The following is a 57,671-nucleotide window of genomic DNA, read 5'->3' on the forward strand; positions in this document are numbered from 1 at the left end:
CGCGCTGCCAACATCCCGATCATCAACTTCAACACGCCCGATCCGAAGGCCAATTTCAACGCCTATGTCGGCGGCGACAACGTCACCTTCGGCAAGCACTGGGCGCAGTATCTCGTCGACAAGGGCCTGGTGAAGAAGGGCGACTTCGTCTGGATGCCCGTCGAAGTGCCCGGCGCCACTTATGGCGTGCAGGAAGAGGAAGGCATCAAGAGCGTGTTCGAGCCGCTCGGGATCACCCATGAGGTGACCGAGGCGACGCTCGACCAGGCCGAAGTGATCAACCGCATGGTCGACTACCTCACCGCGCACAAGGGCAAGGTGAAGGCGATCATCGGCCTCGGCGACCTGGTCACCGGCTCGATCAAGCGCGTGTTCGACCAGGTCGGCGTCAAGCCGGGTGAAATCCCGGTGGTCGGCTGGGGCAATTCGCTCGACACCACCCAGGAAGTGCTGAACGGCTACGTCAACGCCGCGCAGTGGCAGGACCCGCAAGCGACCAGCTATGTGGCGCTTTCGCTGGCCAACATGGCCGCCAGCGGCATCCCTCCGGGCTTCAACGTCATTACCGGCGCGCTCTACGAAAAGGACACCGCCGGCGTCTACGACAAGATCCTGTCCGGCAAATAATCCCTGAGCGAACGGTCGCGACATCACTGTCGCGACCGCTTTTTCCTGTCCCTCCGCGCCATCCAAATCGGATGGCCGGCCCTCACGACGCGGGTTCAATGGAAAACCGTTCCTTCATCCAACGCCTGATCGCGCGAGCGGAATTCGGTCCGCTGGTGCTGCTCATCGTCGAGCTCGTCGTCTTCTGGGGCATCAATCCCGACTTCCTGTCGCCGCAGAACATCTCCAACATCCTGGCCTTCACCGTCGAGCTCGGCCTGATCGCACTGGCGATGACACTGCTGATGACATCAGGCGAATTCGACCTCTCGGTCGGCTCGCTGTTCGGCTTCTCGCCGGTGCTGATGTGGACGCTCTACAACAGCGGCGTCACGTCCCTCGAATTGGGCCTGCTGATCGCCCTGGTGGTTGCAGCTCTGATCGGGCTGGTCAATGGCTGGTTCGTCACCCAGCTCAAGATACCGTCCTTCCTGGTGACGCTCGGCATGCTGCTGGTCGTGCGCGGCACCGCTTTGTTCATCACCGACGGCTTCCCGCAGCGCACCTGGAGTGCCGAAGGCAGCTGGCTGGCGAACATCCTGGTCGGTGATTTCTATATCGGTCCGTTCCGCGTCTATGCCTCGCTGTTCTGGTTCATCGGTGCCGCGACCGTGCTCGGCTATGTGCTGACGCAGAGCCGCACCGGCAACTGGATTCAGGCGGCTGGCGGCAATCCAAATGCCGCCCGCGCGCGCGGCGTCAACGTCAACCGCGTCAAGGTCGGCCTGTTCATCCTGTCGGCGGTGATGGCTTCGCTGGCCGGCGTTATCTCGTCGCTGCGCACCTCCGCCGCCAACCCCAACAGCGGCACCGGCTACGAACTTGAGGTCATCGCCATGGTGGTGATCGGCGGCACGGCGCTGACCGGCGGGCGCGGCACCATCATCGGCACGGTGCTCGGCATCCTGATCCTGCGCGTCATGCGCAACGGCATCGTGCTGATCGGCGTGCCGGGACTTGCCTACAACATCTTCATCGGCGCGATCATCCTCGGCATGATGGCGCTGCACTCATGGCTCGAGCGCCGTCACCAGGCAGGGACGTGAACCATGGCCGAACCGCTCATCCGCATGGAAAACATCCGCAAGTCCTACGGGCACGTGCAGGCGCTGGTGGATGCCAATTTCCACGTCAATGAAAAGGAGATCGTCGGACTGCTCGGCGACAACGGCGCCGGCAAGTCGACGCTGATCAAGGTGCTGTCGGGCGCGGTGCCGCTGACCAGCGGCGACATCTTCATCCGCGGCAAGAAGGTCACGCTGCGCAGCACCAGCGACGCCATCGCGCATGGCATCGAGACGATCTACCAGGACTCCGCCCTGGTCACGCAGCTGTCGATCGCGCGCAACCTGTTCCTCGGGCGCGAGCCGATCAAACCGCCGCGCTTCTTGAACCGCATGGACCAGGAGGCGATGAATTCGGTGGCGCGCGATCTGCTCAAGCAGGTCGGCATCACCAAGAACATCCCGCCGACGACGCCGATCGGCTCGCTGTCGGGCGGTGAGAGGCAAGCGGTGGCGATCGCGCGCGCCATGCATTTCGACAGCGATCTCATCATCCTCGACGAGCCGACCAACAATCTGGGCGTCGCCGAGACGCAAGGCGTGTTGAGCTTCGTGCGCAGCGCCCGCGATTCCGGCCATTCCTGCATCTTCATCGCCCACAACATCCATCACGTCTTCCAGGTGGTCGACCGCATCGTGGTGATGCGCCGGGGCAAGGTGGTGGCCGACGACATCGACCCGAAAAAGACCACCGTCGCCGAGGTCGAGCGCGTCATCACCGGCATGTCGGACAAGGAAATCCGTGACGCGATCGCCGACGGCCCGCAGCAGCATGGCTGATTGCTGACCCGCAGGCCGTATCGGCAGGCCGGCAGCCGCTTCACGCCTGCCGCTGGCACAGGATTGCATCAGCCCCTATGATTGGACCCATGAAAGCCACCGTAACCGACATCGCCAGAAGCTGCGGCCTGTCGACCGCGACCGTCGACCGGGTGCTCAACAACCGCCCTGGCGCAAGCGCCGCCAACCGGCAGCGGGTGATGGAGGCGGCCAAGCAGCTAGGCTATCTGCCGACGCTCGATCAAGTGGTGCTGCCGTCGAAGCCGGCGCATCTCGAATTCTTCCTGCCGATCGGCAGCAACGCCTTCATGGCCGACCTCGCCCATCACATCGAGGATTATGCCCAGCGCCTGCCCCTGGTCGCTTCCTGCCGAATCCACAACCTTGCCGGCATTTCGCCGGGCGCGCTGCAGGGCGCGGTGGAGAACCTGTCGCTGAAGGCCAATGGTGTCGGCGTCATTGCCGTCGACCACCCGCGCACGCGCAACATCCTGCGCGAGCTGGTCGATGCCGGGATAAGGCTGGTCACGCTGATCTCCGACGTGCCGGCGGCGCCGCGCTCGGCCTATGTCGGTATCGACAACCGGGTGGCGGGTCGCACGGCGGCGCTGCTGATGGGCCGCTTCGTCGGCGACCGGACCGGGCATCTTGCGATGGTGGTCGGCTCGCGCTCCTATCGCGGCCACGAGGAGCGCGAAATGGGCTTTCGTTCGGTGCTCGGCGAGGAGTTTCCCAACCTCACCGTCTCAAGTGCTGCCGAAAGCAATGACGACCCGGACGCCAGCTACAGGGCCACCATCAAGGCGCTGCACAACGAACCGGAACTGCTCGGCATCTACTGCGCCGGTGCGGGACGCTCCGGCGTGGCCAAGGCGTTGCTCGAGGTCAGGCCGCGCAGGAAGCCGGTCTTCATCTGTCATGACCTGACCAAGGAGACGCGCCGCTATCTCGTCGACGATCTCGCCGACGTAGTCATCGACCAGAATGCGCGGCTGATTGCCGAGCAGTCGGTGATCCGCCTGCTCGGCTCAATCGCCTCATCGGCGCCCTATCTGACGAAGAAATTCATCGAGCCGCGGCTGATCTTCAAGGAAAATGTGCCGGTGCAGTAGCAGGCGCCTGCCTCGAACGGCCGGTTCGCGAATTTGTCTGATAATTGATCCCACAATTCTGCACAGCAGCTATGCACGTTTCGCAATTGCCGAATCGTTAGGCACCCCGTATTTCTCTGGGTGTCGGCCGTCTCCTCCTCCCAGATGTGATGCCGACGCTGAGTACGGTACACCTCCTCCCGTGCCGTATTCGAAATCAAGCCCGCTGCCACCTCCTCCCGGCAGCGGGCTTTTTCTTTGCCCCTATTGTCAGCGCGCCCGGAACGAGGCGATCAGGCTTTCGGCCATGCGCACGAATTGCGCGCTCGGGCCTTCCGCCCCTACGCTCTGCATCGAGACGCGCGCGCCTTCAAGCAGCAGCGACAGCGTGTCGGCCAGAAGCTCGGCCTGGCCAATGCCGGCATCGCGGCAAAGCGCAACCAGCTTCTCGCGCTGAGCCTCCTTCAACTCCTTGATGACGCGCCTGGCCGGGTGATCTGTCTCGGTAAGCTCGACGGCGGCATTGGCCATGTCGCAGCCGCGGCTGTCGGCGCTGAGCAGTTCCGAAGCCTTTTGGACCCAGGCATGCAGCTGAGCGAGCTTATCGTCGGGGTGCTTGGCCTCGAACTCGTCCCATATCCTTGAAGCCTTCGCCGCCGTGGCGCGCAGGCATTCGACGACCAGCTCGTCCTTGGACTCGAAATGACGGTAAAGCGTCATCTTGTTCGTGCCGGCAGCCTCGGTGATGGCGTCGACGCCCACACCCTTGATGCCGTGCTTGTGGAACATGTCCTGCGCCGTTTCCAGGATCCGGTCCCGGGGGCGGGAACGCTCCGCAACGCCGTCAGTCATCATGCTCTCCTTTCGTCGTTTCCAAAAAAACCGAGGTCACCTCTTGACTAGGGTGTTACCGGTCTGTAACTTCCAGCATGTTACTTACTGGTAACACCTATATCACTCCCCGTCAAACGACAAGGCCCACGATAGCCCTGCCAGAGTGAGATAGGACGCAAAACCTGCCTGTCATGCGGCTTCGGCCGGTGAATTCGAGAGAAAGCGGCCCGTGATCAACCGATGCGGGCCGCAGCAAGGAACCGCTCCTATGCAAAAGCGCAAAGACCTGACGATCGACGAAGCCATCCGGGATCCGATGATCCGGCTGGTGATGAAGGCGGACGGGATCGATCCCAAAGCCTTCGAGCAGATGCTGCGCTCGCGCGCGGCGGAACAGGCGCTGGGCGATGAAGTCCCGCCATCCTTCCTGGCGGATTCCGGCTCCGGCCGGACCCGGCGCATGCGCCATTTCGCAAAACCGTTCGGTGAGGCGTCCGCATCATGGTGAACTTCTTCATCCACCGCCCGATCTTCGCATCGGCGATCGCCATCATCATGGTGCTCGCCGGTGCGATCGCCTATTTCCTTTTGCCGGTCTCGCAGTTCCCCGACATCACGCCGCCGCAAGTTGTGGTCAGCGCCCATTATCCGGGCGCCAGCGCGCAGGTCGTGGCCGATACGGTCACCACGCCGCTCGAGCAGCAGATCAACGGCGTGCAGGGCATGACCTACATGTCGTCGACGAGCTCGAATGACGGCTCCTCGACCATCACCATCACCTTCGATGTCGGCTATCCGCTGAGCACGGCGGCCGTCGACGTGCAGAACCGTGTTTCGCAGGCCGCATCCTCCCTGCCGGCCATCGTCAACCAGGGCGGCGTGACGATCAAGAAGCAGAACCCCAATTTCGTGCTGATCGTCGACCTCACCTCGCCGGACGGCTCGGTCGATCCGGTGGCGCTGAGCAATCTCGCCTATCTGCAAGTGGTCGATCCGCTGAAGCGCCTGCCCGGCGTCGGCGACGTGCAGATCTTCGGCGAGCGCCGCTATTCGATGCGCGTCTGGCTCGACCCGGACAAGCTTTCCAATCTCGGCATCACCGCCGTCGATGTGCAGAACGCCATTGCCGAGCAGAACGTGCAGGTAGCGGCCGGCAAGATCGGCCAGTCGCCGGCGCCCGCCGGCACCGCCTTCGAGATGCAGGTCAATGCCGTCGGCCGCCTCAGCGACCCGAAGGAGTTCGGCGACATCGTCGTGCGCGCGAATTCCCAGAACGGTTCGCTCGTGCGTCTGCGCGACGTCGCCCGCATCGAGCTCGGCGCACTGCAATATTCGTCCTCCGCCTTCTTCGGCAAGGACCCGACCGTGGTGCTCGCCGTCTACCAGATGCCCGGCTCCAACGCGCTCGCCCTGCAGCAGCGGGTCAAGGACAAGATGCAGGAGCTGTCTCAGCGCTTTCCGAAGGGCGTCCACTACGCCATGCATTACGACACGACGCGCTTCGTGTCGGCCTCCATGCACGACGTGCTGATCACGCTCGGCGAGGCGCTGGTGCTGGTCGTGGCGGTGGTGTTCATCTTCCTGCAGAGCTGGCGCACCACGATCATCCCCACCATCGCCATCCCCGTGTCGCTGATCGCGACGCTGGCGATCATGTATATGCTGGGCTTCTCGCTCAACATGCTGTCGCTGCTCGGCATGGTCCTGGCGATCGGCCTTGTCGTCGACGACGCGATCGTTGTGGTCGAAAATGTCGAACGACAATTGGAAGCCGGGCTCAAGCCGCTGGCCGCGACGCGCGCGGCGATGGCCGAGGTGACCGGACCGATCATCGCCACCACCGCGGTGCTGATGGCGGTGTTCATCCCGGTCGCTTTCATCCCCGGCGTCTCGGGCCGGCTCTATAACCAGTTCGCGCTGACCGTCGCGATCTCGGTCGGCATCTCCGCCTTCAACTCGCTGACGTTGAGCCCGGCGCTGAGCGCCGCCTTCCTGCGCCATCGCGGCGAGACGCAGTTCGTGCTGTTCCGCTGGTTCAACGCCGGCTTCGACTGGCTGTCGCATGCCTATGCCCATGGCGTGCGCATCCTGATCAAGCTGCGCTGGATCATGCTCGGCCTGTTCGCGGCCGGCCTCGTCGCAACCTATTTCGTCTGGCAGAAATTGCCTTCGACCTTCCTGCCGGTCGAGGACCAGGGCTATTTCTTCGTGGTCATCCAGTTGCCGGACGGCGCTTCCCTGGAGCGCACCGACGCGGTGGCGCAGAAGGCGCGCGATATCCTGCAGAACACGCCCGGCGTCGACATTGTCGGCTCGATCAGCGGCCTCAACTTCCTGACCAGCGCCGCGCAGTCGAACTCGGCGGTGGAGTTCGCCATCCTGAAGCCCTGGGATGAGCGCGGCCCTGACCAGAGCGCGTCGAAACTGGTCGAACAGGTGCGCGGCAAGCTCCTGCAGATGCCGGATGCGTTCGCGCTCTCCTTCGATCCGCCCTCGATCCCGGGCATCGGCACCACCGGCGGCTTCGAGTTCCAGGTCGAAGACCTCTCTGGACGCGGCAGCGCGGCGCTGAATGACGTAACTCAAGCGCTGCTCGCCGAGGCGCGCAAGCAGCCGGAACTCAATCCGCAGCAGCTGTTCTCGTCCTTCTCGACCTCGACGCCGCAGTTCAACTACGACCTCGACCGCAGCAAGGCGAAGCTGCTCGGCCTCAACCTGCCGGACGTCTTCAACACGCTGCAGATCTATCTCGGCTCGCTCTACGTCAACGACTTCAATCTGTTCGGCCGCACCTTCCGTGTGACCATCCAAGCCGACAAGGACGCGCGCGCCGACGCGACCGACATCTCGCGGCTCTATGTGCGCAACACCTCAGGCGGCATGGTGCCGCTGAGCACGCTGGGCAAGCTGGTGCCGATCGTCGGTCCGGAGACCGTGCCGCATTACAACAACAATGCCTCGGCGCTCATCAATGGCGGCGCGGCCCCCGGGTTCTCGTCCGGACAGGCGGTGGCGGCGATGGAGCGGGCGGCGGCAAACGTGCTGCCGCGCGACTTCGGCTACGAATGGACCGGTATCACTTTTCAGGAGCTCAAGGCCGGGTCGATCGCCTCTGTCGTCTTCGGACTAGCGATCGTCTTCGTCTTCCTGATCCTGGCGGCGCAGTATGAAAGCTGGGCGATGCCCTTCATGGTGCTGCTCGCCGTGCCGCTCGCTTTGTTCGGCGCCTTCGTCGTGCTTCTGCTGCGCGGCATGCAGATCGACGTCTACTCGCAGATCGGTTTCGTCATGCTGATTGGCCTGGCGGCAAAGAACGCGATCCTGATCGTCGAGTTCGCCCGGCGACGGCGCGAGGAAGGCCTCAGCATCGTCGAAGCGTCGATGGAAGCCGCAAGGCTGAGGCTGCGGCCGATCCTGATGACGGCCTTCGCCTTCATCCTCGGCGTGCTGCCGCTGATGTTCGCGACCGGCGCGGGTGCGGCCAGCCGGCAGTCGATCGGCACCACCGTCTTCGGCGGCATGGTGGCGGCGACGATCCTTTCGCTGGTCTTCGTGCCCGTATTCTATGCGGTGATCGAGCAAATGCGCGAACGCCGCGGCGAAAAGGAACCAGCCAAGGGACACCACGACGCCCCTCGGCAGGAAGAAATTGAACCGACCGCCGAGGCGGCGCTTCAGCCGCTCGCTCAGGCGGCTGAATAGCTCGCCAGGCAGCCGAATAGAATTGGAGATCAATTATGCGTAGATGGAAAATCGCTTTGGGAACGGCCATTGCGCTCGGCGCAATCTCGGTGGCCAGCGTGCACTTTCTCGACATGGGCAACCTCGGCGGCGGCGCGGCGGGTGCTGCGCCCGCGCCGGCGGCCTTCGTCATGCCGGTGCCGGTGGTCAATGTCGTGAAGAAGACGCTGCCGATCTATCTCGACTATGCGGCGCGGGTGGAGTCGATCCGCAGCATCACGCTGCAGGCCCGCGTGCCGGGCTATCTGCAGGAGCAGACCGCGGCCGACGGCAGCAACGTCAAGCAGGGCGATCTGCTCTACCGGATCGCGCCTGAGGACTACCAGGCCGCGCTCGATCAGGCCAAGGCGCAGGTGCAGCGCGACACCGCGACGCTCGACTATGCCCGCTCCAACCTCGGTCGTGGCACCGACCTCGCCAAGAGCGGTTATCTCGCCAAGGATAGTTTCGACCAGCGCACCAGCACGCTGCGAGCTGCCGAAGCAGGCCTGTTGCTCGACAAGGCGGCGGTGCGGACGGCCGAGCTCAACCTCGGCTATGCCGAGATCAAGGCGCCGTTCCCGGGGCGCATCGGGCGCAATCAGGCGTCGGTCGGCACGCTGGTCAGCGTCGCCGGCACGGTGCTCAACACGCTGGTGCAGCTCGACCCGATCTATGTGACCTTCAATCCGAGCGAGACCGACCTCGTGCAGATCGAGCAGGCGAAGGCCGCCGGTCCGATCGCCGTCGACGTGTTGCTGCCCGGCGAGACCCAGCCCAGCCAGACAGGCCAGCTCACCTTCATCGACAACACGATCGATCATTCGACCGGCACCATCACGGCGCGCGCCACGATCGGCAACGCCAAGTTCACGCTGCTGCCGGGACAGTATGTGCGCGTGCGTCTGCACCTGAAGGAGCAGCCCAACACGCTGATGGTGCCGCAGGTGGCGCTGGGCTCCAGCCAGCTCGGCAAATACCTTTATGTCCTCGGCAAAGGTAATACCGTGGACCAGAAGCTGGTTTCGCTCGGCCCGACCGACGGCGACCTGATCTCCGTGACCTCCGGCATCTCCGAGACCGACCAGGTGATCACGGGCAATTTGCAGAAGATCGGACCCGGAATGCCGGTTTCTCCGTTGCCGCAACCGAAACCGGCCAGCTGATAACCCCCATCAGTTTCCGGTCCGACGGCGCCCTCGGTTCCTACTCCGAGGGCGCCGTTTTGCTATGTGGGGTCAAGCAATTCCGAACGTAGGTCGTTCCGCATTTTCTTGGAGCTGGTTCCAAGAAGCTCGACCAGTCCGGCGATATCGGCGCGTTCCGCCTTCGCCGGCAGCATGAAGGCGCAATAGGGCTGGCCGAGGCGGACCGAGACGGAAGACAGCGCGATAAGCCGGCCGGCTTCGAGATCGGCGCTCGCCATGACCCGTTGCCCGAGCGCTATGCCCAGCCCTAATCGCGCGGCGCCGATAGCCAGGCTGGAGAGGCCGACGCGACGGCCATGCGAGGGGTCGGGCGCGCGGCTGCCGCCGGCGGCCGCGAACCAGTCCGCCCAGCTTGGATGCGAGGCGTAGTTCGGACCCCAGTTGGTGTGAATGAACTGGCTCTCGTGCACATCCGCCAGATCGGAAGCGCCAAGGCGTTGCCAGAAATCGGGAGCCGCTACCGGCAGGGCGTCGTCATGAACGAGCCGGACCATTTTCAGCGCCGGATAGTGGTAGTCGCCATAGGAGATGCGAAGGTCGATGTTCTGGCGCACCACGTCGACGGGATCGTCCTCGACCCTGACGTCGATCGCCATCCGCGGAAAGCGGTCGAGCAACACCACAAGCCTGGGCGCCAGCCACAGCTCCGCCAGGGAGAAGGGCACGCTGACGACGAGGCGCGTCCGCAAGCCGCCTTCCAGCATGCGCCGACCCACCGCCGCGATCTCGCCCAGGGCATGTGCCGTCTGCGGGTAGATGGCGTGGCCGGCATCGGTCAGCGCGATGCGGTTGCCGTTGCGCACGAAGAGCTGCTTGCCGAACCAGTCTTCCAGATTGCGGATCTGCTGGCTGACCGCGGCCGACGAGACGCCGAGCTCGCTTGCGGCGAGCGTGAAGCTGCCGGCACGGGCCGCGACCTCGAAGACCCGCATCGCATTCAACGGCGGAAGCTTTTCCACGCTCTATCCTCGAAAGATTTTCTTGGCCAACCCTAACAATTTTCCACGTTGCGGCAAAGATTTCCTTGTCGTGTAGTGACACCAGATTTTGGAGAACGCTATGATCGAAGACATTCTCGACCTGGACCGCTACCCGCTCGACCGCGAAGGCAGCCCGCAATGGCAGCGCCTGGTGGACGAGTCCAAGGCCGCGCTTGCGGAAAACGGCATGTTCAACCTGGAAGGATTCCTGCGCCCCGGCATTGCCGAAAAAGCCGTCGCCGAGATCCGGCCGGTGATGGACGCTCGCTCGCATGTCCACAAGCGCATGCACAACATCTACTTCAAGCCGTCGATCCCGGAGCTTTCGCCTGACCATCCGGCTCTGCGCAAGGTCGAAACGATCAGCCATACGGTATGCGCCGACCAGATTGCCGGCAGCACCGTCCTTTCGATCTACGAATACCCGCCGCTGGTACGGTTCCTGGCGGCAACGATGGGCAAGCCGCAACTCCATGTCATGCAGGACCCCCTCGCCCGCGCCAATGTCATGGGCTACCGGGCCGGCGAAGCGCTGAACTGGCATTTCGACCGCTCGGAATTCACGACGACGCTGCTTTTGCAGGCCCCGGAGATCGGCGGCGATTTCGAGTACCGCACCGACCTGCGCTCGGACAGCGACCCGAACTATGACGGCGTGGCACAGTTGCTCGAGGGGCGCGACCCGGAGGCCAAGATCCTGCGCATCAAGGCCGGCACGCTGAATGTCTTCCGCGGCAAAAACACCGCGCACCGCGTCACCACCGTCGAAGGCAACCGCGAACGCATGATCGCGGTGTTCTCCTACTATGAGCGGCCGGGCGTCATGTTCACCGATGAGGAGCGGATCGGCTTCTACGGCCGCGCCGCTTGAGACTGCCGATTCAAAATCGGGAGTTCGTTGGAAATCGGCTCTTGTTAGATTGTCGACAATCTGCTTGTCTTGCAGAAATTCCTCTTGAGGGTCGACTATGGCAAAGCTGGATTTCAGTCCGATCGCGGATACGACGCGCAGGGCTGAGATCGTCGCCCTGCTCAGGCGCGCCATCCTGACCGGACAACTGGAGCCTGGGCAGAAGCTCAACGAGCTCAGGATTTCCGAGCAGATGCGGGTGAGCCGCGCGCCGTTGCGCGAGGCGATGCGCGAGCTGGTGCAGGAAGGCATCCTGACCAGCATCCCTTATGCCGGGACCTTCGTCATCGACGTCACCGCCAAGGATATCGTCGACGCATACTCCCTGAACCAGGTGCTGGACGAATTCGCCATCGAGCAGACCTGGCCGCAGCGCGACCAGCGCTTCTTCGACGAGCTCGACCGCCGCCATGAAGCGGTGAAGCAGGCGACGCGGGCACTGGACACCACGCGCCAGATTGAAACCGCGCTGCAACTGCATGGGCTGATCTATGAGTGGGCCGACAATTCGGTGCTGCTCGAAACCTGGCAGCGGCTGACGAGCCGGCTGCAGATGTATTTCGCCCTGCATCAGCGCGCGCGCAACGAACCGGTTCCGGCCGAGGATGTGCACGAGACCTATGTGACGCTCCTCAAGGGCTCGGACATGCGCGCCGCCCAGCGCCATGCGCGCGAGCATATCGACCTCGATTTCGAGGAACTCCTTTCATACGCGCGCGGCCTCGAAAAGCGCGCGTCGAAGAACTGACACACGGCGGACAACAGCAAAGTGAAGATCAAGAGCATAAAGGCCTATCATGTCGTGCAGCCCTTCGTGGATGGGCCCTACCGCATGTCCAAGGGGCGGGTCGCCGACTGCTTCGACGCGGTGATCGTCGCCGTCACCTCCGACAGCGGCGTGACCGGCTGGGGCGAGATGGCGCCGCTCGGCAATTTCTACTCGGCCGCGTTTCCGGCGGGAACGCGCGCGGGCGTGCCGGAAATCTCGCCGCATCTGATCGGCCAGGATCCGCGCGGCCTTGCCGGAATCGGCAGGCTGATGGACACGGTGTTCAAGGGCCATCCCTACATCAAGTCGGCGCTAGACATGGCGTGCTGGGACCTCGCGGCGCGGGCGGCCGACGTGCCGCTGGTGACCATGCTTGGCGGCCGCGAAAGCGATATGGCGGAAACCTATCGGGTCGTCACCCACGGCACGCTCGATCAGATGGCGGCGTTGGCCAAACGGATCATCGCCGAAGGCTGCCGCCGCCTGCAGGTCAAGGTCGGCGGCAATGTGCGCGACGACATCGAGCGTGTAACGACGGTTGCCTCCGCGGTGCCGAAGGGCACGGTGATCTTCTGCGACGCCAATGCCGGCTGGACGCCTTACCAGGCGCGCCAGTTCGCCGACGCCACGCGCGGCATCGACTATACGTTCGAGCAGCCCTGCACGACGATCGACGAGAACATGTCGGTGCGCCGCATGCTCGACAAGCCGATGGTGCTCGACGAATCCGTCACCTCGCTGGGCGAGATGCTGGAAATCCACCGCCGTGGCGCGGCCGACGGGCTGACGCTGAAGATCTCGCGGCTGGGCGGCGTGACGCAGACCCGCCTGATCCGCGACGTCGCCGTCGATCTCGGCTTCATGATCACGGTGGAAGACACCGGCGGCGCCGAGATCGACACCGCCGCCATGGCGCATCTGTCGCTGTCGACGCCGGCGGAGCGCCGGCTGCATGCCATCGCCTTCCACGAATGGGTGACGGTGCGCACGGCCACCAACGCCCCGCCGGTGACCGGCAGCCATATGGGCGTTCCCGACGGCCCCGGCCTCGGCATCGACGTGGATCCGAGCCTGCTCGGCGACCCTTTCTTTGAGATCGGCTGATATGAAGATCAGGCGCGTCAGGGCAACACCGATCAACTACCGGCTGGAAGCCCCTTACGTCTGGGTTTTCGGCGAGCTCGACGGCTTCTCGCCGACCATCGTCGAGGTCGAGACGGAGGACGGGCTTGTCGGTATCGGCGAGGCGCCGACGCCCGGTGCGGCGGCCGTCATCAACGATGTGCTGGCGCCGAGGCTCGCCGGCCGCGATGCTTTCGACATTGCCGGCGCCGAGGAAGTCTGCCTGCCGTTCTGGAGCGGCGTGCAGTCGATCAACGACCGTACCCGCATCATGGCGTTCGGCGCCATCGAGATGGCGCTGTGGGACCTGCGCGGCAAGGCCTGGAAGCAGCCGCTCTACCAATTGCTCGGCGGCGCGGTACGCAAGGAAATCCCCTTCACCGACTATTTCTCGCTGCGCGGCGACGGCGCCAGGATGAAGGGCGAGAAGACGCCGGAAGAAGTGGCCGACTACTGCGTCGAACTCAACGAGCGCCACGGCACGACCTTCTTCGAGGGCAAATTCTCGACGCAGGACCCGAAGGTCTCGATGAAGATGGTCGAGCTGATCCGCAGGAAGCTCGGCGACGATGCGATGATCCGCATCGATTCCAACCAGGCCTATTCGCTGGCCACCGCCAGGCAATTGGCGCGGCCGCTGGAAGAGCTTGGCGTACGCAATTGGGAAGATCCGGTTGCGACCATTGAGGAGATGCGCGAGCTGCGTCGCCACACCTCGATCCCGTTCTCGACCCACAATATCGACATCGCCCGCGCCATGGCGCTGAAGGTGCCGGACGCCTTCGTCGGCAATCCGACGGCGCATGGCGGCATTAACCGGACGCTGCGTTTCGTCGGCGCCTGCGAGCATGCGAGCATCGACTACTGGTGCTACAGCGGGGACACCGGCATCGGCAGTGCCTGCTATCTGCATCTGTGCGCCGCGCTCGGCTGGATCAGGGAGCCCAACCAGTCGCTGTTTCGCATGCAGCCGATGGACATCATCGAGGAAGGCCCGTTCGCGCCGAAGAACAACACCGTGCCGGTGCCCGAAGGCCACGGCCTCGGGGTCACGCTGTCGCAGGAGAAGCTCGCCGCCTGCCATCGCGATTTCGCCGAGAATGGCCCCTGCAACAAGTATCACGACCCGAAAAAGCCCGGGACTTACCGCAGACTGCCGCTGAATTAGGAGGGTGTCGAAAAGCAAGCAGGATTTATCTGGAAAAGGGGGGCCATGCGTCGCCTGGCCGACAGACAATTCATCAAGAAAATCTGACTTTTCCGTCCCAGCGAGCGGATGGACCGGTCGGAACCGCATGCTACAGTCCATCGACCGATATTGATGAGGGCCGGGAACAGGAGAACTCCACGGAACTCGCAAATTGAATGCACTCGCCAACCACAAGAACTGGGGAAAGGGCTTAGACCCATGAGCAAGAACTACCGCATTCTCGATCTGCTTCGCCGCGGCCGCACGCCGCTCGAAAACCATCTCATCGACGGCCTGATCGACGGCCGCATCAGCCGCCGCGAATTCGTGCGCCACGGCAGCCTGCTCGGCCTGTCGCTGCCGCTGCTCGGCCGCATCGGCATGGCAGCCGGCGTCGGCGCCGCGCCCTCGCTCGCTCGCGCCGCCGGGGCGGCCGGCGCCACCATCCGTGTCGGCAGCAGCGTGCCGGCAGCGGCGATCGACCCGGTCACCATTGCCGACGCCGGTGGCCTGCTTGTCATGCAGCAGGTGGCCGAATTCCTCTGCGTCGACGGCCCGGATCTGGTGCTGAAGCCCTCGCTAGCGGAAAGCTGGAAGCCGAATGCCGACGGCACGGTGTGGACCTTCACGCTGCGCAAGGGCGTGAAGTTCCACTCAGGCGGCGAGATGAAGGCCGAAGACGTGGCGGCCAGCATCGACCGGCTCGCCGATCCGGCCAATTCGTCCAACGCGCTGTCGGTGTTTACCGGCATCCTGCAGAAGGGCAATACCAAGAAGGTCGACGACTACACGGTCGAATTCCATCTCGACGCGCCGAACGGCAACTTCCCCTACATGGTGTCGTCCGACAATTACAACGCCGTCATCATCCCCGCGAGCTACAAGGGCGGCTACGAGCAGAGCTTCGACGGCACCGGGCCGTTCAAGCTCGAGAAATATACCCCGAAGGTCGGCGCCTCCTTCGTGCGCAATGACGACTACTGGGGCGACAAGGCCTTGCCGGATCGCACCGAATTCACCTTCTTCACCGATATCCAGCCGCAGATCCTGGCACTGCAGGGCGGCCAGATCGACATCATCAACCAGATGCCGGTGCTGGCGGGCGTCGCCGTCCTCAACGATCCCAATGTCGACATCATCAGCCTGAAGTCGTCCGCGCATCAGCAACTGCATATGCATTGCGACGAAGGCCCGACGAAGGACGCTCGCGTGCGCCGCGCCATCGCGCTCTGCCTCGACCGCGAGAAACTCGCCGCCGGCCTGATGAAGGGACGTTCGGCGCTCGGCAACGACAGCCCGTTCGCCGCCGTCTACCCCTCGACCGACACCAGCGTGCCGCAGCGCAAGCAGGACATCGCCCAGGCCAAGCAACTGATGGAAGCGGCCGGCCTCGCCCAGGGCTTCAAGATGACGCTCACCACCGAGCGCTATCTGGAAATCCCGGAATACGCCCAGCTTATCCAGAACTGGGTCAAGGAAATCGGCATCGAGCTCGAGCTCAACATCCTCGACCAGGGCGCCTATTACGGCGATGCCGTGTTCGGCAAGTCGAACTGGCTGGATTCGGCGATGGGCATCACCGACTACGGCCACCGCGGCGTGCCCAACGTCTATCTCGCGGCACCTTTGAAGAGCGACGGCACCTGGAATGCCGCCCACTTCAAGAACAAGGACTACGACCAGATGGCGGCGAGCTATATCGGGGCCCTCGACCTCGAGGCGCAGAAGGCCACCGCCGGCAAGATCCAGAAGCTGCTGCTTGAGGAAACGCCTGTGATCTTCGGCTATTTCTACGACTATCTGACGGCGACGGCGAAAGGCGTGGCGGGCGTGCAGCCCACCGCCATGTCGCAGCTTTTCCTCGACAAGGCGTCGAAAGGCTGAGCATGAGGCAAGCATAGATCCCGCATCGCCAGCCTCGAAAGGGGCTGGCGCATGCCGGCGAGACCGGGACAGGACGCCATGCGCCCTGCCCGTTATCGCTGCCGCCGGATGATGCGTCGCATGGGAACCGCAACCCTGCTCACCACCATGCATTGGGGGACGTACGAGATTCGCGCCGAGAACGGCCGGCTCGTCGGCGTCGAGCCGTGGAGCGGCGATCCCGACCCGTCGCCGATCGGCCGATCGATGCTCGGCACGGTGCAAGGCGAGCTGCGCGTCGCCCGCCCCGCCATCAGGCGCGGCTGGCTGGAGGGAGACAGGTCCGGTCCGGCTAGCAGGCGAAGCGACGAGCCCTTCGTCGAAGTGTCCTGGGAGACGGCGCTGGACATCGTCGCGGCGGAGCTCGATCGCGTCCGCGCGACCCATGGCAACAGCGCGATCTATGCGGGCTCGTATGGATGGGCAAGCGCCGGGCGCTTCCACCATGCGCAGGGCCAGGTCCACCGCTTCCTCAACACGATCGGCGGCTATACCGGCTCGGTGCTGAGCTATTCCTATGGCGCGGCCGAGATCATCCTGCCGCATGTGCTGGGCAGCACCGACGCGCTGACGGGCAATCATACCACCTGGGACGGGATCGAGCGGCATGCCAAGCTGATCGTCGCCTTCGGCGGGCTGCCATGGCGCAACACGCAGGTGCAGGGCGGCGGTTCGGCGCGGCACGAGGCGTCGGCGGCTTTGCGCAACGCCGTCGCCAACGGTGCGCGGCTCATCAACGTCTCGCCAGTGCGCGACGACGCGCCGCGCGGGACCAACACTGAATGGCTGCCGCTGCGGCCAAACAGCGACACCGCAATCATGCTGGCGCTCTGCCATGTGCTGATCAGCGAGGGCCTGTATGACCAGGCGTTCCTGGCGCGCTACTGCACCGGCTTCGAGACGGTGCGCGCCTATATACTGGGCGAAAGCGACGGCCAGCCGAAGGATCCGGCATGGGCGGCGAAACCCAGCGGCGTCGACGCGGCAACGATCGATGCACTCGCCCGAGAGATGGCCGCAAAGCGCACGATGCTGATGGTCAGCTGGTCGCTGCAGCGCGCCGACCATGGCGAGCAGCCCTATTGGGCCGCGATCACGCTCGCCGCGCTGCTCGGCCAGATCGGACTGCCGGGCGGCGGCATCGGCTTCGGCTATTCGTCCACTAACGGCGCCGGCAGGCCGGAGATGGGGTTCCGCTGGCCTTCGGTGCCACAAGGCAGGAACGCCGTGGCGCATTTCATACCTGTCGCGCGCGTGGCCGACATGCTGCTCAATCCGGGCGGGTCGTTCGACTTCAACGGGGCAGCCTTGACCTATCCCGACATCCGGCTGGTCTACTGGGCCGGCGGCAATCCGTTCCATCACCATCAGGATCTCAACCGCCTGGTCGAGGCCTGGCAGCGACCCGAAACAATCATCGTCAACGAGCAATTCTGGACGGCGACGGCGCGTCACGCCGATATCGTGCTGCCGGTGACGACGCCGCTGGAGCGCAACGATCTCGCCTTCTCGAACCGCGAAAACCTCATCGTTGCCATGAAGCAGGTGATCGAGCCGTTCCAAGAGGCGCGCGACGATTTTGCCATCTTCGCCGGTCTGGCAGTGCGGCTCGGCACGAGCGATGCCTTCACCGAAGGGCGCGGCGCCGACGAATGGATCCGGCATCTCTATGCCCAGGCCGCAGAGAATGCCAATGCTGCCGGCGTGGAGATGCCGCCCTTCGACCGGTTCTGGCAGGACGGCCATGCCGAGCTTGCCCGTTCGGTGACCTCGCAGACCTTCCTTGGCGCGTTCCGCGCCGATCCGGAGCGGCATCCATTGGCGACACCGTCCGGACGCATCGAGCTTTTCTCCTCGACGGTCGAGTCCTTCGGCTATGACGACTGCCCTGGCCACGCCGTATGGCGCGAGCCGCGGGAGTGGCTGGGCAATGACAGCCTAGCGGAACGGTTTCCGCTGCATCTGTTGTCGCCGCAACCGGCCGACAAGCTGCACAGCCAGTACGACCACGGATCGGTCAGCCGGGCGAGCAAGGTCGCGGGCCGCGCGCCGCTGCTGATCAATCGCAAGGACGCGGCGGCACGCGGCATCGCGGACGGCACGGTGGTCCTGGTCTTCAACGAGCGCGGATCGTGCCTTGCCGGCGCCGCGCTGACCGACAGCCTGATCCCCGGCGTGGTGCAACTGCCGACCGGCGCATGGTTCGACCCGGCCCGGCCGGGCGAGCCGCAGGGCCTCGAAAAGCACGGCAATCCGAACGTGCTGACACCCGATCGCGGCACGTCGCGGCTTGCGCAGTCGCCGACCTGCAATTCGACGCTGGTTCAGGTGTCGCGGTTTACGGGACCCGTTCCGCCGGTGACAGCATTCGATCCGCCTGCCACTATGAGCTTGTCCGATGCGTCCGGCGTGGCCGGGCGCAAAGGTCTTTCGTAAGGAGACGCTGCCATTCTAGCTTTCCTCGCCCGACGCCTGGCTCTGTCGCTCATCACGCTATTCCTGCTCAGCGTCATGGTGTTCCTCGGCGGCCAGGTGCTGCCCGGCAATGTCGGGCGGGCCATCCTCGGGCCGTTCGCCGACCAGCGCGCGGTCGATGCGCTCAACCATTCGCTCGGCGTCGATCGGCCGCTGCTTGTCCAGTACGGAAGCTGGATCTGGAACTTCCTGCATGGCGACATGGGCACGTCCTACGTGTTCCGCGCGCCGGTCGCGCCCTTCGTCATCGATGCCTTGGGCAATTCGATGAAGCTGGCGCTGGTCGCCTTCGTGCTGGTGGTGCCGATCGGCATCCTCGGCGGCGTGATTGCCGCGCTCAATTTCAACCGGCCGCTCGACCGCATCATCAGCCTCGGCGGCCTGTCGGTCACGGTGCTGCCCGAGTTCGTCACCGGCATCATCCTGATCCTGATCTTCGGGGTCTGGCTGCGCTGGCTGCCGATCGCCGCGGCATGGCCCAAAGGCGCCGGCTTCCTCACCCAGCTCTATTACCTGATCCTGCCCTCGCTGCCGCTGTTCCTGGTGCTGTTCGGCTACATCGCGCGCATGGCGCGGTCCGGCATGATCGAGGCGCTCGATTCCGACTATACGCGCACCGCGGTGCTCAAAGGCCTGCCGTGGCGCACGGTGATCTGGCGCCATGTGCTGCGCAATGCGTTGCTGCCGACCATCACCGTGATCGCCACCCAGACCGGCTACCTCATCGGCGGCCTGGTCGTGATCGAGACGCTGTTCCGCTACCAGGGCATCGGCTCGCTGATCTTCACCGCCGCGCGCGGCAAGGACTTTCCGATGCTCGAGGCCGGCATCCTGACCATCGGCATCGTCTATGCTGTGGCGACGCTGGTCGCCGACTTCCTCTGTTCCGTGCTCAATCCGCGCATCCGGCTGGGAGCAGAGCAATGAGCGCAACAGACACGCCCGTTGGCATGCCGGCGCCCTCCGCACCCGACACCGCACAGCGCAGCCCCTGGGGTGAGGTGCTGCATTCGCTGCTCAGGTCCGGCACCTTCCTGACCGGGCTTTTCATCCTGCTGTTCTGGATCGTCTGCGCGCTGTTCGGCCAGTACTTTGTCCCCTACGATCCGCTGGCAAGCGACATCATCAACGCGCTTTCGCCGCCGGCGGCCGATCACTGGTTCGGCACCGACCAACTCGGCCGCGACGTCTTCTCGCGCGTCATCGTCGGCTCGCGCGACATCCTGACGGTGGCGCCGCTGGCGACAATCCTGGCGACCATGGCCGGCACCGCGCTCGGCCTGCTGATCGGCTATTTCCGCGGCATCGTCGACGACGTCGTCAGCCGCGTGCTGGAAGCCTTCATGGCGATCCCGGTGGTGATCATCGCGCTGCTCGCCATCGTCGCGCTCGGCACGTCGAAGGTGACCGTCATCGTCGTCATCGGGCTTAGCTTCGCGCCGATCATCGCCCGCACGGTGCGCTCGGCGGTGCTGGCCGAACGCGAGCTCGACTATGTCGCGGCGGCAAAGCTGCGCCATGAGGGCGCGCTGCATACGATGTTCGTCGAGATCCTGCCCAACGTCATCCCGCCGATCCTGGTCGAGACGACGGTGCGGCTGGGCTATGCCATCTTCGCCGTCGCCACGCTTTCCTTCATGGGCTTCGGCATCCAGCCGCCCTCGCCCGACTGGGGCCTGTCGATCTCCTCCAATTACGGCATGATCGGCGGCGGCTTCTGGTGGACGGTGCTGTTCGATGCCCTGGCCATCGCCTCGCTGGTGATCGGCGTCAACCTGGTGGCCGACGGTGTGCATGGAGCGTTCAATGACTGAGCCTAGCCAAGCCGCCAACGCGCTCGAACTGAAGGACCTTTCGGTCGCCTATCGGGTTGGCCGCCGCAACCGCGCGGTGCTGCGCAACGTCAACCTGACCATCAAGGCCGGCGAGGCCTACGGGCTGGTCGGCGAATCCGGCTGCGGCAAGTCGACCGTGGCACTTTCGGTGGTGCGCTATCTGCCGCGCAACGGCTCAATCACCGGCGGCTCGATCGCGCTCGACGGCCAGGATGTCATGAAGCTCGATAGCGAGGCGCTGCGGCGTGCCCGCGCCGACAGCGTGTCGATGGTCTATCAGGATCCCGGCAAGGCGCTGAACCCGTCACTGCGCATCGGCCGCCAGCTGACCGAGATCTTCGAGCTCGCCGGCATCACCGGACAAGCGGCGACCGACAAGGCGACCGCGATGCTGAACCGGGTGCGCATTTCCGATCCGGCCAGCGTCATGCAGCGCTATCCGCACCAGCTCTCCGGCGGCATGCAGCAGCGCGTGGCGATCGCCATGGCTTTGGCCAACGACCCCTCGATGCTGATCCTCGACGAGCCGACCACCGGCCTCGACGCCACCGTCGAAGCCGAAGTGCTCGACCTGATCGGACAGTTGCGGCGCGAGCTCTCGGCCTCGATCCTGTTCATCAGCCATAACCTCGCCGTCGTCTCCAACATGTGCGACCGCGTCGGTGTGCTCTATGCCGGCATGCTGGTCGAGGAAGGCTCGACCAAGGACGTCTTCAACGATCCGCGCCATCCTTACACGGTGGCGCTGCTGCGCTGCCTGCCGCGCGGCGGCCAGCGCAAGGACCAGGGCCGGCTCGACACCATTCCGGGCTTCCTGCCCGGCATCGGGGCCAACATCATCGGCTGCGCCTTTGCCGACCGCTGCGCGCTGGCGACCGGGCGCTGCCGCGCAGAGCCGCCGCCGCTCTATGACCTTGGCAACGGCCGGCTGTCGCGCTGCCACTACCACGACAAGGCGCAGTCGCTGCCACGCGCCACACCCGCCGACGTTCCGGCCGCCATGCCCAAGCACGCGCCGCCGGTGCTGCGGGTCGAAGGGTTGAACAAGACCTATGGCAGCCATGGCCATCGGCTCAGGGCAGTCAAGGATGTCTCGGTCAGCCTGAGGCCCGGCGAGACGCTCGGGCTGGTCGGCGAGTCGGGCAGCGGCAAGACGACCTTCGCCAGGCTGCTGCTTGGCCTTGTCCCGCCGGACGATGGCGGCTCGATCGAGCTCGAAGGCAAGAAGCTCGCGCCACGGCTTGCCAGCCGCTCGGAGGACCAGGTCAAGGCGGTGCAGATCGTCTTCCAGAATCCGGACTCCGCGCTCAACCGCTCGCATTCGATCCGGCATATCCTGAGCCGCGCCTTGAAGCGGCTGGGCGGGCTCACCGGCAAGACGCTGGACACGCGTCTCGAAGAGCTCGTCCGCTCGGTGCGGCTTACCGACCGGCATCTGGCGGTCAAGCCGCGCCAGCTCTCGGGCGGGCTGAAGCAGCGCGTGGCGATCGCGCGCGCCTTCGCCGGCGATCCGCGCATCGTCGTCTGCGACGAGCCGACCTCGGCGCTCGATGTCTCGGTGCAGGCGGCGATCCTCAACCTTCTGGCCGACCTGCAGTCGAAGCAGGATGTCTCCTACATCTTCATCTCGCATGATCTCGGCGTGGTGCGTTATCTCTCCGACAAGATCGCCGTGCTCTATCTTGGCCGCATCATGGAGTTCGGGCCGTCGGAAGCGGTGTTCTCCGGCCCGCATCATCCCTACACGGAAGCGCTTCTGTCGGCCGTGCCGAAGCTCGACCGGGCGGAAACCTCGCGCATCCGCCTCGACGGCGAAATCCCAAGCGCCGCCAACCCGCCGACGGGCTGCGTCTTCCACACGCGCTGCCCGCGCAAGATCGGCGCCATCTGCGAAACGCAGGAGCCGCAGCTCACCGAGGCGCAGCCCGGCCACACCATCCGCTGCCACATCCCTTATGCGGAACTGGCAAGGCTGCAGAAGCCGAAAGTCGTGGAGCCGGCTTAGAGCAATCAGGACAAGGGTGCATCCGCCATGCTTAGGGCGCGGTCGCCCTCGGCAAAGCCGCTTGCATCCGACCAGTCCCTGACCAGCATGCGCAGGCCCTTGAGGGCAATGTCGAGAGCGTCGGACGAAGCCGGATTGGCGGGATAGGCGAGATAGATCGGGCGCTGGAACACCGGGGTGCCCTCGACGCGCTTCAGCTCGCCGCGCTCGATATGCGCGCTCACCGCGCTGAGCGGCAAGTAGGCGGCCGCCTTCTGCGACAGCACGTGCTGCAGCCCGATGAACACCAACCCGGCCGAGATGGCAGGCTTCACGACACCGGCAAAGGCACGGTCGTGCTCGATGCGGAACTCCAGCCCCCAATCCATCAGGATGTAGTTGTCGGTCCACGATCCGGGCTGCTCAATGTGCTGGACGAGAACCACCTGGTCGACGGCTAAAGTCTCATAGACGATGCCCGGATGCGGCTTGGGCAGATAGAGGATGCAGATATCGAGCAGTCCTTCGGCTATCTGGTCGACCGCGAGGTCCGGGAAACTGCCTTCCAGCCGCAGCGCCACATTCGGCCGCCTTGCCCGCATCCAGCTGATCCAGGGCGAGGTGATGCTGTCCCATAGATAGGCGGGCGCCGTCAGCCTGAGCAGCGTTTCGTAGCCATCGGGAACGGCGATGTCCTGCCGCGACTGCTCCCAGGTGCGGGTGATCGTCGAGGCATGCGGCAGGAACTGCCGACCGGCGGGTGTCAGTGAGACGCCGTCGCTGTCGCGGACAAACAGTTTGCGCCCCAACTGGTCTTCCAGGCCGCGAATGCGGGCGCTGACGGTCGACTGGGCAAGGTTCAGGCGACTGGCCGCGATGGTGAAGCTGCCATGCGCCGCAACCTCCAGGAAGCTGCGCAGATTCTCGGTGTCCATGGCATGCAGCCTTTCGCTGGATCGCCATCGAAAATTTCGATGGTTGCAATCAAAAAATATCGCTTTCCGGCTGCGGTCAACAGTGACCTAAATGACGGCATACCCACAAGAAGCGAGGAATGCAGCCATGCCGAAGCATTTCAGGACGATCGATGCCGCTCGCAAAACTCTCAGCGCAATCGAAAATTCCGCTATCGATGAATTGCTCGCCGGCAAGATCGGCCGGCGCGAATTCCTGCGCCATGGCACCGTGCTCGGCCTGTCGCTGCCCTTCCTCGGCGGCATCGCTTCGGCGGTCGGCCTCGGCGCTCCAGAGGCCCGCGCGGAAGGCAAGCCGGGCGGCACGGTGCGCGCCGGCATTGCGGTGCCCGGCGGCGCCATCGACCCGGTCACCTTCTATGACAGCGGCAGCTACCAGCTCGTCTTCCAGGTGGCCGAGTTCCTGTGCGTGACGCAGCCGGACCTGACGCTGAAGCCGGTGCTGGCCGAAAGCTGGTCGCCCAATGCCGACGGCAGCGTGTGGACGTTCAAGCTGCGCAAGGGCGTGAAATTCCACAATGGCGAGGATTTCAAGGCCGACGACGTCGTGGCGACCTTCGATCGCCTTGCCGATCCGAGCGGCACATCCAACGCGCTGTCGGTGTTCAAGGGCCTGCTGTCGAAAGGCGGGACGCGCAAGGTCGACGACCACACCGTGGAATTCCATCTCGACGCGCCGAACGGCAGCTTCCCCTATTCGGTGTCGATCGACAATTACAACGCCGTCATCCTGCCGGCGAGCTACAAGGGCGACTACGAGAAGACGTTTGAAGGCACGGGTCCGTTCCGGCTCGAAAGCTACACGCCCAAGGTCGGCGCGAGCTTCATGCGCAATCCCGACTACTGGGGCGAAAAGGCCCTGCCCGACCGGCTCGAATTCAAGTTCTATGCCGACGTGCAGCCGCGCATCCTGGCGCTGCAGGCGGGCGAGGTCGACGTGCTCGACGCCATTCCGCTCGACGTAAGCCAGGTGGTGCTCGGCAACCCCGACATCACCGTGCTGCGCGTCGCCTCGACCGCGCATCGCCAGCTCCATATGCGCTGCGACATGGCGCCCTTCACCGACAAGCGCGTACGCCAGGCGCTGGCGCTCTCAATCGACCGCTCCAAGCTGGTCGACGGGCTCTGCCGCGGCATGGCGGCCACCGGCAATGACAGCCCGTTCGCACCGGCCTTCCCCGTCACCGACAAATCGGTGCCGCAGCGTACGCAGGACATCGCCAAGGCCAAGCAGTTGATGGAGGCGGCGGGGCTCGGGAGCGGCTTCGACATGACGCTGACCACGCTGCGCTATTCCGACATTCCCGGCTACGCGCAACTGTTCCAGAACTTCGCCAAGGAGATCGGCGCCCGCATCTCGCTCAACATCGAGGACCAGGACAAATATTACGGCAAGGCGGTGTTCGGCCAGTCGGACTGGCTGGACAGCCCACTCGGCATCACCGACTACGCGCATCGCAGCGTGCCGAACGTCTTCCTGAAGAGCCCGCTGGTCAGCGACGGCCCGTGGAACGCGGCGCATTTCAAGAACACGACCTATGACGGGCTGGTCGCCGGCTATCTCAAGGCGTTCGACCTCGACGCGCAGCGCAAGGCGGCTTCCGACATCCAGAAGCTGCTGCTCGACGAGACGCCGGTGATCTTCAGCTATTTCCCGGACCTTCTGGTGCCGGTGCGCAAGAATGTCAGCGGCGTGCCGCCGATCGCCGCCGGCCTGCTGCTCGATCGCGTATCGGTGGCTTGACCATGACCGCGCGCAAGGCTCCGGCTCTAAAATCAAAGAGATAGAGCATGATGTCGTCCGAAAACCGCTTCACACTTTTCGGCATCATGCTCTAGCCGCAAACGACGAGAAGAGGACGACGACCATTCGCAAGCCCCATCTGCGCGGCCGCGGGCCGCATTTCCCGGTGCTCGACAATATCGTGCAGTACGAGTTCGAACCGGGCTATGTCGCCTTCGCCATGCCCTCGCCGAAGCGGCTGCGCGTGCAGGTTGGCCCGATGATCGTCGCCGACACCACCAAGGCGCTGGTGTTCCAGGAGAGCGATCATCTGCCGGTCTATTACTTCCCGATGAACGACGTGCGCGAGGAGTTCCTGCTGCCGAGCAGGACGACGACGGAAGACCCGTTCAAGGGCACCGCCACGCATTATTCGCTGAACACCGGCATCACGCTGGTCGAGGACGGCGCCTGGCGCTACCTCGATCCCGTCAAGGGCTGCCCGCCGATCGCCGACTACATCTCCTTCTATTGGCCGAAGATGACACACTGGTATGAAGAAGACGAAGAGATATTCGTCCACGCCCGCGACCCGTTCCGCCGCGTCGACTGCCTGCCTTCGTCGCGGCGCGTCCAGGTGATCCTCGATGGCGAGCAGGTGGCCGATTCACGGCGCGGCGTGTTCCTGTTCGAGACCGGCCACCCGGTGCGCCACTATCTGCCGATCTCGGACACGCGGCTCGATATGTTTTCGCCCAGCCGCTACATCTCGCGCTGCCCCTACAAGGGCATATCCAACTACTACCATGTGACGACACCGAAGAAGCGGCACGAGAACCTGGTCTGGTATTATCCGGAACCGGTGCATGAGGCCGAGCGCATCAAGGGTCTGGTGTGCTTCCATCACGAGCTGGTCGACAAGATCCTGGTCGACGGGGTGGAGATCCCCAAAGAAGCGACGGCAGCGTCGGACGGATATTTCTGAGCCGGCCGCCCGGTCGAACGAAGCCCGAGTTTCACATTTTGCATCCGCGCGCGCCGATGCTATTTTCGCATCGCGCGGCGGACGACTTGGCGATGAGGAAATCATTCCATCACCTGGCTTGGACCTGGCTTGTCGCCCTGGTGGCGACGACGACGCCCGCGCTTGCCGAAAATGCTCCAGCCTTCGAACTAAAACTCGACATCGATCAGGACGGCAAGACCGACCGGGCCGTGATTATGCAGGAGCCCGGCGAGGCGGCCGATCTGTATATCTATCTGGGCGAGGACAAGGCCGATGCTTCACGCCAGGCAGATTTCGTTAAGAAGGGGCTGACCGAGGACCTGGTCATCGACCTCGAAAGCAAGGGCAAGGGATCGCTGTCAGTGACGTCCTGCTCTGGCTGCGGCGCCAGCAAATCGACCGAAGAAACGCTGACGATCGTTTATCGCCGGGGAAAGTTCCTGGTCGGTGGTTACAGCCGCAACTGGGACTGGAACGAGCAGACATCAAGCGGCGTCGACACGACTCTCGGCGATTGCGACATCAACTATCTCACCGGCAAGGGTACCGCCTCCAAGGACCTGGATGACGGCAAGCCGATCAAGGGCAAATTCAGGCCGGTCCCGTTGAAGGACTGGTCCTCAGAAACGCGCCCGAAAGCCTGTGATTTCTGAACAGATTGATCGAAAGACTACTTAGCGAATACCCTCACCGCAGAGTGAGGGCTAGCAATGGATCTTTTCAAGTTGAATGGTGACGTCGCGCTGGTCACCGGGGCCGGCAGCGGCATTGGCCAGGCCATCGCGATCGGGCTGGCCGAAGCAGGCGCCGACGTCGCCTGTTTCGGTCATGCGTCCAAGGGCGGCCTTGAAGAGACCGCCCACAGGATCACGGCCCTTGGCCGCAAAGCGTTGGCGCTGACTGGCACGGTGACCTCAGAGACCGACCTCGCGGCGGCGATCGACCGCATCGAGGCTGAACTCGGCGCGCTGACCGTCGCCGTCAACAATGCCGGCATAGCCGGCTCCAACCCCGCCGAGACACTGTCGCTGGAGACCTGGCGCAAGGTTCACGATGTCAATGTCGCCGGTGTGTTCCTGTCCTGCCAGGCGGAAGCACGCAGGATGCTGACGCGGCAAAGAGGGTCGATCATCAACATCGCCTCGATGTCGGGCACCATCGTCAACCGGGGGCTGACGCAGGCGCATTACAATTCCTCAAAAGCCGCCGTCATCCACACGTCGAAGAGCTTGGCCATGGAGTGGGCCGATCGCGGCTTGCGCGTCAATGTCGTCAGCCCGGGCTACACGCTGACGCCGATGAACAAGCGGCCCGAAGTGGCGGAGGAGATAAAAATCTTCAAACGCGACACGCCGATGGGGCGCATGGCGGCGCCGGAGGAAATGGTCGGACCGACCGTGTTCCTGGCCAGCCGCGCGTCCAGCTTCGTTACCGGCCTCGACCTCATCGTGGATGGCGGCTACGTCTGCTGGTAGACCGATGGGGTGTCCCGCGAGACACCCCACACGTTGCCGATTTCACTTCGGGAACGTTGGCGTGAGCGCGCAGTTCTATTCGGCCGCCACCCCTTTCACTTCGAGATAGCTCTCCATCGAATCGTCCAGCGCCTGCAGCCACGGCGTGTGATGCAGCGGTGCCATCGTGCCGGTCATCAGTGAGCGGTAGGCATGGTCACGGAAGCCCATGATGTCTTCCATCTTGTGGTGTTCCCACTCCATGAAGGTGTGGTTGACCGCCTCGACGTCGAAGCCTGGATAATCGGTCTGGTCCATCAGTTCCTTGGTGTAGTCGCCCTGGAACCAGATCATCTGCTCGGCATCCTCCAGCGTCTCCTCACGCGCGCGCCACTTGGCGCCGTGTTCGGCCATCGCCTCGGCGGACGGCAGCTTGATGCGGCCCATGATGACGTCGCGCGCGTACCAGGCCTGCGCGTCGAACATGTTGAAGGTGTAGAACTGGTCCTGCATGCCGATATAGAACAGTTTTGGATTCTTCTCCCACACGACACCCTCATAGAGATCGAGCGGCCACATGCGGTTGGCGGTCTTGAGCTTGAGGTCGTCGGTGAGGAAGGGGAAGGAATGCAGGTAGCCGGTGCACAGGATGATGGCGTCGACGTCCTTGGTGGTGCCGTCCTTGAAGTGCGCCGTCTTGCCGACGACCTTCTGCAAGAGCGGCACTTCCTTCCAGTTCTCCGGCCATTTGAAGCCCATCGGCTTGGAGCGGTAGCTGGAGGTGATCGACTTGGCGCCGTATTTGTAGCATTGCGAACCGATATCCTCGGCCGAATAGGAACGGCCGATGATCAGGATGTCCTTGCCCTTGAACTCCATGGCATCGCGGAAATCATGGCTGTGCAGGATGCGGCCGTTGAAGGTGGCAAATCCCTCGAAGAAGGGCACGTTGGGCACCGAGAAGTGGCCTGAAGCGACGACGACGTTGTCGAACTCTTCCGAGTAGGTCACGTCGTTGGTGCGGTCATGCGCGGTAACGGTGAATTTCTTCGTCTCGTCGGAATAGGTCACCATGCGCACCGGGCAGTTGAAACGCACCCATTCGCGCAAGCCGGATTTCTCGACGCGGCCCTTGATGTAATCCCACAGCACGGCGCGCGGCGGATAGGAGGCGATCGGCCGGCCGAAATGCTCCTCGAAGGTGTAGTCGGCGAATTCGAGGCATTCCTTCGGGCCGTTCGACCACAGATAGCGGTACATCGAGCCGTGCACGGGATCGCCATGCTCGTCGAGGCCGGTGCGCCAGGTGTAGTTCCACAGGCCGCCCCAGTCGCTCTGCTTTTCGAAGCAGACGATCTCCGGGATCTCGGCGCCCTTGTCGGCAGCTGACTTGAAGGCCCTCAGTTGCGCCAGGCCCGACGGTCCGGCTCCGATGACGGCGACACGAGTTTTCATTGCGGGCCTCCTCTTTTTGATTTCCCCAGCGAAACAAATTTCACTGACAGTGACATTAATTCGCCCGTCGGTGCTGTCAACAGACATCTGGGATAAGGGCTTTGCGCGAAACGGGTTTCCGGCGGAAAAGCCGTGGCAACGGAAATGACAGAGACCCTGCCCGCGACATCCGGCGGCCTGTCGTGGTGGTTGCGCTCCTGTACCGGCACCGAATATGTTCACCTTGAGTGAAATAAATCCGCGGGAATCGAGGGGCGACATGGCGAACAAGACTTCTGACCCAAAGCCCCGCGATTCGGCCGCCAAGGGCAAGGCGCCGCCGAAGCGTGTTTCGGTAGACGGGCGCACGATCCGCACGCCGCTGACGCAAAATCCGCACGCCATCCGCGACACACGCGAAAAGGTGCTCGAAGTGGCGATCGGCCATGAGGTGCGAGCTTTCCGCAAGAAGCTCGGCATCACCGTCGCCGATCTCGCCGCGGCAACCGACATCTCGCTCGGCATGCTGTCGAAGATCGAAAACGGCATCACCTCGCCGTCGCTGACGACGCTGCAGGCGCTGTCGCGGGCGCTGGGCGTTCCGGTGACCGCCTTCTTCCGCCGCTTCGAGGAAGAGCACAGCGCCGTTTTCGTCAAGGCCGGCCAGGGCGTCGATGTCGAGCGGCGCGGCACGCGCGCCGGCCATCAGTACAATCTGCTGGGACATATCGGCGCCAACACCAGCGGCGTCGTCGTCGAGCCCTATCTCATCACGCTGACCGAGAATTCGGACGTGTTCCCGACCTTCCAGCATGCGGGCATGGAGTTCCTCTACATGCTGGAAGGCGAAGTCGTTTACCGGCACGGCAACAACCTCTATCCGATGAAGCCGGGCGACAGCCTGTTCTTCGACGCCGACGCGCCGCACGGACCCGAAGAGCTGACGCAACTGCCGATGCGCTATCTGTCGATCATCTGCTATCCGCAGAACAGCGCTGGGTGAGTGGAGCTCTAAGAAAGCCCCCTCACCCGGATTGCCAACCGAATTGCGAAGTGCAATTCGGGGCAATCCGACCTCTCCCCGAGGGGAGAGGAAGGGCTGGCGCCAGCGCGCGAAGTCTCTTCTCCCCTCGGGGAGAAGGTGGCCCGAAGGGCCGGATGAGGGGGCCTTGCTCAGTCCGGCCCGAATCCCGGGCTCGTCGGGCTGCCATCGTCGAGCTTGGACAGCCACTCGACCAGCGTCGGGCGGTAGCGGGTCAGGCCTTTGTAGGTCGCGAGTTCCTCGGGCAGGTCGCGGATGACGCGGTGGAGGCGCCGCGCCCATTTCGGCTGCGTGACCAGTTCGTCCATCTTGATCAGATAGCAGCGGATCGGGAAGACGATGCCGTTGGAACGCGGCAGCCGCCAGAAGCTTTGCAATTCGACGCGCAGATGAACCTTGTCGCCGACATTCTCGGGCGTGACGGTGCCGCGGTCCGGACCCCATTTGTGATAATTCTCAGGGCTGGTATCGAGGCGCGGATTGACGGTCATCGTCCAGTTGAGACGCCTGGCCGGCTTGCCCTGCTGGATGTTGGTGAGGAATTTCAACGCGCGGGTGAAGATGCCCTTCTCATGCGCCAGCGGCACCGGCGCGTGCCATTCGAAGAAATTCATGCCGATGTCGAAATCAAGCGACCAATCGGCCTGGGTGGTGACCATGCCGGCATCCATCCACAGATTGCCGTCGCGCTGGTCGAGGATGCAGAAGTCGCCCTGGCTCTGGCGGGTGATGTATTCCATCGGGCCATAAGGCAGCGTCGAGGTGTCGCCAAAGGTGAAGGTGTCGTCGATGCCGAGCGGCCGGTTGATCCAGCGCCAGCGGTCGCCGTCGCGCGTCAGCGTGAAATGCTCAGGGTAGCCGAGCGCCTGCTGCTCCATCAGAAGCTCGAGCAGGTCCCAGCCTGCAAGCGTCATATGCGGCAGCGACTGGCAGCGCAGCGGATCCTCGGCCAACACCAGCGCGCGGTCCTGCATCTCGGCGACATAGTGCTCGTCGACGTCGATCAGGTTTTCCAGCACGCTGCCTTTCGGACCTACGACATGCGGCTCGATGTTGACGGCATACATGTAGGCGTCTTCGTTGAACGGGAAGGGAAAGCGCCTGATGTGCTCGGGGCTGTTCCGGAAGGTGAAGTCGTCGCGGAACGTTTCCTTGCGAAATGTGATGCCCATGCTCGCCTCCTATCTTTCCAAGACCAGCGACTTGCCCTCGAAGCGCGAGACGCAAGGCATGATCTTGCAGCCGGAACGGTGGTCTTCCTCGCTCAGCCAGTGATCGTTGTGGATGAACTTGCCGTCATACGAGATCACATTGGTCTCGCACTGGCCGCAGACACCGCCGCGGCACAGGTAAGGCGGATCGACGCCGGCAGCTTCGATGGCTTCGAGCAGGCTCTGCTGCTCGCCGACATGGATCGTCTTGCCGCTGACGGCCAAGGTCACATCGAACGGCGCGCCGGGCTGGGGTGCCGCGAAATGCTCGAAATGCACCGTCTCCGGCGGCCAGCCGAGCGCGGCGGCGCGATCGCGTACCCAGTTGATCATGCCGGCCGGGCCGCAGACATAGAGATGCGTGCCGAGCGGCTGCGAGGACAAGAGCCGCTCGATGTCGATGCGTTCCTCGCGGTCGTCGTGATAGAGCCGGATCCGGTTGCCATAGCGCTCTCGCAGCACATCGGCATAGGTGCCGAGCGAGGCGGTGCGGCAAGTGTAGTGCAATTCGAAATTGCCGCCGGCGCCCGCCAGTTGCGACGTCTGCGCCATGAAGGGCGTGATGCCGATGCCGCCGGCCAGCATCAGGTGTTTTTTCGCCCTAAGGTCTAGCGAGAACAGGTTGACCGGATAGCTGATCACCATTTCCAGGCCGGGCTTGACCTGACGGTGCATGAACAGCGAGCCGCCGCGGCCGACATCGTCGCGCCGCACCGAGATCGTGTATTCGCGCGTGTCGAGCGGCGAGCCCATCAGCGAATACGGATTGAGCCTGGTGCGGTCGCCATCGCGCATCTCGACCACGACATGGGCGCCGCCGGAAAAGGTCGGCAGCAACTCGCCATCGCGGCGGCGGAAATGGAAGCGGGTGACGAGGTCGTTGATGGGAACGACGTCGCTGACGACGACGTCGAGCTTGGTGGTGCCGGTGCTCATGGAAATATCTCCTCCATCGGAGGAATCTCGGAGCGATCCTCGGCGTTGATGCACACACCCTGGAAGGCGGCCAGCCGGCGCGAATAGTGATCGCGCACCAGAAGCAGCAGGCCGCAATGCGCGCAGGTGGCAGGCTGCGTCGTCACATTCTCGGTGATGCCCTTGCAGTGCACGCATTGCATGCGCCGCGCCAGCGAGCCGCGATGCTCGGTCTGCATCGAAGTGTGGTCGATGCCGGCCTCGAGCGCCGCCTGCATGGCCTGGCCGATCAGGCCCTCGGTGCCGGCAAGATAGACGCGCAGCCCCATATGAGCGTTGGTCAGCGTCTGCTTCAGCCGCGGCAAGAGGCTGGCGAAGGACGGCGCGACATGGAGCTGCATCGGCTTCAACGCTTCAAGGGCCGCGATGTGCTTGCCCTCGGGGCCTGGAATGAAGACGATTTCCGCGCCGTCGAAAAAGCCGGACGGGGCCTTGCCGGCCATGTCGATAATCGCGAGCGCGCCTTCGGCATCGGCGATGAAGAGGTGATGCTTGCCGGGCTGCGGAGACAAGGTCCCGTAGATGGGCCGGCTGATGATCGTCTTGGCTGCCATTCTTCCTTAGATCAGGGTGACGTTTCGTTGAATCGCCACTCTGATCTAACTCCTTGTTGGAGCATGATCTTTTCCGAAAACCGGTTCCCACTTTTCGGGATCATGCTCTAGTGCCTCGAAATCCCTTCCCGTTGACGATGCCTCAACCCTTGGCGGTGCGCTTGGTCTTCTTCGGATCATCGAACGGCAATGGCTGCGCCGTCGCCCTGATGGAACCGCTCTTGTTGCGGATTTCGAGCTTGGTGTCCTTGACGGCGCAGTCGACGTCGAGCCGGGCGATCCCCATCGATTTCTCGACCAGCGGCGAATACATGGCGCAGGTCACCACGCCGACCTTTTTGCCGTCGCGGTAGACAGGCGCCCCCTCATCGGCCGGCTCCTTGCCGTCGAGCAGCACGCCATAGATCTTGAAGCGTTCCTTGCCTTTCAGCCGGTAATGCTCCTCGGCGCCGCGGAAGCCGGTCTTGCCGGGGCTGACGGTGAAGTCGAGGCCGAGCTCCCACAGAGTGTCGCCGGGGCCTTCATTCTCGAACGGATATTTCTGCGAATTGTCGTAGGGGTAGAAGAGCAGGTAGCTCTCGACCCGCAGCATGTCGAGCGTGGTGAAGCGGCACGGGATGATGCCGGCGCTCTTGCCCTCGTCGAGGATCCTGTCCCAGATCGTGCCGGCATCCTGGCCGCGGCAGAATATCTCGTAGCCACGCTCGCCGGTGTAGCCGGTGCGCGAGATCATCACCGGGAAACCGAAGAGCTGCGTCTGCATGTGATGGAAGTAGTTGAGGTCGCGGATGCCGGGCACATGCTTGGCCAGATAATCGACCGCGGTCGGGCCCTGCAGCGAAAGGTCATGCAGATTGTCGTCGAAACGCAGCGAGACATCACGCCCAACCGAAGCACGCTGCAGTTCCTCGTGGCCGGTGCCGGAGCCGTGCACGACCATCCAGGCGTTCGGGCCGGTGCGGTAGAGGATGCAGTCGTCGGTGAATTTTCCGGCCTCGTTCAGCATGCAGGCATAGGCCGACTTGCCGGGATAGATTTTTTCCACGTCGCGCGTCGTGGCGAGGTCGATCAGATGCGAGGCATGCGGCCCGGTGATGTGGACCTTCTTCAGGCCGGAGACATCCATCAGTCCGGCCTTGGTGCGGATCGCGACATATTCCTCGTCGGCATCCTTGTCGTAGGTCCAGGCGGTGCCCATGCCGCTCCAGTCCTCGAGTTTCGAGCCGAGCGCGCGATGGCGATCCGCCAGGGTCGAGAATCTCCAGGATGCCGTCATCCGATCGTCCTCCGTGCGATTTAAGTCGTTGCTGTTCCCTGCTCCTGCTTGGCGGCGGAGCTTGGCCGAATATTGACCGCAAACGGCGAAGCCCTGCAATCCCCTTAAAGCAAAAAATTTCATTGTCAGGCAAATTTCTTGACCTGGAATAAGCGGTTCATGAAGCGTAAATCCGGCTTGACAATTCCGGAATTCGAGCGGAACTTATGAAAAAAATTTCACTCTCTTGAAAGAGTGGACGCCCGGTCGGTTTCGGGACCGGACGTCGCCAGAAGGGGAAAACCGATGTCCGACCTGCAGCAGCGCATCGAAGCGCTGTACCGTTCCGACGTGCGCGGATCCGTGCTCCTGATCGTGTGCCTGTGGGCAACGATCCTCTTCGTCCTCCTGATGACATGGCCATACATCCCCGACAGCGGGATCAAGGTCGTGGTGGCGGTCGCAGCCGCCGCGGTGCTGATCTTCAACACCGCGGCGATTCTCGCCATGCTCAACCACTACAAGGAGGACAAGGACTTCATCTACGGGCTCGACATCAAGAACGCCGACGCTGCCCGCAACCGTCAATCCTGAGGGGAGAAACCATGGCCCGCTATATCCCGCCGGAGCAGAGCAAGGCCGGACAGGTCCTCGACATCGCAGTCGTGGTGGTCGCTATTTTCGTGGCGCTCTGGCTGCCGCTGAAACTCGGCTTCGCCGGGGCCGCGAAGTCGATCGACCCGCTCGACGCCAAGACATGGGACGCGCTCGGCCAGAACGCGACCATGGCCTCGATCTGGGAGAAGCTCGGCTACACGCCGGAGACGGCGCACGACATCATCCAGAACCGCTTCCATTACATCATCGACTGGCCGACGCTGATCATCATGGCGATCGTGCTGATCGCCTATTTCGTCTTCCTGTTCCGCGCCTCCGATCGCGAATATCGCGAGGTCATCAACGAGAAGTTCGACGACAAATAGGCAATGGAAGACAAGAAAGTTCGGGCGAAGACAAGTAGTTCGGGGAAAACACCATGTGGATGGGACTGTCTTACGTTTGCTGGGGCATCTCGGTCGTGCTTGCAATGTGGATGCTCTACGACTGGTTCAAGGTCGACACGACCTATTCCGAGGCCGTGCTGACCTCCTCGCGCGAGGGCGAGCTTGAAGCCGTTTCCGAAAAACACCGGATCTGAGTGGGGACTGACATGACGGCTGCGGTTGAAACGGCACAAACCACGACAATCCACGGCGACAGGGTCTCGCTGCTTCGGGTGCTCGGCCCCGCCCATGTCTGGGCGCTCGGCGTCGGCATCGTGCTGGTCGGCGAGTTCACCGGCTGGAATTTTTCCGCCGACAAGGGCGGCGCGCTCGCCGCGCTGATCGTCTGCTGGGTCGTCGGTCTGCTCTACACCTCGGTCGCCATGATCGACTCGGAGGTGACGTCCACCGTCGCCGCCGCCGGCGGCCAATATGCACAGGCCAAGCACATTGTCGGCCCGCTGATGGCCTTCAACGTCGCGCTGTTCCTGGTGTTTGCCTACACCATGCTCGAAGTGTCGGACGCAATCCTGCTCGGCGATACGATCGTCGCCAAGGCCGGCGTCGAAGGGCTGACGCATAATTCCTTCATCGCCGCCACCATCGTCGTGCTCGCCTGGCTCAACTATCGCGGCGTGCTGATGACGCTCAACGTCAACTTCGTCATCACCGCGATCGCCTATGTCTCCATCGTCATCCTGTTCTTTTCCGTCAGCCCGTGGACGCAAGGCGCGGTGCTGAAGCTCAACGAACTGGTTACCCCCGGCAACGCGCTGCCCTATGGCTGGATCGGCGTCATCGCCGCCTTCCAGTTCGGCATCTGGTATTATCTTGGCATCGAAGGCACCACCCAGGCGGCCGAGGAAGTGCGCTCGCCGGCGCGCTCCCTGCCCTACGGCACCATGGCCGGCATGATCACGCTGCTGATCGCCGCCGCGATGACCTGGTATGTCTGCGCCTCGCTCATGCCCTGGGAATATCTCGGCATCACCTATTATCCGCTGTGGGACGCCGGCAAGCTGACCGGCAGCCCGTTGCTCGAAAACCTGTTGTTCATCGCGACGCTGCTTGCGGCACTCGCTTCCGCCAATGGCTGCATCAACGACGCGGCGCGTGCCTGGTTCTCGCTCGGCCGCGATCGCTATCTGCCGAGCTGGTTTTCGGCGGTGCATCCGAAGTATCGCACGCCTTATCGTTCGATCCTGTTTCTGCTGCCGATCGCGCTGGCCTTCGCTTTCATCGCCGACCTCAACCAGGCAATCACCTTCTCGATCCTGTCGGGCGTGCTGCAATACACATTCATGAGCATCAACATCATGATGTTCCGCCAGAAGTGGCCCCTGGGCACAATCCGTCGCGGCTACACGCACCCCTTCCATCCGTTGCCGGCAATCGTCCTGTTCTGCCTGTGCATGGTGACCTTCTTCGCGATCTTCCTCGGCTTCGGCTCGCAGCTGATCGCGATGACCGTCTTCTATTTCCTGATTTCGGTGTGGTTCCACTTCTACCGCTACAAATTCGTGCGTCGCGGCGACCAGTTCTCCATGCCGTGGCCGAAGCCGCAGGGTTACTGAGTGGAGTAAGGCCCGCCTGTCGACGGCGGGCCGTGGCGTGTCGAGATGTCTGAGCTGACGTCAGTATTGCTTGCCGGGGCGATCGCATTGGGCGTCGTCGCCCATATCGCCTGGCTCGCGCGTGCCGGCCGCAACAGGGCGAAGGCAACCTTGGCCGCCGATATGGCCAGCGTTCGCAGCGTCATCGCGAACGCCGCCGACATTTCCGATGGCACGGCCGGCGTCGTCACCTGGGCCGGTTCCTGGAACGGTCAGCGCGTTCAGCTGCGCACCATCGTCGACACGCTGGCGACGCGAAAGCTGCCGACGCGCTGGCTCGCCGTTTCGATCACCGAGCCGGTCGCGGTACCGGGTATTTTCGACATGATGATGCGGCCAAATTCGGCGACGACATTCTCCAATTTCGATCATCTCCCCCACACCCTGCCCAAGGTTCTCGGCCTTCCAGCCGAGGCGGTGCTGCGCACCGACCGCAAGGGCGTCGCCTTCCCGGAGGATCTGATCGCCTCGCACACCGATATTTTTGCCGAAAGCCGCGCCAAGGAATTGCTGATCACGCCGAAGGGGGTGCGCATCGTCTGGCTGCTGGCCGAAGCCGAGCGCGCTCGCTATGGCGTGTTCCGGCAGGCCGCCTTCAGCGGTGCCAGCATCGATCCCGCCTTGGTCGAACGATTGCTCGAAGTGGCGTCGACGCTTCGCCAAGCCATCAACCGGCGCGAAAGGCAGGCCGCATGACCGAGGGAGCCGCTTCCTCCGCCCCGGCCAATCCGTATTTCGTGCTCGGCGCGGCGATCGCTTTGCCGGCAAGCGGCCATGTCATGCTCGGCGTACCGGTACGCGGCCTGCAGTTCCTGTTCTTCATGGTGATCCTTGGTTGGGTAACGACCAAGCTGGCGCCTGCCGACGCCGGCTTCATCGGCCGCCATGCCGGCGGCTTCCTGATCTATGCCCTCTCGATCCTCGACGCCTACAGGATCGCGCGCATCCGTCATGCGGTCTGGGTTCACAAGGCGCGTCCGGACGGCGATAGTGCCAATGGCAATGCGCCGTCTAATATATAACGACAGGAAAATTTCTTTCATACCATTGAATTCGGCAAACTCATTCGGTACATCAATCTGAGAGCCAAAAAACGTCGGAGGCTGGCATGTGCGGAATCGTCGGACTTTTCTTGAAGGACAAGGCGCTGGAGCCGAAGCTCGGCGCGATGCTGTCGGAGATGCTGGTGTCGCTCAGCGACCGCGGACCTGACAGCGCCGGCATCGCCATCTATGGGGCCGCCACCGGCAACGAGGCCAAGATCACCGTGCAGTCACCGAAGCCCGACCGCGATTTCCGCGGTCTCGACGCAGAACTCGCCAAGGCGATCGGCGCGCCGGTGAGCATCGCGGTCAAGTCGACGCATGCGGTCATCAGGACCACGCCGGACAAGGTCGACATGGCGCGCCAGGCGCTGCAGTCGCTGCGGCCCGACATCCGCATCATGGGTGCCGGCGAGGCAGTGGAGATCTACAAGGAAGTCGGCCTGCCTGAGGCCGTCGTCGATCGCTTCGACGTGCGCTCCATGACCGGCACGCATGGCATCGGCCATACCCGCATGGCGACGGAATCGGCGGTGACGACGATGGGCGCGCATCCATTCTCGACCGGCGCCGACCAGTGCCTGGTGCATAATGGCTCGCTCTCCAACCACAACAATGTGCGCCGGGAACTCATCCGCGACGGCATGAGTTTCGAGACCGAGAACGATACCGAAGTGGCGGCCGCCTATCTCTCCAACCGGATGGCGCATGGCAAGAATCTTGGCGAGGCGCTGGAAGGCACGCTCTCCGATCTCGACGGCTTCTTCACCTTCGTCGTCGGCACCAAGAACGGCTTCGGCGTGGTGCGCGACCCGATCGCCTGCAAGCCGGCCGTGATGGCCGAGACCGACCAGTATGTCGCCTTCGGCTCGGAATATCGCGCGCTCACCAAGCTGCCCGGCATCGACAATGCGCGGGTCTGGGAGCCGGAGCCCGCAACCGTTTATTTCTGGGAGCATTGAGCCGATGCCGGCAACCACGATGTCGAAAGCCGAGCGCGAGCAAGGCAATGCGAGGGTCTTCGACCTCTCCGAACTTTCGTTGCGCGAGTTGAACCAGGCGCTGCACAAGCTCACGCCCGGCTCGAACGAGACCGCCTGGGAGGTGCTCAACCCGAAGGGCAGCCACTCGGTGGCCGTCGGCGTCGACCAGCCGGTCACCATCGATGTGCGCGGCAGCGTCGGCTATTACTGCGCCGGCATGAATGACGGCGCCGCGATCACCGTGCATGGCTCGGCCGGCCCCGGCGTCGGCGAGAACATGATGTCGGGCTCGATCGTCATCAAGGGCGATGCCAGCCAGTATGCCGGCGCCACCGGCCGCGGCGGGCTGCTGGTCATCGAAGGCAACGCCTCGTCGCGCTGCGGCATCTCGATGAAAGGCATCAACATCGTCGTGCACGGCAATATCGGCCACATGTCGGCCTTCATGGCGCAGTCCGGCAATCTGGTGGTGCTAGGCGACGCCGGCGACGCGCTGGGCGATTCCATCTACGAGGCGCGGCTCTTCGTGCGCGGCAAGGTCGAAAGCCTCGGCGCCGACTGTATCGCCAAGGAGATGCGGCCCGAGCATGTCGAACTGGTGCAAGGCCTGCTCGACAAGGCCGGCGTCACCGGCATCAAGGCGTCGGAGTTCAAGCGCTACGGCTCGGCCCGCAAACTCTACAATTTCAATATCGACAACGCCGACGCGTATTGAGGCAAGATGACCTATCGCAACCCGCCGACGACGCCGCGCAAATCCGCGACCTTCGACGACTACACGCTGTCCGAAATCCGCCGCGCCGCGGCGACCGGCATCTATGATATCCGCGGCGCCGGCGCCAAGCGCAAGCTGCCGCATTTCGACGACCTTCTCTTCCTCGGCGCCTCGATTTCGCGCTATCCGCTGGAAGGCTATCGCGAGCGCTGCGACACCTCGGTGGTGCTCGGCTCGCGCCATGCCAGGAAGCCGATCGAGCTGAAGATCCCGATCACCATCGCCGGTATGAGCTTTGGGTCGCTCTCCGGCCCGGCCAAGGAAGCCCTGGGGCGCGGCGCCACGCTTTCCGGCACCTCGACCACGACCGGCGACGGCGGCATGACCGAGGAAGAGCGCGGCCACTCCAAGCAACTGGTCTACCAGTATCTGCCGTCGCGCTACGGCATGAACCCGCGCGACCTGCGCCGCGCCGACGCCATCGAAGTGGTGGTCGGCCAGGGCGCCAAGCCCGGCGGCGGCGGCATGCTGTTGGGACAGAAGATTTCCGACCGCGTCGCCGAGATGCGCACGCTGCCCAAGGGCATCGACCAGCGCTCGGCCTCGCGCCATCCCGACTGGACCGGGCCGGATGATCTTGAGATCAAGATCCTCGAGCTGCGCGAGATCACCGACTGGGAAAAACCGATCTACGTCAAGGTCGGCGGCGCCCGCCCCTATTACGACACCGCGCTCGCGGTGAAGGCCGGCGCCGACGTCGTCGTGGTCGACGGCATGCAGGGCGGCACGGCGGCGACCCAGGAAGTGTTCATCGAGAATGTCGGCCAGCCGACGCTTGCCTGCATCAGGCCGGCGGTGCAGGCGCTGCAGGACCTCGGCATGCACCGCAAGGTGCAGCTCATCGTCTCCGGCGGCATCCGCAACGGCGCCGATGTCGCCAAGGCGCTGGCGCTCGGCGTCGACGCGGTGTCGATCGGCACGGCGGCACTCGTCGCGCTCGGCGACAACGATCCGCGCTGGGAGGCGGAGTATAATGCGCTCGGCAGCACGGCCGGCGCCTATGACGACTGGCACGAGGGCCGCGACCCGGCCGGCATCACCACGCAGGACCCCGAATTGATGAAGCGGGTCGATCCGATCGCGGCCGGACGGCGGCTCGCGAACTACCTCAAGGTAATGACACTGGAGGCTCAGACCATCGCCCGCGCCTGCGGCAAGAACAGCCTGCACAATCTCGAGCCCGAGGATCTCGTCGCGCTCTCGATCGAAGCCGCCGCCATGGCCGGCGTGCCGCTCGCCGGCACCAACTGGATACCGGGGAAGAACGGCTTCTAGGACATCAGCAAAAACACCACTGCGAGGAATTATAATGGGGAACGATCTCGCCGCATTCGCCAAGGAGAACGGCGTCAAGTATTTTATGATCTCCTACACCGACCTGTTCAGCGGCCAGCGCGCCAAGCTGGTACCGGCGCAGGCGATCGCCGACATGCAGAAGGACGGCGCGGGCTTTGCCGGTTTCGCGACGTGGCTCGATCTCACGCCGGCGCATCCGGACATGCTGGCCGTGCCGGATCCGGCTTCGGTGATCCAGCTGCCGTGGAAGCCGGACGTCGCCTGGGTCGCCGCCAACTGCATCATGGACGACAAGGAGGTCGACCAGGCGCCGCGCAACACGCTGAAGCGGCTGATCACGGAAGCGGCCCGCGACGGCATGCACGTCAAGACCGGCGTCGAGGCCGAATTCTTCCTGATCTCGCCGGACGGCGCGGCCATTTCCGACCAATACGACACCGCCTCGAAGCCCTGCTACGACCAGCAGGCGGTGATGCGCCGCTACGACGTGATCGCCGAGATCTGCGACCACATGCTGGCGCTGGGCTGGGGCCCGTACCAGAACGACCACGAGGACGCCAACGGCCAGTTCGAGATGAACTGGTCCTTCGACCACGCGCTGGCGACGGCCGACAAGCACTCCTTCTTCAAGTTCATGGTCAAGTCGATCGCGGAGAAACATGGTCTGCGCGCGACTTTCATGCCGAAGCCGTTTCAGGGCCTGACCGGCAATGGCTGCCATGCCCATATCTCGGTGTGGGACGAGACCGGCAAGACCAATGTATTTGCCGACAACTCAATGGAACTCGGCCTCTCGGCCAAGGGCAAGAACTTCCTCGGCGGCATCATGAAGCACGCCTCGGCGCTTGCCGCGATCACCAATCCGACGGTGAATTCCTACAAGCGCATCAACGCGCCGCGCACCATTTCGGGCGCGACCTGGGCGCCGAACACGGTGACCTGGACCGGCAACAACCGCACCCACATGGTGCGCGTGCCGGGCCCCGGCCGCTTCGAACTGCGCCTGCCCGACGGCGCGGCCAACCCTTATCTGCTGCAGGCCGTCATCATCGCCGCCGGCCTCGACGGCATCCGCTCCAAGGCCGATCCCGGCAAGCGCTACGACATCGACATGTACCAGCTCGGCCATACCGTCACGGATGCGCCGAAACTGCCGCTCAACCTGCTCGACGCGTTGCGCGAGTTCGACAAGGACAAATCGCTGAAGGCGGCGCTGGGTGAGGAATTCTCGTCGGCTTATCTAAAGCTGAAGCAACAGGAATGGAATTCCTATGCTTCGCACTTCACGCAGTGGGAGCGCGACCACACGCTGGATATCTAGATATCACGGCGGTGCGGGCGACCTCGGAATGAACTGATGAAATATTCTATCTTCTCGCTCGCTCGCGCCGCCCTTTCCGGCCACAGGAACTGGAAGCCGACCTGGCGCGACGCATCGCCCAAGGATCGCTATGACGTGATCATCATCGGCGGCGGCGGCCACGGGCTCGCCACCGCCTGGTTCCTCGCCAGCGAGTTCGGCATCCGCAATGTCGCCGTGCTGGAGAAAGGCTGGATCGGTTCCGGCAATGCCGGCCGCAACACCACAATCATCCGCTCCAATTACGGCCTGCCCGGCAACACCGGCTTCTACGAATTGTCGATGAAGCTGTGGGAGAAGATGGAGCAGGACCTCAACTACAACGCTATGGTCAGCCAGCGCGGCGTGCTGAACCTCTATCATTCCGACGCACAGCGCGACGCCTTCGCCCGGCGCGGCAACACCATGCGCATCAACGGCATCGACGCCGAACTGCTCGACCAGGCGGTGCTGAGGAAGATGCTGCCGTTCCTGAACTTCGACAATGCGCGCTTCCCCGTGCAAGGCGGGCTCCTGCAGCGGCGCGGCGGCACGGCGCGGCATGATGCCGTGGTCTGGGGCTACGCCCATGCGGCGAGCGAACTTGGCGTCGACATCATCCAGAACTGCGAGGTCACCGGCTTTACACGCGACGCCCACGGCAAGGTGACCGGCGTCGAGACCTCGCGCGGCAAGATCGGCGCCGGCAAGGTCGGCATGGCGGTCGCCGGCTCCTCGTCGCGCGTCGCGGCGATGGCGGGACTACGCCTGCCGATCGAAAGCCATGTGCTGCAGGCCTTCGTCTCCGAAGCGATCAAGCCGCTCATCCCCGGTGTCATGACCTTCGGTGCCGGACACTTCTATGTCAGCCAGTCTGACAAGGGCGGCCTGGTCTTTGGCGGCGACATCGACGGCTACAATTCCTACGCCCAGCGCGGCAATCTGCCTGTGATGGAAGATGTCTGCGAGGGCGGCATGGCGCTGATCCCGATGATCGGCCGCGTACGGCTCCTGCGCCAGTGGGGCGGCATCATGGACATGTCGATGGACGGCTCGCCGATCATCGACAAGAGCCCGGTCGACGACCTCTATGTCAATGCCGGCTGGTGCTATGGCGGCTTCAAGGCGACCCCCGGCTCGGGCTTCGTCTTTGCCCATCTGCTGGCCCGCGGCGAATCACACAAGGAGGCTGCACGATTCCGCCTCGACCGGTTCCAGCGCGGCGCCATGATCGACGAGAAGGGCCAGGGCGCCCAACCGAACCTGCATTAGAGATAGAGCATGACGTTATCCAAAAACCGCTCCACACTTTTTTGCATCATGCTCTGAGGACAGCCGGAAAACATGCGCATAGTCTGTCCCTTCTGCGGCGAACGCGAACTCGGCGAGTTCACCTATCTCGGCGACGCCAAGCCACAGCGCCCCGCGGCGGATGCCGGCGAGGACGTCGTCTACGACTACGTCTACCTGCGCGACAACATCGCCGGCGTGATGAGCGAGCACTGGTACCATGGCGGCGGCTGCCGGGCCTGGCTGAAGGTCACCCGCAACACGCTGACGCATGAGATTTCTTTGGTTGAGGCCGCCGCCGGCGCTGGGGCGAGGCAGGTTGCGAAATGAGCTATTCTCGCCAGGTCAGCGCTGCCCCTAACCTGCCTGCCGGCATCCTCGACGGGGAAAGGGGCGCTCCCGCTGCCGGCTTCGCCAATCACCGGCGTTCCAGGAAGGGAGCCGGCATAGCGGCCCGCCCCCTTCTCCCCGTCTCTATACGGGGAGAAGTGCCCGGCAGGGCGATGAGGGGCAGCGCTACCCTTCGCCATGACACCGAATCGACGAGAGGCTAAACACCGTGACCTCTCAAGCCAATCGTCTGACATCCGGCGGTCTCATCGACCGCTCGACGCCGCTCAGCTTCCGTTTCGACGGCAAGACTTTTTCGGGCTTCAAGGGCGACACGCTGGCGTCCGCGCTAGTCGCCAATGGCGTCAAGCTCGTCGGCCGCTCGTTCAAGTATCACCGCCCGCGCGGCATCCTGACGGCAGGCTCGGAGGAGCCCAACGCGCTGGTCGAACTGCGCAGCGGCGCGAGGCGCGAGCCGAACACCAGGGCGACGACGGCCGAGCTTTATGACGGCCTTGAGGCCGCCAGCCAGAACCGCTGGCCTTCGCTCAATTTCGACGTGATGTCGGTCAACCAGCTGTTCGCGCCGCTCTTCGTCGCCGGCTTCTACTACAAGACCTTCATGTGGCCGGCAAAGTTCTGGGAGGCGATCTACGAGCCGGCGATCCGCCGCGCTGCCGGCCTCGGCCGCGCCGCTGTCGTTTCCGATCCCGACCACTATGACAAGGCCTGGGCGCATTGCGATGTGGTGATTGCGGGTTCCGGTCCTGCTGGTCTTGCGGCCGCCCTTGCCGCGGGACGCAGCGGCGCGCGCGTGATCCTGTGCGAGGAGGATTTCGTCCCCGGCGGACGCCTGCTTGCCGATGGCGGCACGATCGACGGATTGCCGGCGGCTGAGTGGCTGTCGCGCACGCTGGCCGAACTTGGCTCGATGCCGGAAGTGCGCATCATGACGCGCACGACGCTGTTCGGCGTCTATGACGGCGGCACCTATGGCGCGATCGAACACGTCAACGACCATCTGCCGGTGCCGCCGGAGCATCAGGTGCGCCAGCGGCTATGGCGTATCGTCGCCAAGCGCTGCGTGGTCGCGGCCGGCTCGATCGAACGTCCGATCGTCTTTGCCGGCAACGACACGCCGGGCGTGATGATGGCGTCGGCCATGCGCAGCTACATCAACCGCTACGCTGCCACGCCGGCCAGGCGCACTGCGCTGTTCACGAACAATGAGAATGGCTGGCGGACGGCCGAAACGGCGATCGCCGCGGGACTACAGGTGGCGGCGGTGATCGATGCGCGGCCGGACGTTTCGCCGGCCCATCGCTCGCTTGCCAGCAAGGGTGGCTTCCCGGTGCTGCATGGCTCCGTTGCCGGCGTCGACGGCGGCAAGAACGGCGTGCGCAAGATTTCCGTGTCGCTGACCGGCGGCGCCCGCGCCGAAGTCGAGGCGGACGGGCTTGCCGTGTCCGGTGGCTGGAACCCGACGGTCGGCCTCACCTCCTACCATCGCGGCCGGCCGAAATGGCGCGACGACATCGCCGCCTTCGTGCCGGACGGCGCACCGCCCGGCATGGTCGCCGCAGGTGCGGCCAACGGCGCCTTCGGGCTTGGCGCCTGCCTGCGCGAAGGTTTCGAGGCAGGTGCCGCCGCAGCGCGCGACGCCGGACGCAGCGGCAATATCGGATCGATGCCGGTCGCCGACGACGCGGCTTTCTCGCTGACGCCGCTCTGGCATGTCGCGGGCAAGGGCAAAGCCTTCGTCGACCAGCAACATGATGTCACCGCTTCCGATGTCGAACTGGCGCAGCGCGAGGGTTTTCAATCGGTCGAGCACCTGAAGCGCTACACGACGCTTGGCATGGCGACCGACCAGGGCAAGACCTCGAATGTCGCCGGCCTGGCCATCATGGCGGCCGTCACCGGCAAGTCGATCCCCGAGACGGGCACGACGATTTACCGGCCGCCTTATGTGCCGGTCGCCATCGGCGCCTTCGCCGGCCATCACCGCGACGAGAATTTCCACGCGACGCGGCTGACCCCGTCACATCACTGGGCCGCCGCACAGGGCGCCATCTTCGTCGACACCGGGCTGTGGAAGCGCGCGCAGTGGTATCCGCGCGCCGGCGAGAAGGACTGGCTGGAATCGGTGACCCGCGAGGTCAAGGCGGTGCGCGGCGGCGTCGGCTTCTGCGATGTCTCGACGCTCGGCAAGATCGACGTGCACGGGCCCGATGCCGGCGCCTTCCTCGACCGGGTCTACATCAACGCCTTCTCCAGCCTTGCCGTCGGCAAGGCGCGTTACGGGCTGATGCTGCGCGAGGACGGCCTTGTTTATGACGACGGCACGACCTCGCGCCTGGCCGAGGATCATTACTTCCTGACCACCACAACGGCCAAGGCCGGACTGGTGATGCAGCATCTCGAATTCTGCCGCCAGGTGCTGTTCCCCGAACTCGACGTGCAGTTGACCTCGGTCTCCGATCAGTGGGCGCAGTTCTCGATCGCCGGACCGAAGACCCGCGATCTCTTGAAGGAGGTCGTCGATCCGGCCGAAGACCTTTCGAACGAAGGTTTTCCGTTCATGGGCGCGCGCGAAGTCAAATTGCGCGGCGGCATCAAGGCGCGGCTGTTCCGCATTTCCTTCTCAGGCGAGATGGCGTTCGAGATTTCGGTGCCGGCGCGCTATGGCGAGGCCATGGCGCGCAATCTGATGATTGCCGGCGTGCCATTCGGCGTGACGCCTTACGGCACCGAGGCGCTCGGAGTGATGCGCATCGAAAAGGGCCATGTCGCCGGACCCGAGCTCAACGGCACGACCACCGCGGCCGATCTCGGCCTCGGCAAGATGATGTCGACCAAGAAGGACTTCATCGGTCGCGTCATGGCCGGCCGCGAGGCGCTGGTCGCGCCGAACCGGCAGGTGGTCGTCGGCATCAAGCCGACCGACAAGGCGCGCCGACTGCGCTCCGGCGCGCATATCATTCCAAAGGGCGAGACCCCTGGCGCCGACAACGACCAGGGCTATGTCACCTCGGTCTGCTTCTCGCCGGTGCTCGACCAGTGGATCGGGCTGGGGCTCGTCGAGCGCGGGCGCGAGCGCATCGGCGAGATCGTGCGCGCGCATGATCCGCTGCGCGGCGAGGACTACGATGTCGAGCTCTGCAATTCCGTCTTCTACGATCCGGATGGGGGGCGCCAGCGTGGTTGATTTTTCCTGGGACGTCCGCAGCCCGCTCGATCGCGCGCTGGTCGCCGGCCCTTACGGCCCGCAGGGCGAAGCCGGCGTGGCGCTTACCGAAATCCGCAATTTCGACCTCGTCCAGGTGATGGCGCGGCGCGGCAAGGCAAGCGACATGGCGAAGGCCGCGCAGGCGCGCTTCGGCGTCGCCGCGCCGGACACGCCAAAGGCTGTTACTACTGCCGATGCGACGCTGATTTGGTCCGGACCGGACCAGTTCTTCGTGCTGTCGAAAGGCGGCAAGCATTCGATCGAGGCACTTGGCTCCGGCTTTGCCGGCTCGGCCTCGCTTTCCGACCAATCGCATGCGCGGGCGCTGGTCAGCATATCCGGCGGCAAGGCGCGCGCGATGCTCGCCAAGCCGTCGTCGATCGATCTGCATCCCGATGTCTTCGCGATCGGCGCGGCGGCGGCCACTTCGATGGACCACACCAGCGTCACAGTCTGGCGCGGCACGGATCGCGACGGACAGGCCGTGTTCAATCTGTTGGTGTTCGGGACTTTTGCGGAAAGCCTGTGGCACACGGTTCTGGACTCGGCCGCGGAGTATGGCGTGACGATCGGCCATTCCGAGGAATTGGTGTAGATGCGCGGTTTCCCCTTCTCCCCTTGTGGGAGAAGGTGGATCGGCGCGCAGCGCCGAGACGGATGAGGGGTGTTCCAGCGGAGTGAGACATCGGCTTTCCCTGGAGCACCCCTCATCCGGCCGCTGCGCGGCCACCTTCTCCCACAAGGGGAGAAAGTGGAGCCAGTGCTTGCCAAACCCATTCACGCTGCTAAAATAATTTTACACACAGGCAAACTTGTTTCTCGTTCGGAGGAGGGTTTGAGATGAGCCAGTCGCCCTACCCCGCCGTCCTATCCGGACCGCCGCGCCCGAGCGTGATCGTGAGACCTGGCGAGATCGCGCTGCCGCCCGGCCTCGAGCGCTACACCGTGCAAGGCAACGGCGCGGTACTGGTCGATGTCGAGGCCGGCGACAGCGTCAGCGTGAGCAATGTCGAGGGCGGCCAGCCCTGCGAGCTGCTGGCCTGGGACAAGACCGGCGCCACCGATCCCGGCATTTTTGGCGAACGGGCCAACAGCAACGCGGCCGGCATCAAGACGCTGCTTGCCGAAGGCGACGACAGTCTGTCGGCGCTGCGGCTGACCCTCGAGCGCCGCAAGGTGCAGCTCGACCAGCCGAAGGCCGTGCGCGTGTTCGGAGGCGCCACGCCGGCCGGCACCGAGCAGAGCTTTTCGGCACAGCGCGACGGCGCGCTGCTGATCGCGGCGCCTGGCGGCCCGATGCTGGTCGACAGCCACAACACCGCAACGCCACTGACCGTCATGGTGCGCCGCGCCACGATCCGGCTGAAGACGAGGTCGCGGCTTCCCGATCCGCTCGCCGATCCGGTGCTTGACCTTCGGGTGAGGTCGGCGACCGCCGAGGCCTATTTCGTCAAGGCCGGCGACTACCTCCAGATCATCGATGTCGACGGGCGCCAGTGCACCGACTTCCAGTGTTTTTCAGCGCGCAAGCTGGACAAGGGGCGTGACCTGCCGCTCGACGTCACGACGACCCGCACGCTGATGGGCGCGGCCTATCCGATGCCCGGACTGCATTCCAAATATTACGACCAGGACATGGAGCCGCTGGTCGAGGTGGTGCAGGACACATGCGGCCGGCACGACGCTTTCGCTCTCGCCTGTGCTGCCAAGTATTACGACGATATCGGCTATCCCGGCCACACCAACTGCTCGGAGAATTTCAACAAGGCGCTCTCGGACAAGGGTGTGACGCCCCGCGCCGGCTGGATGGCGATCAATTTCTTCTTCAACACGGCGATCGACGCGCATGGCGTGATGGTGTCGGACGAGCCTTGGTCGCGACCGGGCGACTACGTGCTCCTGAGAGCGTTGACCGACATCGTCTGTGTGTCCTCCGCCTGTCCGGACGACACCACGCCCGCCAATGGCTGGGACCTGACCGACATCCATGTGCGCAGCTATTCCGGCCAGCACAAATTCTCGCGAGCGATCGCCAGACGCATGAAGCCCGACTCGGAACCGAAAATGACCCGCGAGACATCCTTTCATTCGAGCTTTGCCAAGCACACGCGCGACTTCGTCGAATACAGGGGCTATTGGCTCGCCAATTCCTTCGCCAGGCAAGGCCCCATCGACGAATACTGGGCCTGCCGGCAGGACGCGGTGATCATGGACCTGTCGCCGCTGCGCAAATTCGAGGTCACCGGACCCGATGCCGAAGCGCTGTTGCAGTACACGCTGACCCGCGACGTCAAGAAGCTCGGCGTCGGCCAGGTCGTCTATACCGCGATGTGCTACGAGCATGGCGGCATGATCGACGACGGCACGCTGCTGCGGCTCGGCAAGGACAATTTCCGCTGGGTCGGCGGCGACGATCTGTCCGGCGAATGGCTGCGCGAGACCGCCAGGAAGCTCGGTCTCAACGTGCTGGTGCGCTCGTCCACCGACCAGATGCACAACATCGCCGTACAAGGGCCGAAGAGCCGCGACATATTGAAGGAGGTCGTCTGGACCTCGCCGGTGCAGCCTTCGATCGGCGAGCTCGAATGGTTCCGCTTCGCCGTCGCCCGCATCGGCGGCGGCAACGGCATCCCGATCGTGGTCTCGCGCACCGGCTATACGGGCGAGCTCGGCTATGAGATCTGGTGCCATCCGCGCGACGCCGAAAAGGTGTTCGATGCCGTCTGGGAGGCAGGGCAGCCGCATGGGCTGAAGCCGATGGGCCTGCAGGCGCTCGACATGGTGCGCATCGAAGCCGGGCTGATCTTCGCCGGTTACGAATTCTCCGACCAGACCGATCCGTTCGAGGCCGGCATCGGCTTCACCGTGCCGCTCAAGACCAAGGCCGACGACTTCATCGGCCGCGACGCGCTGATCCGGCGCAAGGAGCACCCACAGCACAAGCTGGTCGGGCTCGACATCGATGCCAACGTCGCCGTCGGCCATGGCGACTGCGTCCATGTCGGCCGCGCCCAGATCGGCGTCGTCACCTCAGGCATGCGCTCGCCGGTGCTCGGCAAGACCATCGCGCTGGCAAGGCTCGACGTCACCCACGCCGACATCGGCACGGAGGTCGAGATCGGCAAGCTCGACGGCCAGGCCAAGCGGCTGCCGGCACGCGTCGTGGCCTTCGCCCACTACGATCCGCAGAAGACCAAGCCACGCTCCTGATGGTTGCAACCTTTGCCCTTTTTCCCCCTGTGGGAGAAGGTAAGAGCCTGTTTCGCAAGCGTGGTGTGCATGACGTTCACAAAACGCTTGACGCGAAAGCGCGTCGGATCAATCTTCACTCTTAAGAAAAAAATAAGACTGAGTGGAAACACGACAGTCGTACCGATCATGTGCCGGGGAGCAAGCTTCGCGAGAGCCGAAGCATCGCTGGCGGGTAATAACAAAAAGGGGAATACAAACATATGAGCACCATAAGCACGGCCCTGGAGCAGCCTGCCGAAAGCAAGCTGCTCAGGCATATCGACTGGCGTGGCGCCTTCTGGGTGGCGAGCGGCGTCCCGGCGCTGGTCCTGTTCTCGATCGGCGGCATTGCCGGCACGACAGGAAAGCTCGCCTTCCTGATCTGGACGGTGTCCATGATCATGGGCTTCCTGCAATCCTTCACCTATGCCGAGATCGCCGGCCTGTTCCCGAACAAGTCGGGCGGCGCGTCGATCTACGGCGCCACGGCCTGGCTGCGCTATTCGAAATTCATTGCGCCGCTGTCGGTGTGGTGCAATTGGTTCGCCTGGTCGCCGGTGCTGTCGCTCGGTTGCTCGATCGCCGCCGCCTATATCCTCAATGCGCTGGCGCCCATCCCGATCTTCAGCGAGGCCTCACCGGAGGTGGTCGCCTATATCGCCGCGCATGTAGGGACAGCTCCGGCCGACGCCATTACGGCAGTGACTGCCGCCGCGACGCCCGCGATACGCAACTGGACGCTGTTCAGCCACACGCTGGGGCCGGTCTCGTTCACGTTCAACGCGACCTTCTTCATTGGCGCTGTGCTGATGCTGATCATCTTCGCCATCCAGCATCGCGGCATCCTGGGCACCGCCAATGTCCAGAAGTATATCGGCCTGCTCGTCATCATCCCGATGCTGATTGTCGGCGTCGTGCCTATCTTCACCGGCCAAATCGACTGGGCGAATTTCTCGCCGCTGGTGCCGCTGGCCGCCGCCTACGCTCCCGACCCGGGATCATGGAACATCGCCGGCTGGACACTGGCGCTCGGCGGCATGTTCATCGCGGCCTGGTCGACCTACGGCTTCGAGACCGCCGTCTGCTACACGTCGGAGTTCAAGAACCCCGGCACCGACACCTTCAAGGCGATCTTCTACTCCGGCCTGCTCTGCATGCTTTTGTTCATCCTGGTGCCCTTCACATTCCAGGGCGTGCTTGGCTTGAACGGCATGCTGGCGACACCGATCGTCGACGGCTCGGGCGTGGCCGACGCGCTGGCCGGCATGGTCGGCGGCGGCAAGATCATCCACAGCCTGCTGGTCATGCTGATGATCCTGGCGCTGGTGCTCTGCATCATGACGGCGATGGCCGGCTCCTCGCGCACGCTCTACCAGGGCTCGGTCGACGGCTGGCTGCCGCGCTATCTCAGCCATGTCAACGAGCATGGCGCGCCGACGCGGGCGATGTGGACCGACCTCTGCTTCAACCTGATCGTGCTGGCCATTGCCTCGGCCGACGCGACGAGCTTCTTCTTCATCCTCGCCGTGTCGAACTGCGGCTACATCATCTTCAACTTCCTCAACCTCAATGCAGGCTGGATTCACCGCATCGACAACGGCCATATCAACCGGCCGTGGCGGGCGCCGTCCTGGCTGCTCGGCATCGGAGCGATCTTCGCCTATGTCAACGCCATCTTCATGGGCGCCGGCGCCAAGGTCTGGAACCCGATGGCGTTGTGGGCCGGCCTGATCACCGCGGCTTTGATCATCCCGGTGTTCTGCTTCCGCCACTACATTCAGGACGGCGGCAAGTTCCCCGACCACATGCTGGCCGATCTCGGCATGACGGGGGCCGACCTCTCGGTCAAGAAGGCGGGGATGTTGCCCTACCTGACATTGATCGCCGGCGTGGCGGTAATGCTGATCGCCAACTGGGTGTTCGTCATCTGACAATGACGGCCTGAAAATAACGGGCGCGCCTCGGCGCGCCCGTTTCTTTTTACGGTCTCATCAGCCGGCCTTACGGACCACCGCTTCTTCGAAGAACCGGTTGGGCGGCCGCTTCAGGCCGAGATTCTCGCGCAGCGTCGATCCTTCATATTCACGCCTGAATATCCCGCGCCGTTGCAGCTCAGGCACCACCTTTTCGGCGAAATCGTCGAGCCCGGCAGGCAGATAGGGGAACATTACGTTGAAGCCGTCTGAACCGTCGGCGAGCAGCCACTCCTCCATCTCGTCGGCAATCGTCTTAGCGGTGCCGACGAAAGCGAGACCGGAATAACCGCCCAGCCTCTGGGCCAGTTGACGGACGGTGAGGCTTTCTTTTCTGGCCAACTCGATGACGCGCTCGCGGCTGCTCTTGGAGGCATTGGTCTCGGGAATGTCCGGCAGCGGACCGTCGGGGTCGAAGCTGGAGGCGTCGTGGCCGAGGGCGATCGACAGCGAGGCGACGCCACTCTCGTAGTAGACGAGGCTGTCGAGCTTGGCGCGCTTTGCCCGCGCTTCCTCGATGCTGTCGCCGACGATGACGAAGGCTCCGGGCAGGATCTTGATGTCGTCGCGCGAACGGCCGAGCTTTTCCGCGCGGCCCTTCACGTCGGCGAAAAAGCGCTGGCCGGCTGCGAGATCGGCCGGAGCCGCGAAGATCACCTCCGCCGTCTCGGCGGCCAACTGGCGCCCTGCCTCGGACGCGCCAGCCTGGACAATGACCGGCCAACCCTGCACCGGCCGCGCGATGTTGAGCGGGCCACGCACCGACAGGTGCTCGCCCTTGTGGTCGAGCACACGCAGCCGGGACGGATCGAAATAGAGCCCGCTCTCCGCATCGCGGATGAAGGCGTCGTCGGCGAAGCTGTCCCACAGCCCGGTCACGACATCATAGAACTCACGCGCCCGGTGGTAGCGCTCGTCGTGCTCGACATGCTCGCCGAGGCCGAAATTCAGCGCGGCGTCGGGATTGGATGTGGTGACGATATTCCAGCCGGCGCGGCCGCCGCTGATATGGTCGAGCGAGGCGAAGCGGCGGGCAATGTGATAGGGCGCGTCGAAGGTCGTCGATGCGGTGGCGACCAGGCCGATGTGGTCGGTGACGGCGGCAAGCGCCGACAGCAGCGTGAACGGCTCGAAGGACGTCACCGTATGACTTCGCCGCAGCGCTTCGATCGGCATGTTGAGCACGGCCAGATGGTCGGCCATGAAGAAGGCGTCGAACTTCGCCGCCTCGAGCGTCTGCGCGAAACGCTTCAGATGCGCGAAGTTGAAGTTGGCGTCGGGATAGGCGCCCGGATAGCGCCAGGCGCCGGTGTGAAGACTGACGGGGCGCATGAAGGCGCCGAGCCGTAACTGCCGTTTTTCTGACATGGGGAATGATCCAGCAATGGCCGAGCGTTGCCGCTCCGATATCGGCGCAGGATCGACCCGCATCGCGTTGCTGAAAAGGAATTCTGTTTTGCGGAAACCTTCCCGCAGAGCATATTTCGCCCGGCGGGACCTTTGATGCGGATCATCCGCCACCGGCTTTCGCCGATGACGGATGATCCGAGGTTGCCACCTTATCGTTTCAGCATGTTCAGCGAAGCAAAACCGCCGCGCGCCCTTTCGGGATCATGCCCTTACTCCGCAGCCAAGGCCAGCTGCGGTCTTTCAATGCCCTCGATCTGTTCAGGCTCGGGCGCCTGCTCGTCGGTCTTGGCCTTCTTGGGCGCGCGGCCGAAGAACAGGGCATAACCCGCCGGCAGCACCAGGATGGTGAGGACTGTCGCGACGAGAATGCCGCCCATCATGGCGTAGGCCAGCGGCCCCCAGAAGACGGCGCGCGAGATCGGGATCAGCGCCAGCACGGCGGTCAGCGCCGTCAGCATGATCGGCCGGAAGCGGCGCACGGCAGCACCCACGATCGCCTCCGATCGGTCCATGCCGGCCGCGATATCCTGGTCGATCTGGTCGACCAGGATGATCGAGTTGCGCATGATGATGCCGAGCAGCGCGATGACGCCGAGGATGGCGACGAAGCCGAACGGCGCGCCGCTGATCAGCAGCGCCGCGGCAGCGCCGATGATGCCGAGCGGGCCGGTGGCCAGGACCAGCATCGACTTGCCGAAATGCTGCAGCTGGACCATCAGAAGCACGACGATGATGGCGAGCATGATCGGCGCCTTGGCCGCGATCGAGGCCTGGCTCTCGGCCGAATCCTCGGCGCCGCCCTGGATCTCGACCTTGTAGCCGGGCGCAAGGCCAGCGCGCAGGTCCTTCATGTCGTTGTACATCTTGGTGACGACGTCGTTCGACTGCACGCCGTCCGGCAGCGTGGCGCGCACGCTGATCGTCGGCAGGCGGTCGCGCCGCCATTCTATGCCCTGCTCCATGACGGGTACGACCTTGGCCACCTGCGACAGCGGCACCGAGCCGCCGAAGTCGGTCGGGATGTAGACCGAGTCGACCGAGGACAAGAGATGGCGGGTCGCCTCCGGCTCGCGGGCGACGATCGAGACCGTCTCCTCGCCGTCGCGGAAGTCGTCGAGCGGCGCGCCGGACATGGTGGCCTGCAGCATCTGGCGGATGCGTTGCGAGGTGACGCCGAGCGCGCGGGCACGGTCCTGGTCGATCACCAGCTTCATCGCCGGCACCGGCTCCAGCCAGTCGTCATGGATGGCGCCGAGCAGCGGGTTGGCCTCGAACTTCGCCTTCACCTCGTCGGCGATGCGGCGCACCTCCTGGCGGTCCGGACCCATGACGCGCATCTGCACCGGCCAGCCCGTCGGCGGACCGAGGAAGAGACGGTCGACCTTGCCGCGAATGGAGGGGAAATCCTTTGCCAGGATGCCGCGCATCTTCACGATCAGCCGCTCGCGCGCCGGCTCGTCCTTGGCCATCACCAGCAGCTGAGCGAAGTTCGGGTTGCGGAGCTGCTGGTCGAGCGGAAGGAAGAAGCGCGGGGCGCCTTCGCCGATATAGGTGGCGATAAACCGCTTGTCGGGATCGTCCATCATCTTGGCTTCCAGCGCCTGGGCCTGCTTCTCGACCTCCTTGATCGAGGTGCCTTCCGGCAGCCACAGGTCGACCAGGATTTCCGGACGCGACGACTGCGGGAAGAAGTTCTGCGGGATGAACTGGAAGGCCCACAGGCTGGTGGCGAAGGTGACCAGCGTCATCACCAAAACGATGATGCGATGGCGCACGGCCCAGGTGACGGTCGCGCGCAGGCGGCGGTAGAAGCCGGTGTCGAAGACATCGTGATGGCTGCCGGCGTGCTTGCGCTGCTTCAGGATCATGTAGCCCAGCCACGGCGTGAAATAGACCGCGACGAACCACGACACGATCAGCGCGATGCCGACGACATAGAAGAGCGTGCGCACATATTCGCCGGCGGTCGACGCCGCGAAGCCGACCGGGATGAAACCCGCCGTGGTGATCAGCGTGCCGGTGAGCATCGGGAAGGCGGTCGAGGTATAGGCGAAGCTCGCCGCCTCGATCTTGACCAGCCCTTCCTCGAGCTTTCGCTCCATCATCTCGACGACGATCATGGCGTCGTCGACCAACAGGCCGAGCGCGATGATCAGCGCGCCGAGCGAGATGCGCTGCAGGTCGATGCCGATCTCGTACATGATGGCAAAAGTCGCGGCGAGCACCAGCGGGATGGCGATCGCAATCACCAGGCCGGAGCGCCAGCCGATCGACAGCAGCGAGACGGCCAGCACGATGAGCAGCGCCTCGCCGAGCGCTTCCATGAATTCGTTCACCGCATCCTTGACGACCTCGGGCTGGTCGGAGATCTGATCGACCGCGACACCGTAGGGCAGCCCAGCCTCGAAGCGCTGGTAGGTCGCCTCGACACCCTTGCCGACATCCCTGACGTTGAAGCCCTTGGCCATGACGACGCCGACCTGGACGCTCTCGTGGCCGTTGAAGCGATATTTGCGCTCGTAGGGATCCTCAAGGCCGGAAGAGACGGTGGCGATGTCGCCGAGACGCGTCACCTGATTGCCGGAGCGCAGCCTCAGTTCGCGGATGTCGGCGGCCTTGGTGACGTCGCCCTCGACCGAGATGCGCACAGAGCGCAGGCCGGTGTCGACCGAGCCCGCCGGATCGACGGCGTTCTGCCCTTTCACGGCGTTCTGCAGGTCGACGATGGTCAGGCCGCGCTCGGACAGCGCCTTGGACGAGACGTCGATGTAGATCTTCTCCGGCTGGTCGCCGATGATGACGGCTTTTTCGACGCCCGGCGTCGTCAACAGCATGTCGCGCGCCTGGATGGCGAATTTCTTCAACTCCGGGTAGGTGAAGCCGTCGCCGCTGATCGAATGCAGGGTAATGAAGGTATCGCCAAACTCGTCGTTGAAATAAGGACCAAGCAGGCCCTGCGGCAGATCGCTGGCGATGTCGCCGACCTTCTTGCGCACCTGGTAGAAGGCGTCCTTCACCTCCTCGGCATTGGTGTCGCCTTTCACCTGGAGCGTGATGATGGCGCTGCCGGCTCGCGTGTAGGAGCGGACGAAATCGAGATGCGGCGTTTCCTGCAGCTTGCGCTCGATCTTGTTGACGACCTGGTCCTCCATGTCCTGGATCGAGGCGCCCGGCCAGATCGCCTGCACCACCATGACGCGGAAGGTGAAGTCCGGGTCTTCCTTCTGGCCCATGCGCATGAGGCCGAGGGCGCCGGCAAGGATGATCAAGCCGAACAGGAAACGCGCGATGCTCGGATGTCCGATCGCCCAGCGCGAGAGGTTGAAGGGCCGCTTTTCAGTGCTGCTGTCAGTGGTCATGGCGCAAGTCCAGTCCAATTGATCGGCAATGCCAGCTTGGCATTGCCCGTGAACTCTCGGTCGGGCTTCCGGGCGGCGAGACCCCTCAAGCGGAGAGAGACTCGCAAATCGCGCTGGACGCGGCACTGCTGCGGGGGAGCCAACATGCCGGCATCTCACGATCGGGCGTTCGCCGCCCGGAACCCATGCCCTCCCCGGCTCGCGGCTTGACGCCGCGAGAGCGGGAAAGGCGTCTGTTACGCCTGGTTAGCGCAGGCTGCTGGTGTTGGTGACGTCCCCTTCCGCCGAGGCGGATTGCTGAGCGGCGTCGCCGGAAAGCTTGACCTTCAGGTTCTCGGTCATGAACTGGGTGCCGGCCGCGACCACGACATCGCCCTGCTTCAAGCCGTCGGCCACGGCAACGCCATCGGCGGTGAAGTTGGCGACCTTGATCGGGCGCGGATGCACGGTGTCGGAGGCGCGATCGACTGTCCAGACGATCTGCTTGCCATCCTTCTCGGCCATCGCCGTCAGCGGGATCGACACAAGCTGCGTCTTGCTGCCGACGGTCGCCTGGACATTGGCGGTCATGCCGAGCAG

General features: G+C 64.1%; 48 protein-coding genes (2 of these 48 only partly in view). 37 read left to right on the forward strand and 11 right to left on the reverse strand.

Translation table 11 applies throughout. The annotated features are described in order from the left end of the window. The 4 genes from ACWGS9_RS08700 to ACWGS9_RS08715 all read left to right on the forward strand — a co-directional run. Positions 1 to 627, forward strand: the 3' portion of a protein-coding gene (locus ACWGS9_RS08700; protein WP_454504850.1) for a substrate-binding domain-containing protein. It extends 306 nt beyond the left edge of the window; 627 of the gene's 933 nt are visible here — the last part of the coding sequence; its start codon lies beyond the left edge, outside the window; it ends in the stop codon at positions 625 to 627. Between the two features lie 98 nt (positions 628 to 725). Continuing rightward, entirely contained in the window at positions 726 to 1,712 is a 987-nt protein-coding gene (locus ACWGS9_RS08705) for an ABC transporter permease (protein ID WP_454504851.1), read from the forward strand. Positions 1,713 to 1,715: 3 nt separating this feature from the next. Continuing rightward, complete coding sequence (locus ACWGS9_RS08710; RefSeq protein WP_320211976.1) at positions 1,716 to 2,510, forward strand: ATP-binding cassette domain-containing protein; 795 nt, start codon at positions 1,716 to 1,718, stop codon at positions 2,508 to 2,510. Positions 2,511 to 2,599: 89 nt separating this feature from the next. Further along, complete coding sequence (locus ACWGS9_RS08715) at positions 2,600 to 3,622, forward strand: LacI family DNA-binding transcriptional regulator (RefSeq protein ID WP_454504852.1); 1,023 nt, start codon at positions 2,600 to 2,602, stop codon at positions 3,620 to 3,622. A gap of 249 nt (positions 3,623 to 3,871) precedes the next feature. Here the strand turns inward: ACWGS9_RS08715 and ACWGS9_RS08720 are convergent, their stop codons facing one another. Next, positions 3,872 to 4,453: a TetR/AcrR family transcriptional regulator gene (locus ACWGS9_RS08720; protein WP_454504853.1), complete on the reverse strand. Its 582-nt coding sequence runs from the start codon at positions 4,451 to 4,453 to the stop codon at positions 3,872 to 3,874. 250 nt (positions 4,454 to 4,703) lie between these two features. Here ACWGS9_RS08720 and ACWGS9_RS08725 point away from each other — a divergent pair, with 250 nt between their 5' ends. From ACWGS9_RS08725 to ACWGS9_RS08735, 3 genes are read left to right on the forward strand one after another with little or no spacing between them, the layout of a single operon-like run. After that, positions 4,704 to 4,943, forward strand: a complete 240-nt coding sequence (locus tag ACWGS9_RS08725) for a hypothetical protein (protein ID WP_454504854.1) — start codon at positions 4,704 to 4,706, stop codon at positions 4,941 to 4,943. After that, positions 4,937 to 8,137 (forward strand): efflux RND transporter permease subunit, encoded by a 3,201-nt coding sequence (locus ACWGS9_RS08730; RefSeq protein WP_454504855.1) that lies wholly within the window; start codon positions 4,937 to 4,939, stop codon positions 8,135 to 8,137. Before ACWGS9_RS08725 ends, ACWGS9_RS08730 begins: the two co-directional genes overlap by 7 nt. A 35-nt stretch (positions 8,138 to 8,172) precedes the next feature. Continuing rightward, positions 8,173 to 9,321 carry an efflux RND transporter periplasmic adaptor subunit gene (locus ACWGS9_RS08735; RefSeq protein WP_454504856.1) on the forward strand — a complete coding sequence of 383 codons (1,149 nt, stop codon included), beginning with the start codon at positions 8,173 to 8,175 and terminating at the stop codon, positions 9,319 to 9,321. A 62-nt stretch (positions 9,322 to 9,383) separates the two neighbouring features. Here ACWGS9_RS08735 and ACWGS9_RS08740 read toward each other — a convergent pair whose 3' ends face one another. After that, positions 9,384 to 10,322: a LysR substrate-binding domain-containing protein gene (locus ACWGS9_RS08740; protein ID WP_454504857.1), complete on the reverse strand. Its 939-nt coding sequence runs from the start codon at positions 10,320 to 10,322 to the stop codon at positions 9,384 to 9,386. A 100-nt stretch (positions 10,323 to 10,422) separates the two neighbouring features. On the opposite strand from ACWGS9_RS08740, the gene ACWGS9_RS08745 reads away from it, so the two are divergent. From ACWGS9_RS08745 to ACWGS9_RS08785, 9 genes are all read left to right on the forward strand, one after another. Next, positions 10,423 to 11,214 carry a HalD/BesD family halogenase gene (locus ACWGS9_RS08745; protein ID WP_454504858.1) on the forward strand — a complete coding sequence of 264 codons (792 nt, stop codon included), beginning with the start codon at positions 10,423 to 10,425 and terminating at the stop codon, positions 11,212 to 11,214. 97 nt (positions 11,215 to 11,311) lie between these two features. Continuing rightward, on the forward strand, positions 11,312 to 12,001 hold the full coding sequence (locus ACWGS9_RS08750) for a GntR family transcriptional regulator (protein WP_320211983.1): 690 nt from the start codon (positions 11,312 to 11,314) through the stop codon (positions 11,999 to 12,001). A 21-nt stretch (positions 12,002 to 12,022) separates the two neighbouring features. Further along, the gene (locus tag ACWGS9_RS08755; protein WP_454504859.1) at positions 12,023 to 13,126 is read left to right on the forward strand and encodes a mandelate racemase/muconate lactonizing enzyme family protein; all 1,104 of its coding nucleotides are present in this window, start codon (positions 12,023 to 12,025) and stop codon (positions 13,124 to 13,126) included. A gap of 1 nt (position 13,127) precedes the next feature. Then, a complete protein-coding gene (locus tag ACWGS9_RS08760; protein ID WP_454504860.1) occupies positions 13,128 to 14,312 on the forward strand; it encodes a mandelate racemase/muconate lactonizing enzyme family protein in 1,185 nt (394 codons plus the stop codon). Positions 14,313 to 14,552: 240 nt separating this feature from the next. Then, complete coding sequence (locus ACWGS9_RS08765) at positions 14,553 to 16,217, forward strand: ABC transporter substrate-binding protein (RefSeq protein WP_454504861.1); 1,665 nt, start codon at positions 14,553 to 14,555, stop codon at positions 16,215 to 16,217. Between the two features lie 120 nt (positions 16,218 to 16,337). After that, positions 16,338 to 18,692: a molybdopterin guanine dinucleotide-containing S/N-oxide reductase gene (locus ACWGS9_RS08770; RefSeq protein ID WP_454504862.1), complete on the forward strand. Its 2,355-nt coding sequence runs from the start codon at positions 16,338 to 16,340 to the stop codon at positions 18,690 to 18,692. A 12-nt stretch (positions 18,693 to 18,704) separates the two neighbouring features. Further along, complete coding sequence (locus ACWGS9_RS08775; protein ID WP_454504962.1) at positions 18,705 to 19,658, forward strand: ABC transporter permease; 954 nt, start codon at positions 18,705 to 18,707, stop codon at positions 19,656 to 19,658. Beyond that, positions 19,655 to 20,545: an ABC transporter permease gene (locus ACWGS9_RS08780; protein WP_454504863.1), complete on the forward strand. Its 891-nt coding sequence runs from the start codon at positions 19,655 to 19,657 to the stop codon at positions 20,543 to 20,545. Before ACWGS9_RS08775 ends, ACWGS9_RS08780 begins: the two co-directional genes overlap by 4 nt. Next, positions 20,538 to 22,571 (forward strand): ABC transporter ATP-binding protein, encoded by a 2,034-nt coding sequence (locus ACWGS9_RS08785; protein ID WP_454504864.1) that lies wholly within the window; start codon positions 20,538 to 20,540, stop codon positions 22,569 to 22,571. Before ACWGS9_RS08780 ends, ACWGS9_RS08785 begins: the two co-directional genes overlap by 8 nt. Positions 22,572 to 22,576: 5 nt before the next feature. On the opposite strand, the gene ACWGS9_RS08790 is transcribed toward ACWGS9_RS08785, so the two are convergent. Next, positions 22,577 to 23,485, reverse strand: coding sequence for a LysR family transcriptional regulator (locus tag ACWGS9_RS08790; protein WP_454504865.1), 909 nt, complete (start codon positions 23,483 to 23,485; stop codon positions 22,577 to 22,579). A 127-nt stretch (positions 23,486 to 23,612) separates the two neighbouring features. Here ACWGS9_RS08790 and ACWGS9_RS08795 point away from each other — a divergent pair, with 127 nt between their 5' ends. The 4 genes from ACWGS9_RS08795 to ACWGS9_RS08810 all read left to right on the forward strand — a co-directional run bounded on the left by ACWGS9_RS08795 (position 23,613) and on the right by ACWGS9_RS08810 (position 27,728). Further along, positions 23,613 to 25,268, forward strand: coding sequence for an ABC transporter substrate-binding protein (locus ACWGS9_RS08795; RefSeq protein WP_454504866.1), 1,656 nt, complete (start codon positions 23,613 to 23,615; stop codon positions 25,266 to 25,268). A gap of 166 nt (positions 25,269 to 25,434) precedes the next feature. Next, positions 25,435 to 26,232 carry a DUF427 domain-containing protein gene (locus tag ACWGS9_RS08800; RefSeq protein WP_454504867.1) on the forward strand — a complete coding sequence of 266 codons (798 nt, stop codon included), beginning with the start codon at positions 25,435 to 25,437 and terminating at the stop codon, positions 26,230 to 26,232. Positions 26,233 to 26,324: 92 nt separating this feature from the next. Further along, a complete protein-coding gene (locus ACWGS9_RS08805) occupies positions 26,325 to 26,906 on the forward strand; it encodes a hypothetical protein (protein WP_454504868.1) in 582 nt (193 codons plus the stop codon). 57 nt (positions 26,907 to 26,963) lie between these two features. Beyond that, positions 26,964 to 27,728 carry an SDR family oxidoreductase gene (locus ACWGS9_RS08810; protein WP_454504869.1) on the forward strand — a complete coding sequence of 255 codons (765 nt, stop codon included), beginning with the start codon at positions 26,964 to 26,966 and terminating at the stop codon, positions 27,726 to 27,728. A 75-nt stretch (positions 27,729 to 27,803) separates the two neighbouring features. Here ACWGS9_RS08810 and ACWGS9_RS08815 read toward each other — a convergent pair whose 3' ends face one another. After that, the gene (locus tag ACWGS9_RS08815) at positions 27,804 to 29,162 is read right to left on the reverse strand and encodes an NAD(P)-binding domain-containing protein (RefSeq protein ID WP_454504870.1); all 1,359 of its coding nucleotides are present in this window, start codon (positions 29,160 to 29,162) and stop codon (positions 27,804 to 27,806) included. A gap of 259 nt (positions 29,163 to 29,421) precedes the next feature. Here ACWGS9_RS08815 and ACWGS9_RS08820 point away from each other — a divergent pair, with 259 nt between their 5' ends. After that, entirely contained in the window at positions 29,422 to 30,144 is a 723-nt protein-coding gene (locus tag ACWGS9_RS08820) for a helix-turn-helix domain-containing protein (protein ID WP_454504871.1), read from the forward strand. 170 nt (positions 30,145 to 30,314) lie between these two features. On the opposite strand, the gene ACWGS9_RS08825 is transcribed toward ACWGS9_RS08820, so the two are convergent. From ACWGS9_RS08825 to ACWGS9_RS08840, 4 genes are all read right to left on the reverse strand, one after another. Further along, entirely contained in the window at positions 30,315 to 31,355 is a 1,041-nt protein-coding gene (locus ACWGS9_RS08825; protein WP_454504872.1) for a heme-dependent oxidative N-demethylase family protein, read from the reverse strand. 9 nt (positions 31,356 to 31,364) lie between these two features. Then, the gene (locus ACWGS9_RS08830; protein WP_454504873.1) at positions 31,365 to 32,330 is read right to left on the reverse strand and encodes a PDR/VanB family oxidoreductase; all 966 of its coding nucleotides are present in this window, start codon (positions 32,328 to 32,330) and stop codon (positions 31,365 to 31,367) included. Further along, the gene (locus ACWGS9_RS08835) at positions 32,327 to 32,923 is read right to left on the reverse strand and encodes a dimethylamine monooxygenase subunit DmmA family protein (protein ID WP_454504874.1); all 597 of its coding nucleotides are present in this window, start codon (positions 32,921 to 32,923) and stop codon (positions 32,327 to 32,329) included. Before ACWGS9_RS08835 ends, ACWGS9_RS08830 begins: the two co-directional genes overlap by 4 nt. A gap of 142 nt (positions 32,924 to 33,065) precedes the next feature. Beyond that, a complete protein-coding gene (locus ACWGS9_RS08840; protein ID WP_320211998.1) occupies positions 33,066 to 34,199 on the reverse strand; it encodes an aminomethyltransferase family protein in 1,134 nt (377 codons plus the stop codon). A 285-nt stretch (positions 34,200 to 34,484) separates the two neighbouring features. Between ACWGS9_RS08840 and ACWGS9_RS08845 the strand changes: the two genes are divergently transcribed. The 16 genes from ACWGS9_RS08845 to ACWGS9_RS08920 all read left to right on the forward strand — a co-directional run bounded on the left by ACWGS9_RS08845 (position 34,485) and on the right by ACWGS9_RS08920 (position 52,281). Beyond that, a complete protein-coding gene (locus ACWGS9_RS08845) occupies positions 34,485 to 34,772 on the forward strand; it encodes a hypothetical protein (protein WP_454504875.1) in 288 nt (95 codons plus the stop codon). An 11-nt stretch (positions 34,773 to 34,783) separates the two neighbouring features. Next, positions 34,784 to 35,161, forward strand: a complete 378-nt coding sequence (locus ACWGS9_RS08850; protein WP_454504876.1) for a hypothetical protein — start codon at positions 34,784 to 34,786, stop codon at positions 35,159 to 35,161. Positions 35,162 to 35,214: 53 nt separating this feature from the next. Continuing rightward, positions 35,215 to 35,376, forward strand: coding sequence for a hypothetical protein (locus ACWGS9_RS08855; protein WP_454504877.1), 162 nt, complete (start codon positions 35,215 to 35,217; stop codon positions 35,374 to 35,376). Between the two features lie 12 nt (positions 35,377 to 35,388). After that, positions 35,389 to 36,795 carry an APC family permease gene (locus ACWGS9_RS08860; protein WP_454504878.1) on the forward strand — a complete coding sequence of 469 codons (1,407 nt, stop codon included), beginning with the start codon at positions 35,389 to 35,391 and terminating at the stop codon, positions 36,793 to 36,795. 45 nt (positions 36,796 to 36,840) lie between these two features. After that, positions 36,841 to 37,530 carry a hypothetical protein gene (locus ACWGS9_RS08865; protein WP_454504879.1) on the forward strand — a complete coding sequence of 230 codons (690 nt, stop codon included), beginning with the start codon at positions 36,841 to 36,843 and terminating at the stop codon, positions 37,528 to 37,530. Next, positions 37,527 to 37,856: a hypothetical protein gene (locus tag ACWGS9_RS08870; RefSeq protein WP_454504880.1), complete on the forward strand. Its 330-nt coding sequence runs from the start codon at positions 37,527 to 37,529 to the stop codon at positions 37,854 to 37,856. Before ACWGS9_RS08865 ends, ACWGS9_RS08870 begins: the two co-directional genes overlap by 4 nt. An 86-nt stretch (positions 37,857 to 37,942) precedes the next feature. Further along, on the forward strand, positions 37,943 to 38,839 hold the full coding sequence (locus ACWGS9_RS08875) for a class II glutamine amidotransferase (protein WP_454504881.1): 897 nt from the start codon (positions 37,943 to 37,945) through the stop codon (positions 38,837 to 38,839). A 4-nt stretch (positions 38,840 to 38,843) separates the two neighbouring features. Then, positions 38,844 to 39,575, forward strand: a complete 732-nt coding sequence (locus ACWGS9_RS08880) for a GltB/FmdC/FwdC-like GXGXG domain-containing protein (protein ID WP_454504882.1) — start codon at positions 38,844 to 38,846, stop codon at positions 39,573 to 39,575. A gap of 6 nt (positions 39,576 to 39,581) precedes the next feature. Then, the gene (locus ACWGS9_RS08885; RefSeq protein ID WP_320212007.1) at positions 39,582 to 40,910 is read left to right on the forward strand and encodes an FMN-binding glutamate synthase family protein; all 1,329 of its coding nucleotides are present in this window, start codon (positions 39,582 to 39,584) and stop codon (positions 40,908 to 40,910) included. Positions 40,911 to 40,944: 34 nt separating this feature from the next. Then, positions 40,945 to 42,252, forward strand: a complete 1,308-nt coding sequence (gene glnT, locus ACWGS9_RS08890; RefSeq protein ID WP_454504883.1) for a type III glutamate--ammonia ligase — start codon at positions 40,945 to 40,947, stop codon at positions 42,250 to 42,252. A 36-nt stretch (positions 42,253 to 42,288) separates the two neighbouring features. Continuing rightward, a complete protein-coding gene (locus ACWGS9_RS08895; protein WP_454504884.1) occupies positions 42,289 to 43,542 on the forward strand; it encodes a sarcosine oxidase subunit beta family protein in 1,254 nt (417 codons plus the stop codon). Between the two features lie 72 nt (positions 43,543 to 43,614). Then, complete coding sequence (locus ACWGS9_RS08900) at positions 43,615 to 43,890, forward strand: sarcosine oxidase subunit delta (RefSeq protein WP_454504885.1); 276 nt, start codon at positions 43,615 to 43,617, stop codon at positions 43,888 to 43,890. A gap of 229 nt (positions 43,891 to 44,119) precedes the next feature. After that, entirely contained in the window at positions 44,120 to 47,098 is a 2,979-nt protein-coding gene (locus tag ACWGS9_RS08905; protein ID WP_454504886.1) for a sarcosine oxidase subunit alpha, read from the forward strand. After that, complete coding sequence (locus ACWGS9_RS08910; RefSeq protein ID WP_454504887.1) at positions 47,091 to 47,714, forward strand: sarcosine oxidase subunit gamma; 624 nt, start codon at positions 47,091 to 47,093, stop codon at positions 47,712 to 47,714. The genes ACWGS9_RS08905 and ACWGS9_RS08910 overlap by 8 nt, the downstream gene beginning before the upstream one ends. Before the next feature lie 245 nt (positions 47,715 to 47,959). After that, positions 47,960 to 50,329: a DUF1989 domain-containing protein gene (locus ACWGS9_RS08915; RefSeq protein WP_454504888.1), complete on the forward strand. Its 2,370-nt coding sequence runs from the start codon at positions 47,960 to 47,962 to the stop codon at positions 50,327 to 50,329. Between the two features lie 242 nt (positions 50,330 to 50,571). After that, the gene (locus tag ACWGS9_RS08920) at positions 50,572 to 52,281 is read left to right on the forward strand and encodes an APC family permease (protein ID WP_454504889.1); all 1,710 of its coding nucleotides are present in this window, start codon (positions 50,572 to 50,574) and stop codon (positions 52,279 to 52,281) included. A 60-nt stretch (positions 52,282 to 52,341) separates the two neighbouring features. Here the strand turns inward: ACWGS9_RS08920 and ACWGS9_RS08925 are convergent, their stop codons facing one another. The 3 genes from ACWGS9_RS08925 to ACWGS9_RS08935 all read right to left on the reverse strand — a co-directional run. Further along, positions 52,342 to 53,691, reverse strand: a complete 1,350-nt coding sequence (locus ACWGS9_RS08925) for an LLM class flavin-dependent oxidoreductase (protein WP_454504890.1) — start codon at positions 53,689 to 53,691, stop codon at positions 52,342 to 52,344. 251 nt (positions 53,692 to 53,942) lie between these two features. After that, on the reverse strand, positions 53,943 to 57,092 hold the full coding sequence (locus ACWGS9_RS08930; protein ID WP_454504891.1) for an efflux RND transporter permease subunit: 3,150 nt from the start codon (positions 57,090 to 57,092) through the stop codon (positions 53,943 to 53,945). Between the two features lie 246 nt (positions 57,093 to 57,338). Next, a protein-coding gene (locus ACWGS9_RS08935; protein ID WP_454504963.1) for an efflux RND transporter periplasmic adaptor subunit crosses the window boundary here: on the reverse strand, positions 57,339 to 57,671 show its 3' portion. The gene runs 804 nt beyond the window's last position; 333 of the gene's 1,137 nt are visible here — the last part of the coding sequence; its start codon lies off the right edge, out of view; its stop codon occupies positions 57,339 to 57,341.

This window comes from Mesorhizobium sp. Arg314 (assembly GCF_053714275.1).

Bases quoted from the DNA above. Each gene is read 5' to 3' on its own strand.
- ACWGS9_RS08705 (WP_454504851.1), top strand. From the start codon at position 726: ATGGAAAACCGTTCCTTCATCCAACGCCTGATCGCGCGAGCGGAATTC.
- ACWGS9_RS08710 (WP_320211976.1), top strand. From the start codon at position 1,716: ATGGCCGAACCGCTCATCCGCATGGAAAACATCCGCAAGTCCTACGGG.
- ACWGS9_RS08715 (WP_454504852.1), top strand. From the start codon at position 2,600: ATGAAAGCCACCGTAACCGACATCGCCAGAAGCTGCGGCCTGTCGACC.
- ACWGS9_RS08720 (WP_454504853.1), bottom strand. From the start codon at position 4,453: ATGACTGACGGCGTTGCGGAGCGTTCCCGCCCCCGGGACCGGATCCTG.
- ACWGS9_RS08725 (WP_454504854.1), top strand. From the start codon at position 4,704: ATGCAAAAGCGCAAAGACCTGACGATCGACGAAGCCATCCGGGATCCG.
- ACWGS9_RS08730 (WP_454504855.1), top strand. From the start codon at position 4,937: ATGGTGAACTTCTTCATCCACCGCCCGATCTTCGCATCGGCGATCGCC.
- ACWGS9_RS08735 (WP_454504856.1), top strand. From the start codon at position 8,173: ATGCGTAGATGGAAAATCGCTTTGGGAACGGCCATTGCGCTCGGCGCA.
- ACWGS9_RS08745 (WP_454504858.1), top strand. From the start codon at position 10,423: ATGATCGAAGACATTCTCGACCTGGACCGCTACCCGCTCGACCGCGAA.
- ACWGS9_RS08750 (WP_320211983.1), top strand. From the start codon at position 11,312: ATGGCAAAGCTGGATTTCAGTCCGATCGCGGATACGACGCGCAGGGCT.
- ACWGS9_RS08760 (WP_454504860.1), top strand. From the start codon at position 13,128: ATGAAGATCAGGCGCGTCAGGGCAACACCGATCAACTACCGGCTGGAA.
- ACWGS9_RS08765 (WP_454504861.1), top strand. From the start codon at position 14,553: ATGAGCAAGAACTACCGCATTCTCGATCTGCTTCGCCGCGGCCGCACG.
- ACWGS9_RS08770 (WP_454504862.1), top strand. From the start codon at position 16,338: ATGGGAACCGCAACCCTGCTCACCACCATGCATTGGGGGACGTACGAG.
- ACWGS9_RS08780 (WP_454504863.1), top strand. From the start codon at position 19,655: ATGAGCGCAACAGACACGCCCGTTGGCATGCCGGCGCCCTCCGCACCC.
- ACWGS9_RS08785 (WP_454504864.1), top strand. From the start codon at position 20,538: ATGACTGAGCCTAGCCAAGCCGCCAACGCGCTCGAACTGAAGGACCTT.
- ACWGS9_RS08790 (WP_454504865.1), bottom strand. From the start codon at position 23,485: ATGGACACCGAGAATCTGCGCAGCTTCCTGGAGGTTGCGGCGCATGGC.
- ACWGS9_RS08795 (WP_454504866.1), top strand. From the start codon at position 23,613: ATGCCGAAGCATTTCAGGACGATCGATGCCGCTCGCAAAACTCTCAGC.
- ACWGS9_RS08805 (WP_454504868.1), top strand. From the start codon at position 26,325: ATGAGGAAATCATTCCATCACCTGGCTTGGACCTGGCTTGTCGCCCTG.
- ACWGS9_RS08810 (WP_454504869.1), top strand. From the start codon at position 26,964: ATGGATCTTTTCAAGTTGAATGGTGACGTCGCGCTGGTCACCGGGGCC.
- ACWGS9_RS08815 (WP_454504870.1), bottom strand. From the start codon at position 29,162: ATGAAAACTCGTGTCGCCGTCATCGGAGCCGGACCGTCGGGCCTGGCG.
- ACWGS9_RS08820 (WP_454504871.1), top strand. From the start codon at position 29,422: ATGGCGAACAAGACTTCTGACCCAAAGCCCCGCGATTCGGCCGCCAAG.
- ACWGS9_RS08825 (WP_454504872.1), bottom strand. From the start codon at position 31,355: ATGGGCATCACATTTCGCAAGGAAACGTTCCGCGACGACTTCACCTTC.
- ACWGS9_RS08830 (WP_454504873.1), bottom strand. From the start codon at position 32,330: ATGAGCACCGGCACCACCAAGCTCGACGTCGTCGTCAGCGACGTCGTT.
- ACWGS9_RS08835 (WP_454504874.1), bottom strand. From the start codon at position 32,923: ATGGCAGCCAAGACGATCATCAGCCGGCCCATCTACGGGACCTTGTCT.
- ACWGS9_RS08840 (WP_320211998.1), bottom strand. From the start codon at position 34,199: ATGACGGCATCCTGGAGATTCTCGACCCTGGCGGATCGCCATCGCGCG.
- ACWGS9_RS08845 (WP_454504875.1), top strand. From the start codon at position 34,485: ATGTCCGACCTGCAGCAGCGCATCGAAGCGCTGTACCGTTCCGACGTG.
- ACWGS9_RS08850 (WP_454504876.1), top strand. From the start codon at position 34,784: ATGGCCCGCTATATCCCGCCGGAGCAGAGCAAGGCCGGACAGGTCCTC.
- ACWGS9_RS08855 (WP_454504877.1), top strand. From the start codon at position 35,215: ATGTGGATGGGACTGTCTTACGTTTGCTGGGGCATCTCGGTCGTGCTT.
- ACWGS9_RS08860 (WP_454504878.1), top strand. From the start codon at position 35,389: ATGACGGCTGCGGTTGAAACGGCACAAACCACGACAATCCACGGCGAC.
- ACWGS9_RS08865 (WP_454504879.1), top strand. From the start codon at position 36,841: ATGTCTGAGCTGACGTCAGTATTGCTTGCCGGGGCGATCGCATTGGGC.
- ACWGS9_RS08870 (WP_454504880.1), top strand. From the start codon at position 37,527: ATGACCGAGGGAGCCGCTTCCTCCGCCCCGGCCAATCCGTATTTCGTG.
- ACWGS9_RS08875 (WP_454504881.1), top strand. From the start codon at position 37,943: ATGTGCGGAATCGTCGGACTTTTCTTGAAGGACAAGGCGCTGGAGCCG.
- ACWGS9_RS08880 (WP_454504882.1), top strand. From the start codon at position 38,844: ATGCCGGCAACCACGATGTCGAAAGCCGAGCGCGAGCAAGGCAATGCG.
- ACWGS9_RS08885 (WP_320212007.1), top strand. From the start codon at position 39,582: ATGACCTATCGCAACCCGCCGACGACGCCGCGCAAATCCGCGACCTTC.
- glnT (WP_454504883.1), top strand. From the start codon at position 40,945: ATGGGGAACGATCTCGCCGCATTCGCCAAGGAGAACGGCGTCAAGTAT.
- ACWGS9_RS08895 (WP_454504884.1), top strand. From the start codon at position 42,289: ATGAAATATTCTATCTTCTCGCTCGCTCGCGCCGCCCTTTCCGGCCAC.
- ACWGS9_RS08900 (WP_454504885.1), top strand. From the start codon at position 43,615: ATGCGCATAGTCTGTCCCTTCTGCGGCGAACGCGAACTCGGCGAGTTC.
- ACWGS9_RS08915 (WP_454504888.1), top strand. From the start codon at position 47,960: ATGAGCCAGTCGCCCTACCCCGCCGTCCTATCCGGACCGCCGCGCCCG.
- ACWGS9_RS08920 (WP_454504889.1), top strand. From the start codon at position 50,572: ATGAGCACCATAAGCACGGCCCTGGAGCAGCCTGCCGAAAGCAAGCTG.
- ACWGS9_RS08925 (WP_454504890.1), bottom strand. From the start codon at position 53,691: ATGTCAGAAAAACGGCAGTTACGGCTCGGCGCCTTCATGCGCCCCGTC.
- ACWGS9_RS08930 (WP_454504891.1), bottom strand. From the start codon at position 57,092: ATGACCACTGACAGCAGCACTGAAAAGCGGCCCTTCAACCTCTCGCGC.